The organism is Belliella alkalica, assembly GCF_022549785.1.
Taxonomy (GTDB): Bacteria; Bacteroidota; Bacteroidia; order Cytophagales; family Cyclobacteriaceae; genus Belliella; species Belliella alkalica.
Genome location: NZ_JAKZGO010000022.1, coordinates 1 through 57671 on the forward strand (window position 1 = coordinate 1; position 57671 = coordinate 57671).

A 57671-nucleotide genomic window follows, 5' to 3' on the forward strand; every position below is an offset into this window, starting at 1 on the left:
TGGAAAGAAATCAACAATCATTGTCAGTCAGTTGCCCGTATCAAGCTGGTATGATATCATCGGGGAAGAAACTATAGCAGATGCTATTCTTGACAGATTAGTCCATTCTTCCTACAGAATAGAGTTAAAAGGAGAAAGTCTCAGAAAAAAAATGTAAAATTGTCAGCCTAACAGATTATAGAACCAAACCCATTTTTAGAGGGGTCAATATGTCCAGAACAGGGGTCAGTATTGTCCGGAATATCCAATTGATAACTTCCGATTTAAAAAATATAAATTTGTAGTCAAATTAAACTCGATAATGGATAAACGATTTGCTGATATAATTCGATTGATTAAAAAATCCAGAGCTAACGCTATAAAATCAGTAAATGCTGAGCTGATTAACCTTTATTGGAACATTGGAGAATATATAAGCCAAAAAATTGAAAAATCAGAATGGGGTGACTCCGTAGTGACTGAACTTGCCAAACACATACAGCAAACGGAACCCGAAATTAAAGGCTTCTCCGATAAAAACATTTGGAGGATGAAGCAATTTTATGAGACTTACAAAGACTTTCCAAAACTCTCAACACTGTTGAGAGAAATAAGTTGGTCTCATAATCTTGCCATTTTTTCGAGATGTAAGATAATCGAAGAAAGAGAATTTTACTTAAAACAGGCTAAACAGGAAAATTACAGTTTCCGTGAACTTGACCGCCAAATATCAGCCAGTCTTTTCGAAAGGACAATGATTGGAAACTCAAAACTCTCGACAGCGTTGAGAGAAAGCAAACAAGACCTTATAGACACATTCAAAGATAGTTATGTGTTTGAATTTTTAAACTTGCCAGAGCCACACAGCGAAAACGACTTGCAACGTGGACTTGTAACGCAAATGAAAAAATTCATACTCGAACTTGGAAAAGACTTTTTGTTCATAGGAGAAGAATACAGACTACAAGTTGGCAACAACGACTTTTTCATTGACTTGCTCTTCTACCATCGTGGACTGCAATGCTTAGTTGCTTTTGAACTCAAGGCGGATAAATTTAGGCCCGACCATTTAGGACAACTGAATTTTTATTTGGAAGCCTTAGATCGAGACATAAAGAAACCGAATGAAAACCCGAGTATCGGAATATTGTTGTGTAAAGATAAAGACAGCGAAGTAGTTGAGTACGCTTTGAGTAGAAGCCTATCACCAACAATGGTTTCGGAATACAAAACACAACTTCCGGATAAGAAGCTTTTACAACAAAAATTACACGAACTATTTGATAACAAGAATGAAGAAAAATAGAACCACTTCTGCTAAAATTTAGCCCACTAGCCAAAAACCCTTGTAAAAAAGCCCTGATTGATGCATTCATCTATCAGGGCTTTTTAGATAATATGTTTGTTTTTTTAATGGAATCCATGAATGCATAGCATTTGGTTAGAGGCTTCCGTGTGCGCCTATGGCGTATTGACTGATATCCGCAGTTTAACAGTTTGCGAGGACTAACAGTTTGCTGATTTGTGGATTTTGGGAAATGGTTGTTTTAGTCTTTGATTGTAATTAGGGGTTTTTGCTTTGATTCGGACATAGCTTCCCCACCCAATATCTAGGGATTTGAATTTTCGGTATGTCTTTATTCACCAAAATTCTAGCCAATGCTCAAAAAAAAAATCTTGTAAGTCTTTTTATATCCGTTCACGATATTCTTTCGGAGTAACTCCCAGTAGTTTCTTTACATAGCGGGTGAAGAACGAACGGCTCGAAAAATCCATTTCATCGGCAATTTCAGATATATTCAGGCTCTTGTTTTGCAACAAAATCATGATTCGCTCTTTGGTATATCGCTGTATCCATTCCGAAGCGGTAATTGGCGTATTGACTTTACAAATATAATTAAGATACTTTGGTGTAATGTTCAGCTTATCGCTGTAAAACCGTACTTCACGCTCTTTCATACAATACTCCTGTACTAACTGCATAAACTGCTCGTAAAGTGTTCCGCTTTGCAAACTACGTTTACGTCTGTCAAGCTCATCTTCAAAAATATGCCACATTTCCAAAAGGAAAAGTTGCATTTGGAGTTTCAACATTTCTTCGTAAAAGCGATGGTTTGTTTCCTGTGATTTATCGTACAGCAACTGGAAATTTTTTAAGATTTTCTCTTTGTCTTTTTTTTCAGGGTGTAAAATCGGATTTTCTTTGGAATGTATATAGCTATCAATACTCACATTCGCACTTGGCAAATTCGATGTCAATAAATCACTGTCCACAAATAACATTGTTGCCTTAAAATTGGCTGAAAAAGACAAAGCCGAAACACGAAGACCTGCGAGCCAAAAAATAAATTCTCCTTTTTTACCCTGGTATTGCTTGTCGTTGAACACAAACTTTACAGTTCCACTTTGGCAGTAAATATGCGTGTGGAAGCGGGTTTGAAATTCATCGGGAAACTGAGCCTTTGAAGCTGTTTTGTGAAGTATAACTTTTTGATTTACTGACATATTCATACAAATAAGAAGCAACTATCAAATATAAGTGATATTTGACATTTATTGCGACATTAATGTAACATAATGCTTCTGTTTTGCAGCTACCTTTGCATTAAATAATAATGCAATGCAAACAACAGATATTTTTGAACGATTGAAAAAGGGAGAAACCATTCTGCCTAGCGATCCTCAGGCCTACAGAATGCTTGAGGAGTCATATGTCACGAGAAAATTGCTGGTGCAGATGAACCATGCTACAGATCCTAAAGAAATCAGGGATTTACTGAGCCAAATCACAGGTTCAGAAATTGATGAAAGCGTTGACGTGTTTACCCCCTTGTACATCAATTACGGCAAGCATACCAAAATTGGTAAAAACGTTTTTATCAATTTCGGTTGCACTTTTCTGGACTTGGGGGGTATCACCATAGATGAAGGTGTACTTCTAGCTCCCAACGTAAGCCTGCTATCCGAAAGTCATCCGATAGATCCTGAAAACCGACACGCATTGGTTACCAAAGCAATACACATAAAGAAGAATGCGTGGATTGGTGCAGGAGCAACTATTTTACAAGGGGTAACCGTTGGCGAAAACTCAGTGGTTGCAGCGGGTTCTGTTGTTTCTAAAGACGTTCCCGACAATGTTATCGTGGGAGGTACTCCTGCAAAAATCATCAAGGAAATTTAAAACATACACAATGAAAACCACAAAGATACTCGCAGCTGTCCTCCTTTTATTTATATGGCAGGGCTGTAATTCCAAGAATAAAAAACAAGACAATATGGAACCGGACGAAACTGCATTGAATAACATTTTTCCAATAGGTGAAAAAGGTTCAGCGGAATGGTTTACCGGGAATGCCTATCCTACAAGTCTGCTGGAAGCAGATTCCATTTATACAACACTTGCCGGCAATGTGTACTTTGAACCCGGTGCGAGGAGCAATTGGCATACCCACCCATCCGGACAGATTTTGATTATTACTGATGGTATTGGCTATTATCAGATTGAAGGACAATCCATTGAAGTCATGAAAAAGGGAGATGTGGTAAAGTTCCCCCCTAATATCCGGCATTGGCACGGGGCAAGTCCTGATGTAGGAGTACAGCAACTTTATATTATTCCCAATACGGAACAGGGGATTGTAGAATGGATGGAAGCCGTAGCGGAAGAGGAATACAACAACAAGAAGTAGTTTCCTTGGAAAACTAGTGTAAAGAAAATCTACAAAAAAAATGACCATGCAAAACCAGCTAGAAAATATGAAAACAGCCCCTCTCATGCGAAGAGGCTTTTTAAAAGCAGCCACTTTGTTGGGGTTAGGTACAATAGCTTCCGGGACTGTTAAGGGATATGCATCTTCTTCTCAGAGTCCTGTTGGAAAAAATGCCATAGGTACCATATTGACCAAGAAGAGGACTTTGGGTTCCAAAAAGAATCCACTTGAAGTTTCAGCCATTCAGTTGGGTTGTATGGGAATGCACACGGGTCGTGGTTTCCACCCCGATCATAAAAGTATGGTAAAACTGATCCGGGATGCTGCGGAACGTGGTTGCGACTTTTTTGATACTGCGGAAGTTTATGGTCCGTATGTTAACGAAGAATTGGTTGGAGAAGCACTTGCTCCCATCCGAAACCAAGTTGCTATTTCTACCAAGTTTGGTTTTGATATTGGGGGTACAAATGTTTTTAATAGTAGGCCAGAACAAATCCGGAACGTTGCGGAACAATCTCTCAAACGCCTCAAAACCGACCGTATTGACCTTTTCTTTCAGCATCGCGTTGATCCAAACGTGCCCATTGAAGAGGTTGCAGGCACTGTAAATGATCTTATTAAAGAAGGAAAGGTGCTACACTTTGGACTTTCTGAAGCAGGCGCTGAAACCATCAGAAGGGCACACGCTATTTGCCCTCTTACGGCAGTTCAAAGTGAGTATTCCTTTATGTTTAGGCTGCCCGAAGAGGTCATCTTTTCCACCTTGCAGGAACTGGAGATAGGTTTTGTTGCTTATAGTCCGCTTTGTCGTGGCTTATTGGGTGGGAATTTAACCGAATATTCTGATTTGAATACGAATGACATCCGTGGTTCATGGCCAAGATTTCAGCCCGAGGCATTAAAATCAAACATCCGGATTTTCGAGGCGCTGAATGAATTTGGGAAGCCAAGAGGTATGACTTCATCTCAGATTTGCCTGAGCTGGATGCTTTCAAAATACCCTTTTATTGTTCCCCTGCCTGGCACCACCAAACTTTCACATCTTGAGGAAGATCTAAGGGCCGCAGACTTCACATTAACGTCAGCCGAAATCAACGAGATTGAAAGCAAAATTGAAGAAATAGGTGTTGTGGGTGATCGCTATGACGCACTGCAACAGTCTAGGGTAGAATACTAGTCTCCTATAACGAAGCAGGAAGAATAAATCCGACATTTAGTTTATGGTGGAAGGATGGATTCAGTAAAGACGATTTAGAATTAATCAAAAAATGACATTATTATTCAACAAAAAAAATAACCATGGATACCACTGAAAGAAAAATTTCCAGAGACAAGCGCATGAAGTATAGTGCAGGAGTTCTATTAACTTTCCTATGTTTTGTATCCTTTTACTCATGTACAACTGATATGAAAACAGACGAAGAAAAACAAAATGTTTTGGCAGCTCATGAACAAAGGAGGTCAGCAACGCTCAATGGAGATGCAAATACTGTAGCTTCCATGATGACCGATGACCTTACCTTCACACATGCGAACGCAGTATTGGAGTCGAAAGAGCAATTTGTTGAAGCCTTGGAAACCCAAAGGTTACAATACAGGGCACTCACTGATGAAGATGTGCAAGTACGTGTAAATGGCAGTACAGGCGTTGTTTCAGGAACAGTCCACATTGTGGTGGAAGCTGCAGGAACCGAATACGACCTACGAGTTCTCTTTACAGAGCTTTGGGTAAAAGAAGGTAATTCCTGGAAGATGATGCTATGGCATGCAACGGAGGTGCAATAGGCATTTATCAAACTTAAACAAATTCCAAATATGGAAAATAATATTAAAAATAAGGTAGTAGTCATTACAGGTGCAAGCAGTGGTTTGGGTGAAGCCACGGCAAAACATTTATCAAACCTCGGTGTAACCGTAGTACTGGGTGCGAGAAGAACCAATAGAATTGAAAAGCTGGCAAAAGAAATACAGGCAAGTGGTGGAAAAGCGCTTGCCATTGCCACAGACGTAACCCAGCGGGATCAGGTCAAGAACCTGGTAGATACAGCAGTTGAAAAATTTGGACGAGTTGATGTACTGCTCAATAATGCGGGCATCATGCCACTATCGCCTATTGATCGCCTGAATGTGGATGAATGGGATAAGATGATTGATGTAAACATCAAAGGAGTACTAAATGGAATAGCGGCTGTCCTTCCTCATATGAAAAGTCAGAAGTCTGGACATATCATAAACACTGCTTCTGTAGCCGGGCATAAGATTTTCAGTGGCTCCACAGTTTACTCAGCAACAAAATTTGCCGTAAGGGCTTTGTCTGAAGGCTTACGGATGGAAGTAAAGCCCTATAATATCCGCACAACGATAGTTTCTCCCGGAGCTGTCAAAACAGAATTGCTGGAACATATTAGCGAGTCGGATGTCCAGCAGGCAAACAAAGATTATGTGGAAGAAGTCGGAATAAGCCCTGACAGTTTTGCACGTGTGATTGCGTTTGCCATAAGCCAGCCAGAGGATATGGATATCAATGAAATTATCTTCCGCCCTACTGCTCAAGAGCTTTAATCTCAAAAATAGAATAGCTATGAAAAATTTAATAGTAATCCTGGCACTCGCGACATTAGGGATGTCGTATGGTCAGGAAAAGTCAAGTCAAATAATCTTAGAAACAACAATGGAACCAGCTACATCAGCAGTTGCAGAGCCATCAGCAAAATACACTTTCCAATTAAGTGATAAAGTAGCACGTAAAAAAGTAACCTTCAAAAACCGATACGGAATTGAACTTACTGGCGATTTATACCTTCCAAAAGATGGTGGCAATAATTTGTCGGCAATAGCCATTAGCGGGCCTTTCGGTGCGGTAAAAGAACAATCCTCAGGTTTGTATGCCAACCAAATGGCAGAACGTGGTTTTGCAGTCCTTGCGTTTGACCCGTCCTATACAGGCGAGAGCGGTGGAGAACCCCGAAACGTTGCATCGCCCGATATAAACACAGAAGATTTCAGTGCGGCAGTAGATTTTCTCGGAATTCAAGAAAATATTGACAGGAATAGAATAGGCATCATTGGTATCTGCGGATTTGCAGGTTTTGCCCTAAACGCTACAGCCGTGGACAAACGTGTAAAAGCGGTGGCCACCACAAGTATGTACGATATGAGCCGGGTAAATGCAAATGGTTATTTTGATGCCACCACACCTGAGCAACGCACTCAATTGTTAGAGCAAATGGGTGAACAACGCTGGAAGGATGCGGAGAATGGAACGTTTGCTCCATCCTCAAACAACCTTCCTGAGAAATTGCAGGGAAATGAACCTCAATTTGTAAAAGAGTACTTCGATTATTACAAAACCCCTCGTGGTTTTCATCCGAATTCATTAAACTCAAATGGTGCCTGGACAGCGACAACTCCCTTACCGTTTATGAATATGCCATTGCTGACCTACATAAATGAAATTTCACCAAGACCGGTGTTTTTAATTGCAGGAGAAAATGCACACTCCCGTTATTTCAGCGAAGATGCCTTCAAAGCAGCAGCCGAGCCAAAGGAATTGATGATTATCCCTGACGCTGTTCACGTGGATCTATATGATAAAATAGAAGTCATTCCTTTTGATAAATTAGAAAAGTTTTTCAAAGAACATTTAAAATAACAACAGGGTTATGAAACGTTCATTTTCAATGATATTGATATTTATTTCATTTCTTGTCAGTGGTGCGTCCTCTTGCAACCAAGATGATGACAATATCAACATGGAGAATAAAACACCAATGGCTAACGGAAAAATCAAAATAACGGTCAATTCACAAACCTTTACGGCTACCCTTTTGGACAATAATTCCGCAATGGCATTCAAGGAGATGCTGCCAATGACGGTAGAAATGATTGAACTGAACAGAAATGAAAAGTATGTCCGCCTTCCGGAAAACCTTCCTATGAACGCATCAAATCCCGGAACTATTCGTCCCGGTGATTTGATGCTTTACGGTTCCAATACGGTTGTGCTCTTTTACGAGGGCTTGAATACTTCATACAGCTATACCCGAATGGGGAATATAGATGATCCTACAGGGTTAAGAAATGCATTGGGAACAGGTAATGTGACGGTTACTTTTGAAATGGATAAGAATTCAGCATTGTTAGAACTTAATAAATAAATTGGTTTCTAAATGCCTGAAAACATTCTATTTCTCAGGAGCTGGGAGTTTGAGTAAGTTCTGTCCAATCATAAGTAGAGGAATTTCAATTGATAGTAATGGGATTTTTTAGGTTAGGTTATATAAAAAAGATGGATAAGCTTTTTTATCTCGTGTGGGGAGTCGGTTTTGGTTTCTTCCAATTAGTGAATTGCCCATCAATTACACTGCTATAGTCATCACTTCTCAAACTCTACTAACTCAAATCTACTGACATATAAATACATTATCATGAGTCTTAGCAACCTAAAATATAGAACTTGTTTAGTCCTTCTTTTTTCTTTGTATTTCATTGATTGCAAAGCACAAGACGAAAGCAACAAATCGACTTATTTCGGGGGTTCATTTGGTCTAACCAATAACGGCATAGCACTTTTGCCGACATTTTCTCTCAATAAACCTGCAGGCTTTTTGATGTTGAATGTTGGCAGTCGGTTTACATTTGAACCCGAATTTCATTTCTCATTGGAAGGAAAGCCATGGACGATATTGCTTTGGGGAAGATACAAGCTACTTCAAGGAGAAAAGTTTAAGTTGAATGTTGGAGCTCACCCCGGACTTTTGTTTCAACCGCAAATGCTATCTATCAATGGAGCACCGCCCTCTGAAGTCATTACAACTGAACGTTATCTTGCCGGAGAATTGGTTCCCAATTATTTTTTCACTCCAAATACCAGCATAGGCCTATATTATCTTAATGGGAATGGTTTTGCGGAAAGTTCATCCAAAAGAATGCACTTCCTAACCCTGAATGCAAATTTCAGAAAAATCAATTTGTCAGAAAATTATTATCTCCGATTCAATCCCCAAATATACTACCTCAACATGGACAAAACTGAAGGCCTTTTCACTTCATCGATAATTGCATTGGCAAGAAATGATTTTCCTGTTGCCATTCAGATGTTGTCCAATAAATCTTTTAAAACTGATTTTCCCGACACTTCGGACTGGATGTTTAGCTTTAGTTTGATCTATTCCTTTGGGAAAAATTACAACCCGGCTTCCAATGTAATCTCCCAACTTGGCCCTATTCCCTCTCTAAATATCCAATGATTCAAAATCCTATCATATTATAATTTCAACAAAAAAATATCTTAAGACTATAGGTACTCTTTTCTTAATGGCGCTTGTATTTTCAGCTTGTAGGTAAGAACCAGTATTGGAGCCTGTGGAATCGGATCCAAAAGAAAAAATAGGTCTAGATGAAGAAGAAACAAAGGGAATCATTTCTCAACTTCTTTCGGAGCATGGGATAGAATGAGAAGAAAACAAAGCTTGCAACTATAGCGTATTGAAATATCCGAACAAAAAAACGGCAGGTAACATTTGGCCCTCTAGAGAAAACCCTTTGATATCAATTCCTATCTGTAAGCCCTGATTGATGAGAAATCTGGGATTTTAATGGATATTGAGAAAGTTGTTTATTGGAATTCATGAATGCTTCGTATTTGCCCAGTGGCTGTTGAATGATATCCGTAGAGTGAAATGTTTGATAAGGTGGGATAGTTGGCTGATTTGTAGGTTTTTGAAAGTTGTTGTTTTAGTTTTTGGTTGTATATAAAAAATTTTGCTTTGATTTGGGAATGACATCCACCACCCATTGCTTTGGGATTTAATTTTTCAGCGTGTCTTGAATCTAACCCTTGATTTATTAAATTCTTAACAAAGATCAAGAAGATTCTGGACTTGGGTTTGAAAGGTTTTTGAATTGAAAGTAGTGTTTAGTTAAGAGGGTAAAAAACAAATCGATAAATTGGAATTGACCTATCTAGACTGGAAATCAGCTCAATTTGAAGGATTTTGTTTGCATTGTTCAATAATTATTTCCAACCCATATTCATCAACAGCTTCAGCGCTGGAAGCTGAGAAATATGATCTTCTTTAAATGATGATACTGCCTTTTGTTTTTATTTTTTACTAGTTTATTCCCTAGTCAACTCCTTAATTTTCCAGAAACTTGCATACTTAGAATTTTCTGGTCAATGCTATCAGTTTGTACATCATTTTCAGTTTTTGTATATATTAAAGTATTCATTGTTTCTTTCTGATAATGTTTTCAGAAGATCATCTCTGTCAACAATACTGATACTACCTTGTACATAATCTCTAATTCTTGTACATCTTAATACACTAGTTCTAATTTAACTCCTAGTATTTAAGATATAGGTACAGCATTCGATCCTTTTTATGTATTTCTAAATTACTTTCCAACTTCCTCCTCTATCTGATCCAATTCTTTTTATTTTACCTTCTTCTTTTAACTTATTTAAATTATACTCTACTCCCCGTCTTGTTAAACCAGTAGTTTTGCTTAATTCTTTAATGGTTATTTTTGGGTTACTTGACATTTCTGTTAAAATCAATTCTATTGTTTTCTCCACAGTCTTCTCCACAGTCTTCTCCACAGTCTTCTCCACAGCTCTGTGTAGAATTACTGTAAACATCCCATCTGTTTTAAATAGAGGTTCGGGAAGTTTTGCCTCCTTCATTCGATCTTTAATTCTACCTATTCCTGAACCAACTTGCTCTACCATTCGGATGCGTACAAACAGACCAAATATCAAGGGGTTCCGACTGTGACTTTTGGTTCCAAAGTCAGCCAATGAAATTGCACTGGTCAAGCCTCCAGGATTACTGATTTCCACTCGGTCTTGAAATAGTTCAATAGTGATTTTGGCACCTTTATCATAATAGTCTCTGTGGGAAAGTGCGTTGATAATGGCTTCTTTTAAAGCTGTTTCGGGAATTTCCCAAATCTCTTTTCTAGGACCGCTACCTTCTATTTCATATCGAACATTGAGTTTGCCTTTAAGCCATTGAATAGCAAGTTGATACTGATTTATTAATGGCCCGCCAAAAGTCTTGTCGTCAATAATTTGAGTTTTGTTATCTTTCTCAAAGGCAATGCAACGTAGCACGGCAGTTTCAATAAAATCCTCAGGGGCAGAACCAAAAAACAAAACACCTCCATTTTTAAAATTTCCATCTGCTAAAACCAGCCTTAAGTTTTGTATAATTTGTTCCTGAGTGATAGTTTTTGACAATCCACTTTGTAGCCTAAATTCTTCAAACCATTTATGATCTATATCACTTTGAAGATTAAAACCAGAACAAGGAGCTTCATCAAAATAGATGCGATCCGATTGCTGAAAGAAATCGCGCATTTGTTCTACAGAGGTGAGCTTTTGTGTATTAGGACCTTGTCTTACATATATTGCTCCGGATAGCACATAAGGTTTTTGTGAACCACTGTTTACTTCAATGACCCAAACTGTTTTTCCTTCTATAATAACAGGATAGAAGTCTGTAGTTAGATGGGGATTGATCTCATTGATCGAATTTTGGATAGAAGATCGTTTTGCGTTATCAATGTCAACTCCATGAATGACATTATCATCTCCAACGCCTATCAACAAAACACCTCCAGCTGCATTGGCAAATGCACAAATCTCCTCAGTTATTTCTTTCAATTTGTTAGGTACGCGTATTTTAAACTCTGCGTTGTAACCTTCACCAGATTGGATGATACTTTGAATAGAGGAAGATGTAAGTTTGGTTTTCATTTAAAATAAATAAATCTTTTATGGATACAATTTACTTTTGTCCGAGATCAAAATTATTCAGAATAATTTAATCTGAGAAAAATACAAAATGAAAGATGGGAAGCTTTTGGGGCTATCCCATATTTTTTTATTGTTGTTTCCACCAAGAAAAAACAATATGAAGTAAGTTAAGAATAATTTTTTATCCTGACACCCTATCATTGCCTAGCTTTTAAAAATGATTCCCAAAATGCTATTTCCGAAACATCGTTTCGGAATTTTGATTTGAGTTGGTCACACTACTTGAAACTCATTCAAATTGATGATGAAAACCAGCTTAAATTCTATGATATTGAATCGTACAATTACAATTGGAGCGTAAGAAAATTGCAACATCATGACAAGGACAATCAGACCATATTCAAGCTTATCGACAAGATGCTCACCAACAAAAAAATCAAAGACTTCTTCTAGAAAAATGTAGCTGAACTGTAAGCAAAAAACCCGGACTTGGCGGTCTTTTTAATAACTAGCTGTAATTTTTAGGATGTTAACCATATAATCAGCTCCCTTATGAACGTTATAAATCCTACTGTGATTAACGAATAGATAAACAGGTTTCTTCCAATCTTATATTCAGAATTAAACTTATGAATACCTACTTTATCTCTCCTGATGATCCGAAAGTAGAGATATACACCCAAAATGAAAATTAATAACCCTATAAAAATCATCATTCTTTATCCCCAGCTTATTTTTTGTTCGTCCTATTATTCTAAATTCATCATATATAATAGGGTTCCTATCTATATCCCTCGCATTCATAATCTTCAGAACATCCAATTTACTTATTAGTCTGTATATCTGAATCTTAAAGATTTACCAAGAAGCCCCAACTAATCCACAGATCGCAGTTATGAAATTCTTTATTACTAACTCCTCTTTTTCAAAAATTAATCATGCAGATTAAATAATCTTTCTTCTAAAATTTCATCATTAATGTTGAATAAAGTTTTGTTTTCAATTTTAAAGTTGGTAATGATTTTTTGAAATATAGTGGTATAGTATTCTTCTTTACTTCTAGGGACTTTTAAAGCAATTTCATATAAATGTTTATTGTACTCTATAACCATAGAGTATGTAAAATACTGGTGACCATTTATTTGCGTGTAATATTCCCCGTAAAAGGAAGTTTTGTCAATAAACTTTAACTCATTCAATGTGTATCCCTCAAAAAGCTCTTCATCATCACTATTAACTAGCAGATCTACCATTTCATTTAAATAAGCTTTTGCATTCACATTGTCTTTGAGCACATCATATTTTAAAATGGCAAAGTATGTCTGTTTGTCATTGTTGTCTAAATATGCAAAAAAGTAAGCATTATCTTGCTCAATTGGAATCCAATCTTTAGGTAAACATATTTCATCTTTTGTTATCTCTTTACATACCCAATTGCTTTTATCCAGTGTATTGATACTATCCTCTTCTTTTTGTCGTAAATTACAACCAAATAGAAGGCATAGGGAAAATGCTAATAACCAATAGTGTTTTTTTATCATCTTTTTATTTTTCTGAAATAGTTATATCTAGCTTTATTCCAAACGAGAAACTTGAACTATTAGAGTTTTTCGTGAATCCAGTTTTCAAACCTGCATCTGTCTTACTTACAGATGTATTACTCGTTTTAGAAATGGATATGCCTAAGCCTGCTTTTTCAACCGAAAGTTTAATCCTTTGGATACTACTACCATATTTCAAATTCAAGCTTTTTGAGGCTGAAGATTTAAAAACAGCATATTAAATAGGGACACAACCTTCTACTTTCAAATTTTAGATATTTAATAGAAAATTCTTGAGAAACGTGAAAGTAATCCGAAGACTAAACTCTACCTTTTCTTGTGTGTCAGGCATGGAAATGCTTCATTTCAAAAATATCACCTCTATCGCAGGATGGAATGACTCCGAATGAAAAACCCCAATAGCACCTCCTTTATCATAAAACCCTATATCAATATCCTTACTTGTTCGCTGATTAACAATAGCAAATTTTGACTTTGGTTGCTCTTCAAGCAAATCAAAGACAATAAACAAATCGGATGCCCTAGATGGAACTTGCACAGGTTCACTGAATTTGATTTGCTGCCATCCTGGTTTAGCCACAGCAACTATTTTTGAACTTGGAAGCAAATCTGTAAAATCATCAATGGAATTTCGCTTGCCTGAAATAATGCGTTGTGGAGCTTTCGGAACTAGTATTCTCAGAGATATCTCAACTTGTTTTTCTAGAATTTTCGAGACATAAAATTTGATTTCATCCAAAACCAGTGATTTTCTCTTTGGAACCTTGACCCGAATTGTGTACCTATAATACACTCCTTCAAGTCCATCATGAGATTCAATTGGTTTATCTACCTCAAATTCCTGAGCAGATGAATCACCGATTTTTAATTCGCTCAAATGGGAAGAATTGATAATCACTTCAGGAAGTTCATACTCCTTTGCCTTTAAAAAGAGCGTATCCTTAGACATCACTTGCTGAATGGAAATCAGGGTGTCATTAATCCCATATCCCGATATATTAAAGGATGTTTTTTCTGCAGTTTGTGCTTGCGGGAATTCAAATTTCCCTTTGATATCAGTAAAAAAAGCTTGTTTACCATCATCAGATAGTACACGAAGATAGGACAAGGGAACTTTATCATCAATTGAATAGATAAATCTCACCGTTCGGTCTTGCGCACTTATCTTAAAAGAAAACAGAAGAAGTGGAACAAACAGCCACTTACTAATCGATAAAATATGAGACGATAATTCGCTTTTCATTATTGATTTCAGTTAATTGAAGTATGGATGGATTTAACTTCATTATCAAATTCACATAGAAGTATTACATATGGATTTTTTCAGGTTTCAAGCCCCAAAGAAAGAAAACATCTTAATGGCTTAGAAAATTGTTTAGAGCAGGAAACGCTGTTTCTATCCTTCTGCTAGTTAAATTTGGAACGCTTCCATATTCCAAACCAACACCCAAATAAGCCTTAAGCTGACTTTTTTGTGCTTTGTCAATTCCCGATATTGATTGTATATATTTCGTTTCACCAACCTTTGTAATCAACTCGACCAAGACAGCTCCATGGTCATAGCCAGAAGCATCACCGAAATTCAATTCAGACAATTCTTTGATTGATTTTTCATCTAAATTTATAGCTTTCGCTAACATCCCACAATAATCTATTGACCTTTCCTTTGCTGAAACTTGTAATGTTTCACTCATATAAATGCCAGAGTTTTTACACATATTATTACAAGAAAACACCAAACAAGCGACCGTAAAAACGCATATCTTGCTTATGTAAATCCTACAGGTATTTATTGTTTTAGAAATCACTTTGAAAATTTTAAAGGGACAATATTCAGCGATAATTTACAATGATTTTCACAACAAATTACCTTTGAAAAAAAGTGTAAGCCAAATCCATGGAATATTTATTTTTACCAACCTATTTCCCGAAATTTATCCATCAATTTTTGATATTTTTCTCCTTCATGATTTAAATTGTAAGACAGATCAAATCCTTCCAAAACATACTTTTCTTGGATTGTTTGCGACATAACCTCAGCATCCTCATCACTAATTGACGAAAGAAAGCTACCATCACTGACCTTTTGCCATTGCACTTTATTATTAAAGCTTTGAAGTATGGAATTAACAATATCAAATTCCTTTTTTTCTAAAATGATTCTGTTTGTTTCCAAAGTGTATAGCTGTTTTGAGAGTTAAGGCATTTATAAAAATAGGGAATTTCGAGTATAAAAACTTTATCTTCCCATAAAGCACAATAAAAAAATGACCAAAAAGAGAGGTCATATCAACCCCTCGTCTGCAAATGAATAGTAGCTTTCTGCTGTCAGGATTATATGATCTAAGACAGTTATGTCAAAGAGTTTGCAGGCCTCTTTTACCTTTCCTGTCAACCTTCTATCTTGTTCTGAACTTTTCAAGTTCCCAGAAGGATGGTTATGTGAAAGTATCAAGCCAGCACAGTTCCCTTTGATCGCAGCTGCCATCAACAGTTTGATATCCACGGTTACACAGCTTGTGCCTCCTTTTGCAATGTTGCAGATTCCAATCACCTTGTTGCACCTGCTTACCAGCATCACCTTGAATTCCTCTATAAACCCAAGGTTATCTTCATCCCAGTTTTCACGAAGCAACCGACTTGCATCCTGTGAACTGTTGATTTTAGGCATTAATGAAGGTTTTACCTTGTGGCTGTAGGACAGTTTGATTTCTGCCACTTGATTGTCCTGAAAATTTCTGATTACCCTTTCCATAACATGTTCATTTAAGTTTTGAATTTGATTATGGTGCGGCATCAGCCTTTTTGCCAATCAAGACCAAGAGGCAAAGGAATAAATGAAGGGATGGTGGGAAGCCAGGTGTTTATGCCGGAAGCTCTTGGGCGCTACAGCAGGCAAAAGGCTAAATTTGTACTGTAATGGAATTTCAAAAAATCATGATTTTGATTTTTGTTTAATTGTCGGTATTTAAGGGGATTTCAAATACTTTGGGAAAATTGGATTAGAGCGAAAAATATAGGGGTAGAAGGCCTTGAAAATCAACTTTCTAGTATCAACCTCGATCCCTGTTCATTTAAAACCATACAAAAAGTGAAACATTTACAAACATCAGATTTTACTATAGGTGCAATCTTTATTGTTTTTTTCCTTGATTTGGGTGTTTGCTTACAAAATGTTTTAAACTTGGATACGCCATTTTAAAGTCGTCAGCCTATCATGGATCGTTTTTATTATCAGTAGAATTTAGTTTTTATCTGAGTTATCCCAAGTTGGAAAGTTAAATACTTTTTTAAATGTCAGGTTTTTGAACTGTAAAACTTGACATTTTGATAGTTATCAACTATCTACTTTGCTCCGTTTTTCCAAACTCCAAAATCATTTTTGAAAAAGGCTTTTTCCCCCCACCTTCAGTTGCAATACTGAAATAATTCATTTTCTGTTTCCAAAATTTATATCCAACCAAACTAAACAATCACCATGGAAACGGTAAGAATAAATCCACATACTGAAAACATCGTCAATTTTTATCCAACGATTGGACAGGTAAGGTCATTCTTTTGTGAAAGAAATGTCCCCTTAGAAGAAGCAGAACTGTTTTTTTACTTCCACGAATCAATAGGGTGGAGGACAGACAGAGGAACACCAATTTTAGATTGGAAACCTTTAGCCAAAAAGTGGATAGGAAACCTTGGATACTGATGTTTTAAAGAGGGTTCTAGTTAAAGCAAAATCTTAGAATCCTGTATGGCCAAAACCCAACTCAGTTCGAGATGACAGTTAGAAAGACCTTAAATCACAAACACAAATACATAATGCCTGAAAACAAAATCAACAACCTGACCAGAAGGGTAGAAAGCAGAATCTCAGAACGCAAGTTTCAAGAATTGCTGACTATACTTTCCCAGTCCCAGAACCAGACGATGAGCAGCCTTATAAGAGATATATTATGCAAACAGAAACTGGTGGTTACCACCTACGACAAAAGCTTGGATGTGTTTCTTGAAAAACTTTCCCTGATCCACCAGGAAATCAATGCCATCGGTGTCAACGCCAATCAGGTAGTAAGGGTATTTCACAAAACAGGAGACCTTTCAAAAAAATTGGCTTTGGCTAAGAAGTTAGCAAATAACCTCATCGAGGTGTTAAAGAAGCAGGAACAGCTCAAAAATACAGTTAGCCCACTTCTGGACAAATGGTTGCAAAAATAACCACAGGCAAAGAAATCAGGGGCTTGATTCTCTACAATGAATCAAAGGTACAAAACAGGAATGCTGCCCTTATCCATGGACAGGGGTTTCTGGGAAGTATCCATAAATTGTCTGCCAATGAAAAACTGGCAAGATTCCAAAAGCGTTTTGCACTCAACAAAAGGGTGAAAACAAATACGCTGCATATTTCCCTTAATTTTTCAAAAAAAGATCAGCTTGATGATGAATTGTTGAGCTTCATCGCAAAAGACTATATGGATAGGATCGGCTTTGGAAAACAGCCGTTTCTGGTTTATAGGCACGATGATACAGACCATCCCCATATCCATATTGTTTCCACCAATATTGATCAAAATGGGAAAAGACTGGAAACCCATAACCTTGGAAAGGGAGCCTCAGAAAATGCCCGAAGGGAAATTGAGGAAAGCCTAGGACTCGTAAGGGCAGAAAGCCAACAAAAAGATTACTTGATTTACAGACCACTGGAGAAAGCCCAATATGGCAAGGCTGAAACAAAAGCTTTGGTAGGAAATATTGTAACGGAGGTCTTGCGCAGTTACCATTTTGATTCCTTTCCAGAGTTCAAGGCGGCATTGGCACAGTTCAATATATCTGCTTCCAAAGTAAATGCTTCAGGAAAGGAATTTCATGGAAATGGATTGGTGTATTCCATAACAGACAAACAAGGCAAGCCTGTGAGTGTCCCAATCAAATCCAGCAGTCTTTACAGCAAACCAACCTATTCTAAAATATTGAAAAAAGCATCCTTCAATAAGGACAAGGTTGACAGAGCCAAAGTAAAAGCCAAACAAGATTTGATTTATAGGATCATTGAAGTACAAAAATCGATGGGCTTAGAATTTGGTGAAAAAGGCAAACTTGATTTGTTTTTGGAAAACCTGAAAAGAAGTGGGATATACCTTCATTTGGTTTTCAACAAAAATGGAAGGCTCTATGGCTGCACTTATGTGGACAATATTGAAAGAAGGGTCTATAAAGGATCTGTCTTGGGGAAAGCTTTTGGTGCAAATGGATTGGCAAAAACTTTTGCTCTGATTGACAATGATAACCCAAAAAATCAATTGCTTATCCAAAAGACCAAATGTGAAGAAACCGTAAGCAAAACAGAGAAGGCTAATTCTGAAGAGGATCTTGGAGCTAAAGCTGACACCAACCTAAAACCTTTTGGCCTATCGGAGATGGTTGGCTTTTTCATGGATATTTTAACTCCCGATTATGGCACCACACATGGCAATGACCCAGGGGATTTGAAAAAGAAAAGGAAGAAAAAAAGAAAAGACGGACAGTAGCGGATATGGCCACAGGTGAAAATCAAGAAGCATTGAGAAAAATACTTGACCTTACAAGAAAGATAGGTTTCGGGATTTTGTTGTTCCACTTCTTTTGGGAGTGTAAAATAGTAGTCAAAAACTGGAAACTGGATATCAATCTGATGGATCAATTTGTCAATGAATTGGCTAAGACTGGTCTGTTTGCCGAGTTTTGGCTTTCAAAGGCATTGGCATTGCTTTTATTGCTTATTTCAATCTTGGGGATAAGGGGTAAGAAATCCTTGAAAATTGATTTATTACCTGTTTTGGCCATAGGTATTTTTGGTTTGACATGCTATTGGTTTTCGAGTTTGCTTTTTAATAATAGGGGAGAGCTATTGTTCTTGGAGTATGGTTATATAGGCCTTACTCTCTTTGGTTATTTATTGGTTTTGAGTTCTGGGACGCTCTTGACTAGGATCGTTTGGAATAGGGACCAAACGGATATTTTCAACAAACTCAATGAAACATTTCCCCAAGAGGAAAGAAAGCTTGAAAATGAATATGCAGTCAACCTTCCCGCAGTCTATAAGCTTGGAAATAAAGTCCGCAAAAGTTGGATTAACTTTGTTAATCCATTTAGAGCTATTTTGGTAGTAGGGACTCCTGGATCAGGAAAAAGTTATTTTGTGATCAGACACATCATTACCCAGCATATAGCCAAAGGTTTTTCGATGTTTATCTATGACTTCAAATATGATGACCTCTCCAAAATAGCCTATAATGCATTGCTCAATAATAAGTCAGCTTACAAGACTGTTCCGAAGTTCTATGCCATCAACTTTGACAATCTAGAACATAGCCACAGGTGCAATCCCCTAGAGCCAAGCACCATGCTCGACATTACGGATGCATCTGAATCTTCAAGGACAATCATGATGGGACTGAATAGGGAATGGATCAAAAAACAGGGGGATTTTTTTGTGGAATCACCCATCAACTTTTTGACTGCAGTGATCTGGTTTTTGAAAAAATACAGAGATGGAAAATTCTGTACTCTTCCCCATGTGATTGAACTGATGCAGGTGGAATACGACAAGTTATTTTCCGTGCTCAGGACAGAACCGGAAATAGAAGTTTTGATCAACCCCTTTGTATCGGCATATCTGCAAGGGGCAGCCGAACAGTTGGAAGGACAGATTGCAAGTGCCAAGATAACCATGGCAAGGTTGGCTTCCCCGCAACTCTATTATGTTCTTTCAAAATCTGAATTTACCCTTGATATCAACAATCCCGATGAGCCAAAGATAGTCTGCATGGGAAACAATCCGCAGAAACAACAAGTCTATGGGGCGGTATTGTCTCTTTACATTTCTAGGATTACAAAAATTGTAAACAGGAAAAACCAATTGAAATCAAGCTTGATATTTGATGAATTTCCCACCATCTATTTCAATGGTATTGACAGCCTGATAGCCACAGCAAGGGGGAATAAGGTGGCGACCACCTTGGGGGTGCAAGACTACAGCCAACTGAAAAAGGATTATGGAAGGGAACAGGCCGAAGTGATCATGAATACGGTTGGCAATATCATCTCGGGGCAGGTGTTGGGAGATACTGCCAAGCAGCTTTCCGACAGATTTGGAAAGATCATGCAGGCAAGACAAAGCCATTCGATCAACAGCAATGATACTTCGGTCAGCCATTCTCACCAAATGGATTTGGCTGTGCCACCTTCAACGATATCAACCCTTTCATCTGGGGAGTTCGTTGGAATAGTGGCCGATAACCCAGATCAGGAAATCACCCTGAAACGATTTCATGCAAAGATAATCAATGACCATGAAGGTATTGCCAATGAAGAAAAACAATATACGGATATCAAAAAAGTACGGGATTTGGCAGTAACGGAAGTATTGGAAAACTACCAAAGAGTAAAATCTGAAATATCCCAACTCATAGATTTGGAACTTGAAAGGATGATGGACAGTCCAGGGTTGGCAGGATTGATTATTCGGGGGAGGGCATGATTACAATTTGGTTAGTTAATTTGGGCGTTTTTTGTCTTCGGACATAGTATTTCAAATATCATATGAAAAAGATTAGTTTTACTTTCTATTCAATTCCTCAGCAATTTAGGATATCATCCCCCACACATGGCAAGAGGCTACGGCATAAAACCGTGTCGCTCTGCTTACTTTTTATTCCGTTTCCTCTTGCATTTAGTGGCCGCTGAATCCTTGAGAACTGCCATCCAAACACACGGAAGTATAGACAGCATGCTTGAAAATGAATTGGGGATAGGGGAAAAAGAAAAAAACAAACTCAGAAAGAAATTTTTGGTAAAAAAATAATTCCCTTGTAAATCCAAAGCTAGATTTATTAGGAAGGTTTCTAGTATTTAACCTGTTGATTATTAGTAAGTAAAAAAGAAGTTTTGTTCTAACAACGTCTTTTTTACTTATGTTCACAGTATCCTGAAGATACAATTTGCCAATAAGCTATTTTATGCCTAACGTTTTCCAATCAGGAGGTGTAGTGTTCAATAGGTTTTTGACAAAGAAGTCTCTTCTCAAGCGCTCTCCATATTCACCCCCAGAACTGTGGCCCATGCCTGGAAACATCATAAATTCAAATTCCTTATTGTGCTTCACAAGTTGATCAACCAGCTGATAGGTGGATGCAGGATCAACATTGTCATCGATTTCCCCAACCATCAAGAGAAGCTTTCCTTCTAGGTTTTTGGCATTGCTGACATTGGAGCATGCTTGGTAATGGTCACCTGTTGGAAGTCCCATCCATTGTTCATTCCACCAAATCTTATCCATTCTGTTGTCATGACAGCCGCAGGAAGATACAGCGACTTTATAAAACTCTGGAAAAAACAGCAAAGCTCCTGTAGAATTCTGACCACCTGCTGAGGTTCCAAAGATTCCAACACGCTCCAAATCCATGTATGATCTGTCCTTTTGTGCTGCTTGCATCCAAAGGATTCTGTCGGGAAAGCCAGCATCTTTCAGGTTTTTCCAAGCTACATCGTGAAAACCCTTAGACCTGTTGGAAGTTCCCATACCATCGATCTGAACTACTATAAACCCAAGTTCAGCAAGCTCATTGAGACCATAGTAATTTGGATTGAATGACTTGGGAACATGCGAACTGTGAGGTCCAGCATATATGTATTCTATTACAGGGTATTTTCTGGAAGGATCAAAATTGCTGGGTTTGATGATCAAGCCCCAAATATCTGTCTCGCCGTCACGCCCTTTGGCAGCAAATATCTCTGGTGCTTTCCAGCCAGCTTTCTCCAATTGTTCTACATTTGCCTCTTCCAAATTGGATATTATTTTCCCATTTCTTGTATCCTTGATTACTGTGATAGGGGCAAGGTCTTGTCTTGAGTATTTATCTACAAAATATTTTTTATCCTCCGAAAGTGTAATTTCATGGTTGGCGTCCTCCTTGGTTAGCGCGACAAGACCTTTTCCGTCCAAACCTATACTATAAAGATGGGTATGATAAGGGTCTTCTCCTTTATTTTTCCCACTGGCAGTAAAGTAGATCAAGCTCTTTACTTCATCTACATGTAATACATCCCTTACTACCCACTCGCCTTTTGTGATTTGGTTAATTACTTTGCCATTTTTGGAGTCTATAAGGTATAGGTGTCTCCAACCGTCTCTTTCAGAAGCCCAGATTATCTGATTTTTTTCGTCTAAATCTTTTCTGAAATTTTTCCCACTGTAATCAATAAACGTTTCGCTTAGCTCTTCAATCAATGCTCTCACTTTTCCATTCTTGGCATCCATCTCAAAAATAGTGTATCGTTGATGTCCTCTTTCGTTGTATTCCCAAGTAATTGCATTACTTTCTTTATTCCATTTCAATCTTGAAAGTGCATATTGCTTGTTCATTTGACTGATGTCAGCCAAGAATGAATTGCCCGTTTCCACATCAATTACTACAGGCGTACGGATGGGCAATGCATCCCCAGGTTTCAAATAATCCCTTTCGAAAACCTTTGGTTGAAATTGATCTTCAGGTGCTGATGCTATCAAGGTCAATTTTCGCACTTCGCTGGGACGAAATTTAAACAATGCTATTTTCTTGCTGTCTGAAGACCAGTGGATCGTTGAGGAATAATATTCTCCGGGCATTCCATCGAAAGTCAATTGTTTGACTTTTCCAGTTGATATATCTTTTACAAATACATTGTAATCTCTAATAAATGCCTCTTGGGTCTTGTCTTCGGATTTTGTAGCTCTTTCGCCCAATTCATTGTCCCTGCTCCCCCAATAGCTGTTATTGCCACTTATAGTCCTGATTTTTTCCAGTTTTTCAGAGTTTTCATTCCATTTCCAAATAATATTGTTGTGTCGAAACTCAAAGTTTCCATCTTTGATAATGATGTCAGAAATCTGCAAGTTTCCCTTATTGAATTCGGTCTTAACGGAATCTGAAAGTGATTTCAAAAAAGTAGTTGATGTAAATAAAGGTTTCTTCTCTTTCTTGTCGATGTCAAACGTAAAATATTTTTTTCCATCTTCAGATTGTATTGAATAGGTCAAAAGATTTTTGTTTTGCCATACAATCTGTGTAGGTGAAAAATATACTTTATCCTTGATATTCTCTTTAAGTTCTTTGGCTCTTTGATAATCTGCTAGTTCCCCTTGCGCTGAACTGATACTTGGAAATAGTAATTGGATGATAAAAAGGCAAATAATTAAAGAGGAGTTTTTCATTACAGAAATGTTTGTTGGGGTTTAATTTTCACATGCCATATGCAATAGACGTAAAATTACATGATTTTTAACTTGTACATTTCTCCAATCATAGCCAAAGTTGATACTATATTATCCATATTTTCATTCAAAATAGATGCTAAATGCGTCTTGTTTTAGACTTTACTTAATTTGACTAATGTACACCAATGATGTTTTTACTTTTTGGGAATCTGGTGTTATTCATGGATAGTTTTGTGCTAAATTTTCAATGAAATACTTTTTAATTTTAATGAACACTAGATAGAGCTTGATAACCCACAAAAATCACAAAAAAATGAGAAGAAAATCAGACAAATTATTTAGACTGTTTATGGTAATATCGGTAATCAGCATGCTTTCTTGTCAGCATTCACCCAAGGATTCGGGAATCATTGATTTATCCCCAGGCTTAGGGTCGGCCAAAGACAGTGTGAATGGATGGGAAAGAGAGTATTGGAGTCCAAAGGAAAATTACAAAATCATAGATTTGGAGGATGCTAAACTTGCTGTTTTGGCTATTGAGGCTGATTCTTTTTCGATATCTAGGTGGTATAGAAAAGTCCAGCTGAAACCCTATGGTACATACAAAGTAACAGGATTGATAAAGGCTGAAAATGTAGTAAATCAAGGAGAAAAAGGAGGAGCAGGTATCAGGCTGGGGCATATAACTTTAGACAATGATACCGTTTTGGTCGGTACTACCGATTGGATTTCCTTTGAGCATGAGTTCAATACCGAAGGCTTTGACAGTTTTTTGGTAGAAAGCATCTTGGGAAAAGAAGGGCCTGCAAAAGGAGCCTTGTACCTTAAGAATGTAGAAGTTCTAGAAATTGAGGTTGCCGAATTGAACCCAGCAGTCAAGATTGACCTGTCAGAACAGAGAGAACCTATGGAAGACTATATTTATGGTCAGTTTATTGAGCACATGGGTAAATGTATCTATGGTGGGATTTGGTCGGAATTGTTGGAGGATAGAAAGTTTTTCTACGCACCAGGATCGGAAAATAGTCCATGGAAAGTAACAGGGTCGCAAGTTAGCCATGACAGTTCATTTAAGTATTCAGGTAATCCAACACCTTTGATTGATCTTAATTCCACTGAATTGCAGGGATTGGAGCAAAGGAATCTAAAGTTTAAGGATAAAGCTTATGAAGGTTACTTTTTGTTGGATATTCCGGGAAATGTAAAACCTGAAATTTTCTGGTTGTCGGGAGACCAAAAACAGGCAGTAGAAATTTCATCCACTGAAAAGTCTGGTAGCTATACCAAAGTAGCTTTCTCCTTCCAACCTTCAAGAGAGGTGGAAGATGGTGGTTTGGGGGTGACAGCCAAAGGTTCGGGAAAGATGCGTTTGTTGGCAGCCACATTGATGCCTTCAGACAATGTGAAAGGTTTCCGGCCTGATGTGTTGGCATTGATGAAAGAACTGGACGCGCCCATCTACCGTTGGCCAGGGGGGAATTTTGTAAGTGGCTATGATTGGAAAGATGGTTTGGGAGACCGAGATGCCAGACCTACCCGTTACGAGCGTGCTTGGAATGGTTTGGAAACCAATGATGTGGGGATCCATGAATTTATGGAGTTATGCAAGCTTTTGGAAACCGATGCAAACATCGCTGTCAATACTGGTTTGGGGACAAAAAAAATGGCTGCAGAGGAAGTGGAGTATGTCAATGGTGATGTCTCAACAAAAATGGGTAAATGGAGAGCGCAAAACGGCCATCCAGAACCATATAATGTAAAACTCTGGGCGGTAGGAAATGAAATGTTTGGCGATTGGCAACTTGGAAACATACCTATTGGGGAATATGTAATTAAGCACAATGAAGTGGCAGAAGCAATGAAGGAAGCCGATCCAAATATAGAACTGATTGGGGTAGGTTTTCCAGGACGTTGGAATGACATGATGTATGGGCATTGTCTGGAAAATATGGATTACATCAGTGAGCATATTTATAAGCAAGATTGGCATTCCGGGGGATTGCTGACACATGCCCGGCAGCTTTCCGATCTTATCAGGGAGGTGGCAGAAGAACACAGAAAGAGGAGCGAAGATCCTGAAAAACCAATATTGAGGATTGCCATGGATGAGTGGAATTACTGGTATGGTGACCATGTGCATGGTCTCTTGGGAACTCGATATTTTCTAAGGGATGCACTTGGTATTGCAGCAGGCTTGAATGAGTTTTCCAGACAATCAGATATTTACTATATGGCAAATTATGCCCAGACGGTCAATGTGATTGGTGCCATCAAAGCAACAAAGACAGGTAGCTGGATGGAAAGCACAGGTTTGGTGTTGAAGATGTACAGGCATCATTTTGGATCGATCCCTCTAAACCTGGAAGGGGGCCACAGTCCCTTGGATGTGGCAGCTGCATTGACGAAAGATAAGAAATTCCTCACTTTGGCTGTGGTGAATGCCAATTTTAAAGATTATGAGCTGGGAATTGGTTTGGCTGGAAATGTTGATTTGACAGAAGGGGAGATGTTTATTGTTACAGCTCCTGATGACATGGATTTCAATGATGAATCAGAGGAGAAAATCACGCTTGTATCAAATTCAATTTCTTTAGTGAATGGCAAAATTAAAGTGCCTAAAACAAGTTCTGTTATTTATAGATTCCCTCTTGAATAAAGAGCAAAAATGGAAGGGTTCAGTTAAAATAAATGAGGTTTTTGACCTAGAAAACAACAGGGTAAATTGTAAGTTTATTTATCATATTTAAATCAAATAAAGGCCAAATTGAAAATTCAATTTGGCCTTTATATTTATTCTATTCTTAAACTATATTATCTGAATACGCGCTTCTTTGCCAGAAGCATTATTGTTCTCGCCCAACCTTTAATTTCAATATAAATACCCAATTATTTATGAGAATCTAAATGAGGGGGAAATTATATAAATTTAAGTTATTGGCAGAATAGCGGATAATCTTATTCAATTGATTAGGGTCTTCCATGAAAATTCCCCAATCACTTTAAGTTGAAGTCCAAATAAACTGAATGACGCTCATAAGAATCGTAAAACGGCTTGAACACAACTCCATCTATAATAAATTCTAAAGGCTTGTCAGTCTTATTTATTGTATTTCCAATGTCATTTACATCTAAAGTTATTTTTCTCCAATCTTTTCTAGCCTCAGGTTCTTGGGCTGCTAGTAAAACTGGACCATAAAACAAACTTGCGATGTTCTGTTGATCCATTATCGGGTCTAGGTAAAAATGAAATGGCATCTTTAAATCTATAACATCACCTTTTTTCCATTTCCTATTGATAGTCAGGTAAGTACCTGGGTTTGCATCAAGTTTTTGATCTTTTCCATTTATTTTTACTGAAAAGCCATTTGTAGCCCAACCTGGTACTCGCACTTTGATGTCAAATTTGCCGCTGCCATTGATTGTTAGGCGTGTCTCATCTTCTTTTGGAAAGCTTGTAGATTGCTCCACTATCACATTACGCTCTTCCCAATTTAGGGTCGAAGGAATATACAAATTGACATAGAGGCTTTTATTGTCCTTACTTTTGTAGTAAATGGCACTTTGCAGTTTGGTACTACTTTCTATCGCTGTTCCATTGCAGCAGGTGAAACCTGTCATCTTTGAATTCCCAAAATGCTTGATCGACCCAGGTCTTAGTGGAACATGATAGGTGTTTCCTGGATTGTCTTGCGCTACGGATGCCAGAATGTGGTTGTATAATCCACGCTCATAGTAATCCATGAACTCCCCACGCTGATCGAAAAGGAAGAGGTCATTTGTCAACTTCAGCATATTGTAAGTGGCACAAGTTTCATTTTGTCCCCCTGAAGAAAAGCCATTTTCATACAATGTCGCAGGCTGTGCAATAAAACATTCTGCATTTGCCGGATTTCGTGCTCCAGCCACTCCTCCAATGCTATACATGTAATCATTCACCGTTTTGTGCCAGAAGTTGTCAGCGATCTTGTAATACTCAGGTTTAAGGGAAGCGCGGTAAGTTTCTATACTTCCCACTACTTGTGGAATATGCTGATTGGCATGAAGTCCACGAAAGACATCAACATTTTTAGCGAGTCCATGTGTTTTGGAGGTGTCCCCAAAGAACATTCTGATGTTATCAAATAACTGTGCAGTTTCCAGATATTCAGTTTTATCCGTTATTCGATAAAGTCGAGCCATTGATTCATTCATTCCACCGAATTCACCGGCAATGTAGCTGTTCCACATTTTTACAAGTTGCTCGGTTGGTAATTGACTCAGTCGGGCATGTACCCAATCGCCCATCCCTGTGGCTACATCAAGTGCTTTTTTGTTGCCACTGACTGTATAGATATCGATCAATCCCGCCAATATTTTGTGGAGTGTGTAATATGGCGCCCAAACCTGAGAATTCTGCCCTCCATATGTGGCTCCCTGCTCAAGCATGATAAATTGATCTGGTGGATAGGCACTGATATAGCCTTTTCCCCAATTCCAATAATCAGTTCGGATGCCTGATTCACTGAGGTCGGAATCATAGGAGTTTTTCCCAGGACCAGCGGGCACAGCCCTTGGATCTAAGACAAATGGAATCCCAGGTGCTTTCTCATTTCCTGATAACCTTGACAATTCATACAGGGTATTGACCATATATTCCATTTTTCCCAGGAAGTTTTCCTGCAATTTCTTGTCATATCCAGTTCCCTCATATGCTTGTGCAATAGCTGTGAGATAATGACCTGTAGCATGACCTCTCAATTTTGTCTCTTGACTGTCCCAAACACCAAGTGGAGTGGCACCTTCAGGTTGCTTTTGACCATAAGTATTACGGAACATATATAAGAAAGAGTCTGGATTTGTTTCTGCCAATGTTGTGATAAACTTGTCACGGTTTTCAATGAATTTTGTGTCATGTCCATGTGTATCCGAATTCAAAGAAACCTGACCTAAGTTAAAAGTTTCCAATTGTAAAGTTGGAGTAGCAGATTTGGCTTGGTTGTTTACTTGAACTATTGCCTTTGGCTGAAAATTTGTACCCGAAACACGGCCTGTTAACGTGTAGTTTCCTGACTTGAGAACTGCATTATTGTCCGTTTCAGCTGGCCAAAGTACACGTACCTTAGGGCCTTTTATCCCATCTTTATAGATACCATCAACATAGCTTGGCAATCTTGGTAACTCACCGATTTCTGTTTCAACATTCACATCAGAAACACCTATCAAATAACTGTTGAACAATTGTTGCTGTGACTCAGGGAATTTCTGGAGATCATCTTCTTTCTTATCCTCGTTTACTATTCCTTCGTTCAGGTTTTGGGTGGTTTTGCTGTATATTCTGCCAACTTGCTTAGTGCTTAACGGGATTCTGTAAATTCGAAAGTCATGAATTAATGCATTCAATGTACGTCCTTCCGACAGATTTGATTTTCCGATATAGAGTTGTTTTTTAGCGTCAGGTTGTTTTTGGAAGATCTTGCTAAGATTGAATCCAGTATCATTGATTTGTCCTACAGGTTTCCCGTTGACATAAGTTACCAAAGATTTTCCGGGTACATCTACGACGATTGCAATGTGAACCCATTTGTTGATGTCGATTTCATGTGATACAAGTTCTTTTTTGTTTGCATCTGTGGTACTTATTGTAGTGCAAAGGCCTTTTTGGCTTTTTGTACCCGTAAGTGTAGTGACAAAGTGTTTGTCATCACCATTTCCAAAATCAAAGAAAAATTGGCCAGATTCCGCAGAACGTAAATTGACCCAACCAGATATACTGATAGATTCTATATCTGCCAATCCGTCAGAAGGGATAGTGATGTAGGCGTCTTTATTGCCATTGAGAGAAATGACTTTTCCAAACCTGTTGTCATTTATGAATACTGGTTCATTTCCATGAAATTTTCCATGGAGGTTATTCCTAGACCAATCTTTGACATCACCATCAAATAGGTATCTTGCAACCATCCCCGTTTCCCCAATTCCATCCAAGATCTGATCCCCACTTTGCGCAGCCAATGGACTTATAGATATGGCTAGAAAGATTGAAAACAATAGGGATTGTATATTTATAAAATGTTTTTTCATTATTCTGTTTTTATATTTTCGAGGATTGATAATGTAAAAATATCAAAAATAAGCCTTTGCCTATAAGGCTATCTTAGCCAACAATCATACTATTTTACCTTATATACTTTCTTGAATTCGAATGCTATTTTCTCATTCTTTTCCAATTTGAGTTTAGGCCAAATTGGTGAATATTGTATTGGTAATAGATGATTTTGTGAAAGTCTGCATGAATTAGATTTTATACCTTGTGGATAGATTTATTTGATTGAAATTTTGATGGGATTCTAGAGCAGATTTCATTTTGATCACTCTTTCAAATTGCAAGATCTAATAAAATTTAGGGTTTAAATTACAATAAAGGAGGGGAGAGGTTTTTCCCTCCTTTTTCTATTGTTTGGGTATTTATAGGTTTTTCAAAAACTTCCAATTTGTCTTATAATTCTTTTTCACTTCCTCTCCACTCAAAACTATTCTGAGGATTTCTATCGGGATGCTGTTGTTGTGAAGGATAGCGTCATGGAACTCCTTTTCAGGCATTTTACCACTATTTACCAATTCATCTTTGAGGGCATAGATCTGAAGTCCTCCGACCATATAGGCAATTTGGTACAAAGGGCCATAGCTTCCTTCAAAAGATCTTCTTACTTCCGCTTCTGCATTGGCACGCTCGTGCCCAACCTTATCTACCAAGAAGTCAATGGCTTCTTGTGGAGTCATTTTTTCCAAATGATAGTTTAGGCTGAATATAATCCTTGCACACCGGTGCATTCTCCAGAAAAGCATACCGATTCTGTCCTCGGCAGATTTTGGGAAAGACTTCTCCCAAAGTGCTATCTCCCAATATAAAGCCCATCCTTCAATCCAAAATGGCGTAGAGAAAAGTGTTCTGTATTGTTTGTGCCGCTGCATCATATATCCTTGGAGATGGTGTCCAGGGATCAATTCATGTTGTACCGTAGCCCTTGAAAAATGTGGGTTGTTACCACGCATACTCATCATCTTTTCCTCATGACTCATGGACGAAGTAGGATATGATATCTGGATCACTTCACCACCCAAAAAGAAGGGGTTGATCCGCTGAGCCTCCGGGGACATCATTCGCATCCGCCAAGTTTCTTTTGCCAAATCAGGAATGGTGATCAGGTCTCGATCCTCTAAGAAATCGATGGCTTCTTCTGCCAAAAAATGGATGTCTTCAGGCCAAGTTCCGGGAGAAACATAAGTGTTTTTGACATGCTCTATTGCAGCTTTCCAGTCATTCCCATAACCCAATTCCCTTGAAGCTTTGAGCATTTCTTCTTCACACCAAGCAAACTGTTTCTCCGCTTCTGCAATTAAGGCTTCGGGTGAATAGGGGATATATTCAAATTCCAATTCCTTTTCCAATGCGGTTTTTCCAATTGGTTTTCCAATAATTCCACTACCATCATCTTTGACAAGTGTATTTTCATAATGACCTTTGAGGAAAGTTTTGTAAACAGTAAGGCTTTCATTCAGCGCTTCAAAAGGCTTTTCCATCCACCACGAAAATTCAGGGTCATAACCATTATAAAATCCATAAGCTTCTTCGACTGACCTTTGTAAGCTTTGGATAGCATCACTTGCCAATTCGGCTTTCTGCCAACTTTCAAATGGTTTATGGTCTTCCATATTTCTTTGTATAGATTTAATTTTGGCTGTAATTTCATTAAAAATCCCCGCCAGTTTTTGTGCATCTGGCTTTATTCCTTTTCTCCTCTGAATATAAAAATCAATCAAAGGTTGGGAGAATGTAGAAACATGCATGATCTCTTTATAGGATTCGTAGGTTCGTTGATGAAAGTATCTGTCTTTTGTAAGTTTGTTTTTAAAAACGAGATAGTCGATTTGAGAATCCCGATCAAGGCCTTCAAATCTGAGATCTTCAAGTAAGTTCAACCAGTCTGCAAAATGCTTTTCTATTCGCTCAAAGTACTCTTCGGAATAACTGTTGGTATATTTTCTATTGAGAGAAGAAAGGTCAGCCTTGTACGACTCTAATTCAGTATATAGTCCCTGACAGTAAGAGGAAAATGGAAGCATCATAAAAATGCACAGGAACAAATACATTCCAATTTGGATTTTTTGCTTGGTCGGTATTAGCAAGTTTGCTATTGGAGATTTCCTCATGTTTCTCAGGAGTATGATCTTTTGGTAATGGTCTTTCATTGGTGTGATTTTTTCGGTCAAAATGAACTAGGTACATTGTTTGTATGTGGAAATTAACAAATAATATCATCCAAAATCTGTAATGCCAATATTGTATAAGTCTTGACTAATCTTGTGCAATTTTCTTGGGTATTCATGTCGTAATTTTGAAAAGGAACAAATATTTACAAGAAATGAATTGGAATGGAGTTTTACCTGCCGTGACAACAAAGTTTACCGCAGATGGCAGTATTGACTATATGCTGTTTTTTGAGAATGTTGAAGAACAGATTAATGCAGGGGTCATTGGGATTATTCTTGGGGGAACCCTAGGGGAATCCAGTGTATTGGAAGACGAGGAAAAGATGGAACTTACAAGTAAGACCATTGCCTATGTCAAGGGCAGGGTGCCTGTTGTTTTGAATATTGCCGAAGGATCGACCAGAAAGGCAATTGCCTGTGCCCAAGCGGCAGAAAGCATGGGTGTAGATGCCCTTATGCTTTTACCTCCCATGCGGTATACGCCAGATCACAGAGAACTGGTGACATATTTTGCTGAAATAGCAAAAAGCACAAAATTGCCGATTATGATTTATAACAATCCGGTAGATTATAAAACCTATGTTACGTTGGATGTTTTTGAAGAACTTTTGCCCTATGAAAATATTCAAGCGGTCAAGGAATCTACAAGGGATGTATCCAATGTTACCAGAATGATCAACAGGTTTGGAGATCGTTATAAGATTCTTTGTGGAGTAGATACATTGACAATGGAATGCTTGACTATGGGTGCCCACGGACTTGTGGCAGGATTGGTATGTGCATTTCCGAAAGAGACTGTGGTTTTGTTCAACTTGATCAAAGAGGGAAAAACCGCAGAGGCATTGGAGATTTACAGATGGTTTTTACCATTGTTGGAGCTTGATATCCATTCCAAATTAGTGCAATATATCAAACTTGCAGAGGAGATGACCGGAATAGGGTCAGCAAAAGTAAGGGCACCAAGGTTGGAACTGGTAGGTGAAGAAAAGGCTAAGATTGTAAAATTGATACAAGAGGGGATAGACAGCAGGCCTGTTTTGGAAAACTACAGTGTTGTTGTAGGTTAAAGCTTTGTTAAATCCTTAAAATAAATCCCGATGAAAATTGTTCTTTCATCGGGATTTATTTTAGTTCACGTGTTTAATATTTATATTTCTACAATAGGAAGAAGGGGTGCATCCTGTAATCGTCTTAAACTGTCTATTGAAATAAGAAATATTGTAATACCCTGATTTGAAAGCAGCTTCTTTTACACTGAGATCTTCTTCTACAAGCTGCCTGCATGCATTGCCGATTCTGATTTCATTCAGAAATTGTGAAAATGTCTTTCTTGTATGTCTTTTGAAATACCTACAGAATGCATTTACACTCAAATTGGCAACGTCTGCTGCGTCAGCCAAAGAAATATCCCTTGTGAAATTATCAAGGAGAAAACCAATTACCGAATTGATTTTTTCAGTGTCGCCTGCTTTTATCTCGCTCTCATAGGTTACATGACTTAACGTTTCGATATCTTCAGTTTGAGAGAGGTAATTGAAGATTTTGAAAAGGTAGATGAGCCTGTCAAATCCATTTTTTTTCGTGATTTTTTTGCTGAATTTGAAAAGTTTTTCACGCGCTACCCCTGTCAAAAAAAGTCCACTTTTGGATTTTTCCAGAAATCTATTGATCGCATGAAATTCTTGAAGTTCTTTAAATTTCTCACCCAATGCATCAGGAGAGAATAGAATTGATATGTTCTGGGAAAGAAGTCCACTCTCTGAACTGTAATATTCTTTATTACTTCGGAAAAAATGGGGTAGGTTGGCACCAATTATAAAAGTGTCACCAGAATTGAAATTACCAAAAGCATCACCTATGAAATAGGTACCTTTTCCTTCGATAATTGTCATGATCTGATATTCGGAATGGAAATGAAGGTTGTCATAGAAATGTTGATGACATTCTTTGAGAACTCTGACCGGTTCGTCAATATTTCGCGGAACTTGGTAAAGAAGTGGTTTCATGATTTTTTTATTAGGGGTGTTTATTGATTCTAGATATTTGAAATAACCAATGTCAACATTAGCTATTGTGGATGCCACCAATAGGAACAAAGTGACAGGTTTGAGGTGATTTGGGTAGATTTAGTGGTTTATTGATATATAATAATATGAAAATGAGCTTATTAATAATAGCAGTAGGTTAATATTGTATTAGTATTGGGCAATTGAGGTGTAGAAAACACCCGATTTTTTCGATCACTTTTGATTTTCTTGTAGAAAATGAACAATTTGTTTCTTTCTTTAGACATGATTTAACCAGTTTTCAGACTTTATAAAAATTCGGTTTTAAAATTAATTTTATCCATTAAAAATATACTTTTATATGAAGTGCCGATAAAACTTTGGTCTTGGTGTTTTATTAAGAATGAAAATATTGTTTATTGATTCTAAAAATGGTTGTTATTTGGTGAAATATTTCCCTAAAATGCACCAAAGTTAATATTGTGTTATTAATGGGTAATAAACTATGGTTTTCAGATAAGTGTATTAATTACATTTGTATAAGAGCCAAAGATTTATTTTTCTAAGGCAAAACCTTAATCATCAGTTGCGCATGAAACAATTACAATTTATACAGAGAGCACTTGGATTTTCAACAGATAGATCAAGTCGATTTTCATTCCTTGTAGGCCTGATGCTGCTTTTTTCAATTCCAGTATCTGCACAAGATATCTGGGATAGAATCAAGGCAAAGCCACAAACCTTAGAGACAACAAAGAAAAGCTACCTTGAAAATGATATTTTCAAATTGGGTTTGCTAAATAGCAGCCATACAGTGGCCTCTTTGAATCCAAAGGTGGATCTCAGTTTTGATTTTGTTCCATCCGAACTTTTGGATATCAGAAGTAGGGACAGTCTCTATCACCTAGGTGATATCAACCTTATGTATCGTATTGGGGAAGAGGAGACCTGGAAGAGTTTTTCAAGTGCACATAAAAGAGAGTCTTCAGCAAATGAACAAAAAGCGACGTCCCAAAGAGCAGTTTCTTTGGTAAGTAAAAGTCTTCGTGATACCGATCAAATAGCCGTTTACAGAACTTGGGAACTTGGTGAAAATTCTCTGACCCTTACTTTTGAATTGAAAAATGAATCTGGTAAACCAGTTGAGATTGGGTATTTGGGTGTTCCTATGATATTTGATAATATTTTACACTGGAAAAGTCTTGAAGATGCTCATTTGGAGAAGGTGTTCTATGATCCTTATATAGGAGGAGATGCAGGTTATCTTCAGGTGGTGAGACTACATGGGAAATCCCCCGTTCTGTTGGTTGTACCCAAGGAAAATGCTTCTTTTGAAGCTTACAGCCCATTGTTAGATGACCAAACACCAAGAAACATCACTTTTGAGGGGTTCCATGATTGGGTGATCCATAGTAAGGCCAAGGCTGAAGGGCAATGGAAAAATGCCGAGCAATGGATTGAGCCAACCTCCATGGTAATTGCTCCAGGAGAAAGCTACACCAGTAGCCTAGAATTTTTGTTGGCAGATGACCTCAGATCAATTGAACCGACTTTGGTTGCTAATAATAGGCCCGTAGCAATTGGATTGCCTGGCTATGTAGTGCCAATGGATGTCAAGGCAGGCTTGCGTTTGAAAGCACCCCAGTCCATCAAAGAAATGACTGTATCCCCAGAAGGCTCATTAATAATCACAAAGAATCCCGAAAAGGATGCCGAAGGATGGTTGGCATTTGATGTGGAAGGAAAGCAGTGGGGAAGGGCGAAAGTAGAAATCACTTACCTTGACGGAACTAAGCAAGTATTATCTTATAAAGTCATCCATCCAGAAACTGAGTTGGTGGCCAAAATGGGTAGTTTCCTTACCACAGAGCAATGGTATGAAAATGAAGAAGATCCTTTTGGAAGACACAATTCGGTGATTTCTTATGACTATGAGAAAAAAGCTCAGGTAGTAGAAGACTCTAGGGTATGGATAGCTGGCTTGAGTGATGAAGCTGGAGCAGGGTCTTGGCTCGCAGCCTTTATGAAGCAATTGCTAGACCCAAAAATGGAGGAGGTAGAAAAGCTCGGGAAATTCATGCACGAAACCCTTTGGGGAGGCATACAATATAATGAAGGAGAGAATAAATACGGAGTGAAAAAGAGTGTGTTTTATTATGAGCCTGAAAAGATGCCGGCTGGCACTTACAGTAAAAGTGTCAATTATGGTACATGGGCTGCTTGGGACAAGGAACATGCGGACTCGCCGGGACGCTCTTACAACTATCCTCATGTGGCAGCTGCGCATTGGATTATGTATAGACTATTGAGATATCATCAAGGATTTGAACTTCCCCAAACTTGGGATTGGTATCTTGAAAATGCTTTCAGCACTTCGATGGCAATGGTAGAACTGGCACCACATTATGCACAGTTTGGTCAGATGGAAGGAACAGTTTTTTTAATGCTTTTAGATGATCTTAAGAAAGAGGGAATGGAGGCCTTTGCCAAAGAACTTGAAGGGGCTATGAGAGCAAGAGCAGATGTTTGGTCAGGTTTGGCTTATCCTTTTGGCAGTGAGATGCCTTGGGATTCCACCGGGCAGGAAGAAGTTTATATGTGGGCAAAGTATTTCGGGATGGATGAAAAAGCGGACGTTACGCTCAATGCGATTTTGGCTTATATGCCAGCCATACCACACTGGGGTTACAACGGATCAGCCAGAAGGTATTGGGATTTTCAATACGGTGGAAAAATTCAGAGAATCGAAAGACAGCTTCACCATTATGGATCTGCATTGAATGCTATTCCTGTAATGCATGAATATATCGATAACCCAGAAAATCTTTATCTTTTGAGGGTTGGATATGCAGGGATGGTAGGTGGAGTGGCCAATGTCACAGAGGATGGTTTTGGGCCAGCGGCATTTCACTCGTATCCTGAAATGTTGGCAATTGATCCTTACAGTGGAGATTATGGTTCAGGGTTTTTTGGCTATGCTGTGAATTCCAAATCAATATTGCTTCATGATAAGACTTTTGGATGGCTGGGATTTGGAGGAAATGTCAAAGAAATAGAAGGAAATATAAAGCTTGAGCTGACTTCGGGAGGAAGAAAGCAATTGTTTTTGGCACCTGAAAAATTACTTGTAAAACTGGAATCAGGAAATATCCTTGAAGCTTCATACAATCCAGAGTCAGGTAAGCTTCATTTGCTTCTGGATAAGGCGAATGCCAACACAAAGCACGCCTATTTTAGAATATCTCATCCTAATAAAAGCGATTGGGATTTAGGGTTAGAAAAACTAGAAAACGGTGCATACATTCTTCCTTTGGGAACTGATCAAAAAGAATTGATAATCAGTCTGAAATGAACATTTTGAAAGCGATAAGTTTTTCTTTTTTCAATAAGGTTGAAACCTGCCGGAATACAATTTTCGGTAGGTTTCTTTTTGTCCTTTCCAATTTAAATTTTTATGAAAAGATTTAGGTATTTAAGTTTATTCTGTGATAGTTCAAAATGAGCTAATATAGTATAGGTTTAAGCTACTTTTGTTGAATTTTTTGATAAGTGTTTTAAGTACATTTATAAAGTAATCCCAAGAGACTTTTTTAGATGTATTGGTCTCACTATAGGGATTAATAAACTTAAATATCAACCCAATTACAGTATGGAAAACTTTACTAAATTAAAAAGTATCGTTGCCATAGGACTGATGCTTACCTTTCATTTTGGAAGTTCACAGACCTATGCCTCGATCATGTTGGATGACTCCAGATCTTCGGATGGAGTAGTAGAAGCAAGGGCTGTTAGCTCCATGGATAAGACTATAAGTGGGACTGTATATTCTACGGAAGATGGACTTACCATGCCTGGTGTGAGTGTAGTACTGAAAGGTACCACTAGAGGAACAGCTACGGATATAGATGGTTCATTTACCCTGGAAGTCCCTGACAATGGAGGTACTTTGGTGTTCAGTTTTGTTGGGTTTGAAACACAGGAGGTTGCCGTTGCAAACCAATCTGTATTTGAAATCAAACTAAAGCCGGATATTACCTCCATGAATGAAGTGGTAGTGGTAGGTTACGGAACTATGAGGAAAGGAGATGTCACAAGTTCCATCGGAGGTGTAAAAGAGGAAGACTTCGTCAAAGGTGCAGTTAGGGATGCTGCGCAGCTAATTCAGGGAAAAGTAGCAGGCTTTCGAGTGACCACACCTAGTGGAGATCCAGCAGCAGGCACAGAGATTAATCTACGAGGTTTAAATTCTATCAATGGTACAAATCAACCCCTGATATTGATTGATGGGATTCCGGGAACTATGAACACTGTTGCACCAGAGGATATTGAGTCTATTGATGTTTTGAAAGATGGATCTGCAGCAGCAATCTATGGAACCAGGGCAACAGGAGGTGTCGTCTTGATTACTACCAGAAAAAATAGTGAAGGTAGAAATACAGTCAACTACAATAACTATATGAGTGTACAGACCATCCAAAGGAGACCACAGCTTTTGACAGGAGATGACTACAGAAGATTGATTGCAGAAGAAGGAATTGCTTACACAGATTATGGGGGAAATACGGATTGGATAGGAGAGATGCTTCAGACGCCAATAAGCCACAACCACAATCTGACATTTTTTGGAGGTAACAGCACTACAAATTTCACTGGATCAATTAATTATAGAGATTGGGATGGTATCTTCAAAAGAACCGGTCAGGAAAGGCTTACAGTTAGGGCAGATTTAAACCATAGTATGTTTGGTGACAAACTTCGAGCTAACGTTCAAGTAATCAATAGGGTTATAAAAGCCGCTAGGGGAGGTGCTGATGGCTATGCATTTAGGCAAGCTATGATCAGAAATCCTACTGACAGGGTTCGTGATGAGCAAGGAAACTGGCAAGAAAGGGATGGGTATTTTTATGAAAACCCTATTTCTAGAATATATGAATACTCTTCAGAATCTAGAAACAACGAGATGCGAATGAGCGGATCATTAAGTTACAACCCTATTGATGATTTGGATCTGAAACTTCTTGTTTCCAATGTGCAGAACAACAATATTTTTGGTGGAGCTACCACTTTCAGTCATACCGACACTTGGCTTAACAACAGGAACAGTTCTGCAAATAGATCAACGAATGCCTACAATGAAAATCTGGTAGAATTGACTGGAAATTATAGTAAGTCTATCGGTAAAAATTATTTCACTGTTCTTGGAGGATATAGTTGGCAAGATGCAGTTTATGAAGCATTTGAAGCAAGCAACTGGAACTTCCCGACTGACCTTTATACATGGAATAATCTAGGCGCAGGAGCAGCACTGGCCAATGGTCAAGCTGCTATGGGAAGTACCAAAAATAAATGGCAGTTGGCTGGATTCTTTGGAAGGTTTACTTACAATTTTGACGATAAATACCTTTTGATGGCCAGTGTTAGAAGAGAAGGTTCTTCACGGTTTGGAGCCAATTACCAATGGGGTACTTTTCCTGCCGCTTCCGTAGGCTGGAGAATCAGCAATGAACCTTTCCTTAAAGGGGTTAGAAACGTGGATGAAATCAAAGTTAGGGCAGGATATGGAGTAACAGGGACAATTGCAGGTAATCCATATTTGTCTCAAATTAGTTACAATTTCGATAGAGGACAGGGAGCATATGTTGGCGGGAATTGGGTTCAGGGATTTATACCTACCAGAAATTTCAATCCAGACCTGAGATGGGAAAGAAAACTAGAATACAACGTAGGGGTAGATTTCAGCTTTTTTCAAGACAGAATTAGCGGAGCAATTGATTTCTACCGAAGAAATGTCAATGACCTTCTTTACAATTTCCCTGTTCCAGTACCTCCCTATCTCACAGGTAATATCATGCTGAATGCAGGAACTATGCGGAATGAAGGGATGGAGTTTTTGCTGAATTTTACACCGATCAAAAAAGGAGATTTTGTCTGGAATTCTAACTTCACCTATTCGACCAATAGGAACAAGCTTGTAAACCTTTCCAATGAACAATTTGATGTGTCGAGGGAATTCTTCAATGCTGGAGGTACAGGAGAGCCAATACAGGATTACACCCATCGTGTGGAGGTCGGAGGCCCGATTGGACAGTTCTTCGTTTGGAAATCTGTTGGGGTCAATGAAGATGGGCTTTGGTTGATTGAAAACCAGGAAGGTGAGGTAATCCCGATTACAGATGCAGTTCCGGAAGACAGACAGTTTTATGGAAACGGGATTCCAAAGCACATTATAGGATTCAATAATTCTTTTACCTACAAAAGGTTTGATCTTGAAGTGAATATGAGAGGGGCTTTTGGACATGATATTCTGAATTTTCAGCGAATGTTTTATGAAAACCCTAAAAACATTGCCTACAATATGCTCAATACGGCCTATGATCCAGTTTATGGCCAAAGACTTAATTCTGACTTGGCTTATGTCAGTCATTACATAGAAAGTGGTGATTATCTCAAATTGGACAACGTGACTTTTGGATATAGTTTTCCAGGAAGGGGGATTATGCAAAATGCAAGAATCTATGCATCAGGATTAAACTTGTTTGTGCTTACAAAATATCAGGGGATCGATCCCGAAGGTGTTAGTATTTTGGGATTTGCACCAGGAAATGACGAAAGAGACAAATACCCAACTACAAGAACATTCACCTTGGGTTTAAACATTTCATTCTAAAAGGATCAAATTATGAAAATTATAAATAAAATAATCTTAGGCTCAGCTTTTTTGGTAAGTATTAGCTTTGCTTTGCAATCCTGTTTAAACCTGAATGAGGAAGTTTATTCGGAAGTATTGGCAGAAAATTTCAGGCCAGGTGAGCGGGATATTCCAGCGATTATCGCACCTGTTTATGGTTCTTTGAGAGCATTGATGATGGGTTGGCAAGGACATTTTGACGTACAAGAAGAATCTGCAGATGTTATCGTAACACCTGCTAGGCCAAATGGATGGTATGATGGGGGCACTTATGTCAGAATGCATCAGCATACCTGGACTCCACTTCAGTGGCAGCCGACCAATTTGTGGAATAGTTCCTACAGAAGTGTGACTACTGCAAACAGGGTGATTTCACAGATTGAAGATGGGGAGATCCAAATTTCTGAGGGAAGAGAAGAGGTAATAGCTGAACTCAAAGGGGTGCGTGCTTTTGCATATTATCTACTGCTTGACAATCATGGTAATGTGCCAATTGTAACTGATTTTAGGGATGTAAGTCTTCCTGAGCAAAGTGATAGAACAACCTTGTACAACTTCATCATCGAAGAAATCGAGAATGTGTTACCTTCCTTAAGTCAGGACGCAAATAGTACTTATGGACAAATGAACTATTGGGTCGCAAAAACTCTCCTCGCGAAAATTTACCTTAACGCTGAGGTCTATACAGGTACTCCGCAATGGCAAAAAGTCATTGAGGTATGTGATGAAATCATAGCTGGAGGAGTCTATTCTTTGGACCCAGTATATTCCGATGTATTTCATTGGGAAAATCAAAACAACCAAGAAATCATTTTTGCGATTCCTTATGATGAGATTTTTGGACAAGGAAATACAGTTCATATGAAGACTTTGGATCCGCTAAGTAGGTTTGTCTATGGAATGCAGGCTGGTCCTTGGGGAGGAAATTGTGCAGTACCACAGTTTATAGATAGCTATGATGAAGAAGATGGAAGGCTTTACGATACTTGGATTCAGGGACCTCAGCGCCATGCAAACACGGGAGAAGTGGTCATTACTTATAGAAAAGAAGTGCCAAGTATTGCAGCCACAGCGTCCAATGATGGTTATAGAATCGGTAAATACCAAATTAAGCCAAGTGCTACCGGTAGTTTGGATAATGATTTTCCGTTTTTCAGATATGCCGATGTATTGATGATGAAAGCAGAAGCTTTGCTTAGAACTGGAAATGGATCAGAAGCTGCAAGTTTGGTGTCCGAGGTAAGGACAAGAGCTTTTGCCAATTCCAACCCAGCAAAAGCAACTGTTTCGGCCGCTGTATTGGAAGGTAACAGCAGGTACCAGTATGGTTATCAAAATTTGGATGGAAGTATTGACTTAGATTCAGGAGTGATCCCTTTTGGAGGATTCTTGGATGAACTAGGTTGGGAGTTTGCAGCCGAAGCGCATAGAAGACAAGATCTTATCCGTTTTGGAGTGTTCCAAACCAAGAGTTGGTTCAATCATCGACCGCATCCACAGGCACAGGATAAAATTATTTTCCCAATACCGGAGACTGAGATCAACAACAATCCAAATCTCGTACAAAACCCGAGTTATTGATTATTTTTGGTTTAATATTGATAAAGCTACCATGCAAAATTATCGCATGGTAGTTTTTTAGTCAATTAGTTAATTGGCTTTACCAAACTTACTGATTTTTGGTTAATGGCCTCATTTTATGCCCACTATGAGTCTGTGTTCATTCCTTTTAAGAGAATCTTGAAAATTCCAAAACTTTTCATTTCTAGGTTGAAATTCTAGCGAGACTCATTTATTTTTAAAAATGTCTTATTTCAGACAATAATTGGTCTTGAGACTATTCTTGATATTTTTTAACTTTTAAAATAATCCAACAGCCACTTGCGAACCGATCAGTTTTACTTTCTATTCAATTCCTCAGCAATTTAGGATATCATCCCCCACACATGGCAAGAGGAAACGGAATAAAAAGTAAGCGCAGCGTCACGGCTTTATGCCGTTTCCTCTTGCATTCAATAGCAGCTGAATCCTGGAGATGCTTCATAATTAAATCTTAAAACTAAAAGAAGAAATCATGAAGACTATTGCGAAAAAACAAAGGAAGGATGTTTATCAGATGGTGACCGATCTGATCATTGAAAAGCTTGAAAATGGGATTGTCCCTTGGAGACAGGTGTGGGAAGGAGGGGAGATCCCTGCAAACTACCTGACCAAGAAATGCTATAATGGAATCAATATGTGTATCCTGATATCAGCGCAGTGTAGAAAACCGTATTTTATGACTTTCAAGCAGGCACAAAGTTTGGGAGGTTCGATAAGAAAAGGATCAAAGGGACTCCCTGTATGTTATTGGGGTTTCAGCTACCTTGACCAGAAGAGTGGCAGGAAGCTGATGGAGGAAGAAGTCAAAAAAATGCATCCTTCTAAAATCACGAAGGTTGGTTTCTTGAAATATTACACTGTATTCAATATTGAATATGTTGAAGAGATTGGTTATGAGATTCCGGAAACTGGGATTTTGGAAAATACTGAACCGATTGAAAGGTGTGAACATAATAAAGTTTCTGGAAAAACTGAATTTTCCTACAGTTTACAATAATCTCCAAGTTGATAGATTGTTTAGTCCATTGTTTGAAAGGAAGTGGATATTCATATATCCCTTTCAGCAATTCATAGAATGAAAATTTTATTAGCGCATGTGTTTAGGCTTTAGCCTTTGTCCGGCACTTTCAACAATTTCAGAAATCCGCTTTTGTCTTGTTTCAACAGTCTTGGCAAATACAAGCCAAGCCAACATAACCTTCTTTATAGATTTGCTCAAACCCAAAAAGAAATTATAGGCTTCAGGATTGCCTAACAATGCCGACTTCAAGTCTTGTGGAATAATCAATTCTTCAACTTCATCCAAAATTGTCCAGGAACCATTTAGCTTTGCAGTTTTTATTGTAGCAGTGCCTGCTTCTGTCATTAACCCCAGTTCAGTAAGTTTTTCAACTTTTTCTTTATTGATTTTCGACCAGGTACTTTTAGGTTTTCTTTTGCTGAAAAATTGATGTGCTGTATTATCATCTATTTTTACTTTCTTACTGTCAATCCAGCCAAAGCATAAAGCCATATCAACAGCTTCACTCCACGAGATTGACTTTAATCCTGATTTTTTGTTATGAAAGACAAGCCAAACAGCTTGTTTTGAAAGATGGTTTTTTTCTAACCACCGTCTCCAAGCAGATTGGCTTTTTGGATAAAATATTTCTATTTCCTTTTTCTCCATTTTATTGTTTTTAAAGTTACATAACTGATTGTCATCATGTAATTTCTATTTCTCCAAGACCAACATTTCAGCCTTATCAAGTACCTCATCTCTACTTTCAATAGCTCCTTCAAGACTTTGCCTGACTTCATGGTCAATCGGAAGACCCTTTCTTTGAATAGGAGTCGTATCAGGTAAGAAAATGCCACTGCTTGTAAAATATGACTGGAATCCACCAACAAATTCAATGGGGATCATGACTCCACCGGCACCTCCGGTTTGGCTCCCAACAGTAGTGACATTGTACCCATTTTGAATATGTAAGGCAGTAAATTCGGCACGGCTTTGAGTATATTCATCAACAAGCAAAATCACTTTCCCTTTGTACTTCGAGACTTTGGTGGTTGCTTTTTGATCCGAAACTATAAACTTTCCTGGATATTTGAAGTCTGGTTTAATTACCTTGGTGATGACTTCGTTTCTAGCCCCCAAAAAATTTTTGAAATGGTTTCCGAAAAATTCTTGCGGATAATTACGCAAATCAATGATTATCCCTACTGTATTTTCCAAACTATCAAAAGCATGCATTAATTCCTTCCCGTCAATTCCTTTAAGGTTGATATATCCAATATTGTCTTGGAAAATTTCCCAATCCTTTTGGTTTGGCTTGGAAATGAATTCATCTCTTTGATATCTACCTAATTTACGAGTTTTGGTGATACCTTTTCTTTCAATCTCAACTTCAACACTGTCTGAAGAGCTTGGATAAATTTTTCCAAATGCATATTTGAGTTTTGTGCTGTAATTTGATCCATTGATATACCTTAAGTTTTCCCTTAAGATTTCAGAAACTGTTATCCCTTCAATCTTGCTGATGATGTCTCCAACTTCAAGATCATTTGCAGCTGCCAAATCCTTATTATAAAAACCTGTTAAGACGATTTTGTTATCGATAATCTTAAAAGCTGCCGGGATCAAGCCAAGTCCAAAATGCTGATTGATCAATTCAGTTGAAAAATATCCGTGACTATCATCGATTTTAACGACAAGCTCAAGCATAGCCAAGTGAAAATCAAGTTCGGAAGTTGGATCATTAAACTTGGGGATCATTTCCAAAAGTACTTTATCCCATTTTGTATCGATTAGGTACTTGTGCGGATAATAATATTCAATAGTATTCCAATACCTGATCAATGACAAAATCCGCATCGACTTTACTGTCCAATCAAAATTTTCATAAGATTTTTCATTGCTAATTATAAGGGTAGAATTCTTACCTCCATTATTGATGTAATAAGGTTTACCTTGATATCTGTTCCGTTCTATGAATTGAAGCTTTTCACTAAGTGATAAGGTGAAAATGTCAGAGTCTTTAAACCAAGATAAATCGAGATTTTTTTCGAAATGATCCGTACGAGATTCCATTTGACAATTTTTGCAAATTTTGATATTTCCTAAGGATTCAATCCAAGCCATAATGATGTCAGAATATTCTTCTTTGGTTTCCGCATTGTATACAAGGGGTAGAAGATCCAAAAGTTGCCTGTCCCAGTCAAACTTTCCCTTGGCAACGGTAGGGTGGTAGTATTTCAAAAACCCCCAGACTTTGGCCGTTGCAGCAAGTTTTTCAGTTTCGGAAATACCTTTTCTTGCAAAGGCAGTACCAAAAGACAAAATAGAACACAGTAAAACAAGAAGTATGGTTTTCATGTAAAAAACTAATTTATAAGCAACCTGGTAATATGTCTTATTGGACTTATTGGAAATTGTGAATTTAAAATTTTTTAAGCTTTGATTTTCTTTACTCAAATCAAACTTTTCAAACTTAATCAATTCCATTAAATATTTAATTGTCATTTGAAAGTCCTTTAATTACGTATATGATTTTTTAACTACAAATAAAGGATACATGTCAATTATCAATAAAAAAACCTTTCAATAAGAAAAAGTGGCTATTTCAAAATTCTCTTTAAAAATGTATAGCTACCAAATTTCTCTGGAAACCTTTTTCTTGTCTAACTTAAAATTATTGTTTTGATTTTCGGAAAAAAAAGACTAGAGAATGGTCTTTAAAGTTTATGATCACAACCTGTCGATGCTCCTTCCACGTATTTTGGAAGACTTTCTTCCCTCAGAGCATCCCGCTCATATAGCCATTACATTTTTAGACAAGATAATCAATGAACCCATCCTTACGCAATACACTAACCTCGAGAAGACCGTCCATGAAAACAACGGCTTCATGTGGATTTCAGGCATACATCTTCCCGGTCATAAAACAAAAAGAAGAAAAGCTCCATGAATTGATTGGGGTGATTTTTAGAAAGCCATGATAGATTATCGTGTCGATCAGAATTTGTATTAAGGACTTTTGATATTGGACTAATTGTCAGAGATAGTTTTTTTTGCTTTTCTGATCTCAAATAGTCAAAAATAAGGATCAAGGTAAATATAGTTACTTTAGGACATGATGTGCTAGCAACCTTTGAACATCATAAACATTGACTGATTTGTTGAATTGTTTTTTTATACTTGGATGTGCTTCGCTGGAAATCCAAATTTTAAGTTCTGCATCTAAATCAAACGTTCCAGCCGTTTCTATGCTAAATCTGGAAATACTTTTATAAGTTATTGATTTGTATTCTGTCTTACTTCCAGTTACCCCTTGGACATCAATTAGAATAAGTCTTTTGTTCGTAAATATAAAAGTATCTCGAATCAGCTTGAAACCCAATTCTATTTCTTCACCTTCTATCAATAATTGGCCATACTTTTTTGTTAATTCCTCTTGGCTTACGGCTCCTGCATTACCAAGTAAAGATGAAAATAATCCCATATCGATTTAAGTTTAAATTTATTCCCAATAATTTGACTTTTGGGGCAGTACCCGTTTTTTATGGTTTTTAATCCCAATGTTTTATTTCTTTAATGTCATTAGTAACGATCAATTTTGACTAATTTTTTAAAAGCCTAAATCGTATCATTAATTCTCCCCTAATTAAACAACTTTTGACTGAAATTTATACATAGGTCGCCATTGAAATAAAAAAAGAATATGTTTATATTAGTAACATATTAATGTTAATAAAATAAACAATGGATGTTTTCGAAATTTTAGCTGAATTGGATAGGAGAGAAGAGCAAATAAAAATAAAGCTCAAAAAGATCATAGAAGCTAACTTAAACCCTTCTCCTGGTGAAAGAATACAGAAGGCCAAGCTTTTGCTAAAGCTAATACATGAATTTAAAGAGCATGTAGACGCTGATGAATTTATCCTTGCTGGAATGAAATTGAGGGATTTGGAATTTGAAGGTTTGATGATTCTTGAAAAAAAGCCACCTATATTGAAGTAAGGATATTATAAAAAACTATGACTCTTCTGCTAGAATATCTTGGCTTGCAGTTTCACCGAGGTAAGGGGTGCAGCTTAAATAATTTGATGATAGAATTCTAAGTGTTCATTCAGCATCCTAGCGTTTGAAGAAAATATAGTCAGAAATCAATGGCTCGATCCCTTGATTTTTGAATTCACTTGCAATTTGGCCCCTGTGGTAAGTAGAGTGATTGATAATATGAAATAAAATTTCCCGAACACTACTGCTGTACTTTTGACCTTTGCTGTTGGAATAATCTGCTGTTATGTTAAAGTCAAACTTATCATAATAAATAGTCAATTTTACTCAATTTTATCATAAATATAGGTTGGACCATCACATTGATCCCATGTATTTCTTAGTCTTTTTTCCGAGTTAATAAATAAATATTCTTTTCCCTCCTCATATCCACCTCCTTCACAATTTCCTATCATTTCTTCTCCTTGCTCATAATCCAATGTAATATAAAACAAGGCATTTACATCCTCCTCAGTTGCAGGTTCTATTACATAAGTTCCACTGGCATTTTTGACCCCGCTATCAGACTCTCTAATCCTACTAAACGTATTGTTCTGATTAAACTGATACCTATCAATAGGAAGTTCAAAGTCATCTGGGTCTGCCTGCCATTGAAAGCCTACTTCGGCCAACTCCCACTCACCCAATACTGATAACATGTTTGGGGAATCATCTTCTGTGTTGCAGCCTAAAATTAAAATAAAACCTACTAGTGCAAATTTAAAAAGGTGTTTCATGCTGATGATATTTTTGGTTATGAATACTGAGACGTGAAAGGTTAGTTTAAGGTTTTGATCTTCTTAATTTGTGTAAAAAATATACTAAAACTAATTGATGGAAATAAAATGAATTGATCGTTTTATTCAGGAAACAACCCTTCAGTCTGCTATTTTCAATATAACATTGCCAGTCTTATGGCCAGTTTCAACATATTCATATGCCTCTACAATTTGATCCATATTGTATTGCCTGTCAATGACAGGTCTGTAATGTCCTTCTTCAAAAAGCGCTTTCAAAAACATCACATCCTGTTTACTGATTGACGGAAGTGGAAATAGAAGTCTTTTACCTCCCCATAGTGGTGTCGTCAATGCCAACAATATATTCTCTCCGTTTTTTCCCAATTCAGTTGAGATGTAAATTCCTTTATTAGTCAACAAGGGCTTACATTGACCAAATGAACTTTTACCAACAGCATCAAAGATAAATTCAAATTTATCTGCTGTTTTTGTAAAATCTTGTGTCTGATAATCAATAACCGTGTCTGCTCCGAGTGATTTTACCAAAGCGACATTGTTTGTATTGCAAACCGCAGTTACGTTTGCCCCAAAATAATGCAACAATTGAACAGCAGCAGATCCAATTGCACCGGTTGCTCCGTTTACCAAAACACTTTGACCTGCTGTAACTTTTGCCGCTCTTATATTCACCAATGCATAATGACCTCCTTCCGTAAGTGCAGCTGCCTGGTCAAAATTTATATTCTCCGGCATGTTTGTCACTGCATCAGTTTCAGCAATCGTTAAATACTCCCCATGACCACCAAAGGTCTTGTCATTAAACCCAAAAACCCTATCATTTTTCTTGAAGGTAGTTACATCCTTGCCAGTTTCTTCAACAATGCCTGAAAACTCACAACCTAATACTTGATATTTAGGACGAAACAATCCAGAAAAAAATCTAGAAACAAAATACTCGGCACTGCGAAAGCCAGAGTCAGTCCTATTTACTGTTGAGGCATAAACCTTGATTAAAACTTCATTGTCTTTAGGCTTTGGTTTAGGAACTTCCATCAACTTGGCAACTTTAGGTGGCCCATATTTTGAATAGACTATTGCTTTCATTTTTTGAGTATGCTTATAATGCGTTTGTAAGTCTTGCTTTATGGTTGTTGCCTGAACGAGGCTTTATTCAAGCTTACTGTTTCATATAAAATTGTATTCTATTGTCGTAGTTCAACTATTTTCCCCATGTTAAGAGCATGGGGTAGGAGCTTCTAAAATTAGTAAATTAAGTTGTATTTGTTTTGGTGTCAACAAGTTGTTTTTGGAATCCTTTGAAGGTAAAAATTAAAGGGTTATTTATATGTATACCCCAATGTTAAGCTAATTGACAGTAAAATGAAACAATAAAGTGAGCAAGGATTATCTGCTTTAGATTGCTCATGTTTATTGTTTCTCCTGCCATGCTTTGCGGTGTTGGTTTTATCACAAAGCAAACGATAAATGATTAGTTTTAAGTAGTCAAAAATGTCATTCTGGCAATACTGACCACCATCCTAAAGTGGTCAACATGGTCAGATTGACGGTGGTAGGGTAGTTTGTAATTTACAAAAAACTTCTTTTTCAATTTTATAGAATACATTTTGGATAAATTCCACTCAATGCTGTAATCAAGATAGATAGACTTGCTATTTGAATAACTTATAACCTAAGCCCTTAGATTTTAACGAATGTCATGAAGCTCATTTAATAATCTTTGTTTATAGCATAGGTTTCAGATTGTTTTTAATTGCTGAACAGATTTTGATTGTTAAAGCTCTAAAAAGTATTTTAAAACCTAAATGCCTATCCTTTTGAATAACCTATAATTAAGGACAAACGACATCAATAAGTAACCAATGGCAATAAATAAGTTTAATAATCTATTTGGTGTATTTGAGATAGTAAATTCCATTCCTTCCACGAAAGTTAGATTATTGATAGAACGAAAAGGCAGATAATAGAAGATGCTAAATGACTCAGCCATTGTATAAACTAATATGGGTTCTAAAATAAATGCAAGTAGGAAAGTGATTAAAAAAGTTTTTAGCAAACTTCTCGATAATAATAAAATCATGAAAAAGAAATTACCAACTGCAAAACCTTGAATGAAATATAGAGGTATCCAAGTAAAATCAAGAATATTAATTCTCTTTGTTGATATCCCTTCATTAAAGCCAATAATTAAAGAAGCAACCAAGATGAAAAATGTCAAAAAGAGTGAAGCGAAGAATAAATTTTTCTGGAAGAAAATAAACAAGCTTTTTTTATTATACCCTGATAGTAATAAATACCTGAGATAACTTCCTTCTCGATCTTTAATCCCTGAAACAAAACCCATTAATATAGGATATATAAATACAAAGGGGTAATTGAGAGCGAATAGCAAATTGAATATGTAGGGGATTTTAAATGACCCTCCCAAACGATAAATCAAGTCTTTTTCAAAAGAAATCAAATAAAAGTTAAATAGTAAAATTAATAAAACAGAAATTAGGAGATACCATTTTACAAAATTACTCTTTAACCAATTCAACCAGAAAATTTTAAAAAGACTCATACTACCAATGAATTATAACTCTCCTCGATATTACCGTTACCGAGCTGTATAAATGATTCAAAATCTCCATCAAACAAGAGTTTCCCTCTATTTAACAGAAACAAATGATTGCAATAATTTGCTAAATCGTCTAATCGGTGCGAAGAATACAGCACAGAAATCTTATGATCAACTAACCATGAAATTGTTTTCTTGAATAAAAACACTCCGGAAGGGTCAAGACCATTTAACGGCTCGTCGAAAATAACAAGCTTTGGTTTCCCAATAATAGCCGAAATAATCCCCAATCTTTGCTTTCGACCATAGGAGAGAGATTTTATTTTTTTATTAGATTCTTCACCCATATTCAGCAAAGTAATCAATTCATTTATTTCGGAGTCATCGATTGTTTTATTTTTTAACTGTTGAATAAAATATAGCCATTCATAAACTGTCAGGTGATCCAAAAAGGATTCTGTTCCAATGAAGCTCCCAAAGGAATTCTTTTCTACCCCTGATATAGTCCCTGAATCTGAGTTTATAAATCCGGATAGAATAGAAATTAAAGAGGTTTTACCACTTCCATTTGGTCCTACCAACCCATATATTTTCCCATCCAATTCAATTTTTAAGGATATTGATTGAAGAGCGTAGGTTCCTTTGTATCGTTTATTTATTTTGTTTATTTCGATCATAAATTAAAAATATTAAAGAAACAACGCCTAAAATAGCAATAAAGGTTGATAAATGATAATTTCTTTTTAATGATAAAAAGGAGAAAAGGGATTAGCAAGCACACGTATCATAAAGTACATATAAATTGAAAAATAGATAAAAACTATATGCAGAACAAAAAGCGATGACTATAATGATACTCAGTGGCTTTATTTTTTCAATAAAAAAACTTATACTGAAATAAGTAAAAGGATTATTGTTAAGCTTAGGGTAGTTTCTGGATACTTATAAAGAAAGGTTAGATTTTTTTTTTGTATCGAACTAGAAAACAATTCGAATTTTAACAGCAATATTAAAGACGAGGATACGATATAAATTAATAAAGTATACTCGATTATCTCAAAAAGAGATTTGATTTTCTAATTATTTAACATCGTAGATTTTTATTTTTTCAAAATTCCAACCGATAATTAATTCCTCATTTCTATTTTTTATTTCAAAAGGGTAATTGTCTCCTTTAGACATAATTACAGGAATACTTTCCTCATACAAACCACTCTCAAGGTCATAAATATCCAAATACCACTTTGAATCAACTTCTAGATAATATTCTTTATTTTGAATTGTTAAAAAATATATCTTGTCACCTATTATTGCTCCTGATACATACCAGTTGTGATTTGGGGTAAGAACAACATTGTTTCCCGATCTATAAACTTCTGGCATGAATTCATACCTAAAATCCTTCAGAAGGTCTATTTTTTCATTTTTTATGTCTATTTTAAAAAATACAGGGGCATTTAAACAGTAATAAACAAATATGTCCGGATTAACTTGGCTTCTGGCAAAATCTCCATAAAGCAAATAATCTAAGTCTTTATTTTCTCTTACCCCTAATTCTAACAGCATACTTTTGGTAGGGAAGATATTTACATAATTTTTATCTGAAATATCTATCGTGATAAATTCGAATTCACCTTTTTCATTAATTTGAGTTGAAAGGAATTTATTATCATTGTATTTAAAAAGATTTGATCTACTGTCAAATCGGTAGCTGATTAGTAGACTATCTGTTTTACTTTGAAACTTGTTAATTAGATTTTTTCCATAATCATATATGGTGTAGGTAGAGTCATTCTCTTCGTACCACCAAACAGAACTTAACTCCCAGTCGGCAGGGCCTTTTTTTCCAACTTCCTTTATTAGTATACCTTCATTTGAATAACTTCTAATATTGTCATAAGGAGATCCATGAATATGTATTAGATCTTTATCAATAAAATACCTGTTTATTCTCCCTGAAAAATCTATTTCATTCTTTTCAAAAATTTTTTTCTCGCTTAATTTCCGTTTTTCTTTAGGAGAGCAAGCAATTAAAATAAAGAAAATAAAAATGGTTTGTAAATGTTTTAATATCATTGATTTGATTTTTAAAATTAAAAATGTGCAGGGCTCAGCAACCCTGCACTAGGTCTTTTTTACTCAGAGCAAGATGCTGAAGGTAAAGACCACCTTGGCGTTAGGGAAACACCAACAGAAATTTTACATCTTTCTTTTTGACTACTGTCTGCGTCAGAAGAACATGGTTTACCTGATAGTGGACAATCAATAATACCACCAATCGTACTGCCAATGCTTCTCGCCGATGTTTCAATCGATAGACTTACTACACTTAGTGAAATCCCTAGTATGATTGCTAAAACTTTGATTTTTTTCATTTTTTATGAAAGTTTTAGTTAAAATAATTACAAACCGTTCATCGGTTATTATTAAAATTTATTCGTTTATCAACATATTTACCCTAAACAAATAAAATAAAATAATAATTAAAACTAATTTACATAAAATATAATGAAATATTTAGTCAATCATTTTTTTTTAATCTCAATATCGTTTTGAATTAAAGAGGTCTCTTTATTTACTTCATTCTTCTATGATTTCCCAAACTTAACTTTCTCTTATCCAATATAAGTTTAAGTCGCTCAATCTGAATTCTGTGATTTCTTTGCAATATAATTGGATAAAGATTTCCGATTACATTGATAAAGTTTGTTATAAAAAAAATCACTATTTGGCCTTTCAAAAGGATGTAGAAGGAAACAATTGCGATTGTAATGAAGGAAGCTAAATGACCAAATTCTGATTGCCTTGTCTGAGTTTCAAAGTTTTCAAGGCCAGCTTTAGACCCGCTAAAATACTTTTTTCTATTTCTCTCTTTACCCCAAAAAAACTTAAGAAGGAGAAATTTAAAATACTCAACTCTCAAGAGTTGATATATTGATGTCAAATTCTTGACATTATTGATTTTATTGTAAGAGTTAGGCAAAATTCTGCTTGTAAAAAATGCAAAACCTAATAATGCAAAAACTCCTGTGATAAATAAATTAAGGGCAAATGAGTAAGCTACTTCTCCAATCCAATTGATTTGGCTGGTGTTGAAGCTGCTATTTCTGTATCGATTAATATCAGGTTTTTACTGACTGTCCCACCTGTTCTCAAACAACCAATTACAAAACAAACATTGGGTCTTTTAAAGTTTGGAATTTCTTTTTCGTATTTATCCAATAGTTGTTCAATATCGTATTGCCGATTTTTTACATTTTCTGTTTCTGGTCTAATTGAATTCCAAAATCTTGGATATTTAGCTATCAAAGTAATATACTCTTGGGCATTGAAGTTTCTTACTTTTATGAACTCTTTAAAGAAATCAGTTGAATTATCTATATACTCGGTTTGAATGATCTTTATGCTGTCATTTTTGCTTGAAGCATTTGATAAATTGTCAAGTGCTGTCCAAAAATTCTCAATGTCAATGGTTTCAAAGATTTGTTTGTCCTGTGAATTTGCAAATCCAGAAATGAAAAGTATTAACAAGGGTGTTTTTTTTATATAACATTGGATTTAGTGCTTCTTATTTGAAACTACGAGCTATTGGAATAATTTGCTTCCAACTTTCTCATCAGATCTTAAATGCCAATCTTTCTATTCATTTGCCCGCTGTATGCTAGATATAATGTATGCTTTAAAAATTGGACACAGCCCAAATGTTAATCATTCCAAGTGGTGATGTAATTTTTAGTAACTATTTTTCATTGAAAAGCCCAGCCAACAAAAACCCCATAATTTGGTTTGAATGTTTTTTCTGGTCCATATTGGTCTAAATTGGCACCTACGCCAAAATTTAGGGCGTTCATTTTCAACCCAGTTCTGAGTTGCAAAAAACTTCTTGCGTGAAAATTTTCCTTTGTGTTATGGATATATAAGAACTGAATTCGAGTATACAGATTTATTTTTGGGGTTATTAGAGGTTTATACTCATAAATACCAAAAAGTTCTAAGTTTTTGGTTGAATTTAGGAAAATAGAAGCAATGGTTACTGAAACCCATTTTTTATTTGAATAGGAGTGTTGTGCACCAAGTAGGGGAGAACTTCCTACTTTGTTGTTTACAGTAGCTCCACCTACTAAGCCGAAACCTTTATAAATGTTGTAAGTCACCAAAATAGGTACTGCCATATCTAAATCTTCCATATCATTATTATAACTTGTAGATAATGTGGATACACTCAAAAAACCAAATTTGCTTTCACTGGAAAATTTTCGCTTGACCACCATTTGAAAAAACATTCTATTTTTTCCAAACATATACTCTACAGGTATTGGGACCTTCGGAGAAGTATCTTGAGCTCTGGCCGATTTGGAAAACCCAATTAGGCTAAGTGAAATAGAAAGTAAAATGATCTGGAATAGATATTTATTATTGAGCATTTGCATAATGTATAATTTACATTCTTTAATTATGCAAAGCTTGGCAATTGAAAGGAGAAAAAGATTGCTCTAAAGCAAGGTTTGGTTATTTAAAGATTATTTTTCAGACGACTTAAGGTATAAGGGGTGACTCCTAAGTAACTAGCAATTATTTTGTTGGAAAGCCTATTGAATACATTGGGCTGTTGCTCTAGTAACCATTTTAAGCGTTGAAGACTATCCACTCCCTGAAAATCATAAATTCGTTTTTGGGTGGTGATGTAGGCGGACTCTAGAATATTACGGTAAATTATATTTACTGCGGGTTCATTTTCTACCAAGAAGAAAAAATCTTTTTTGCTGATGGAAAGAACTGTAGATTTTTCAAGACTTTGAATATACTCAATGGATGGTTGTCCCGTAATTAAACTGGTAAATGATGTTCCGAATTTTCCCTCAAAGGCAATGTATCGGGTATTCTCTAATCCCTCTTTATTCACATGGTACAGTCGTAAGCAGCCAGAAATGACAAAGTAATTAAATTTACAGACCTCCCCCTCCCGGAGTAAAAATTCATGCTTATTTACTTTTATTTCCTTAAAGTAAGAAGAAAGGAATGCTAGCCTCTCTTCGTTGATTTGGGTTCTTTCCTGAAAATAAGATTTTAGAATGTGATGCATTTGTCATTCCCCGTTTAATAGTTCTTGAAATCTATCTACAAAAAGTCCGATGTGGTAGCCATCCATTAGTCCGTGATGCCCATGGATTGAAACAGCCATTGTCATTATTCCATTTTGTTCGGTTACTTTACCAAAAGATATTTTGGTCGAACTGTCGGGATAGGAAAAACTTCGGGCATGTGAAAGTGCAGTAAAATCTATCCACGGAATAGCCGAAAAATGGATGACGTTTTCCCCTGACACCGCAGGCATTAAATCATTGGATAGCTGTACTCGTTCAATCTCATTTAATGCTCCAATATAAAATTCGTTTTCCTCTTGGTAATAATCCATATAGGCAAAACCAAAAGTACCGTTTGGTCGATTGATAGTAGGTGAAGCATTGACCTTTTCAAACAGATAAACCTGTTTACTAATAATCCTGTATCGAAAATTTTCGATTTCATTGGCTGCTTTTAAAGCTCTATATAAATAATAAAGAAAAAAGGAGCTGCCTTTTTCTTTTGAGGTCTTATATGCTCTTGTGCAGTCCAGGTTTACTGTAGCACCAAAAAAGGGTTCTTCAAATTGTGAGAAAAATAAAAAATGTTCCTTTCTGTTCCATTTCTCTATGTCAACTAAAATTTTCATATCTGTCAATTAATTATAATGCTTACTATACTTATTAATTTCCCAAAATTTCTACTGTTATTTTCGGAGTCTTACTTTTATTTGGAAAAAGAAGACCGAACCAAAAAAGACCCAACCTATAAATAGTAAAGCTATCGGACCAATCGAATTTTCCTTAGCAAGTTACTTCTCATCAGGTCCTGACTCTACTTCATCGTGGTAATGTAAGTTAGAAGAAAGTTATTAGAAACAGAAACTCTAATTATAATTTAAAAACAAAGTGTCGGCCATATTTAGTGCGAGACAAAAACACATCTCTGCTTACCAAGCCCATTACCTTTCAGATGTATTCTGTAGAGAACAAGGTAGCAACAATTTCAATCGATATCGGAACTATGATAGATTTATCCATCTTTCAGGGCTTTATTACATGGGCTTTTGGCTTGAGGCCTAAATGTTGTATTTCTAGTTAGCGTCAAATGAAATGTCAAATCTTTTTAGATAATCTTCTAGTGGTTCTAATCCTATTTCCTTTCTTCTTTCATTGACAGTTTCTGGTGCATCTAATTTATACAGTTTGCCGTTCTTAAGTTGGCTTCCATAAATTTGTGGTTTACCCGCATCCATTAGAATTCTATCTTTCATAAGAGCGTATTGTTCTTTGCTTAAGTCGCCATTTTTGACAGCTTTTTCAATAAGAGGAAAATATTTCACTCTATATTTATTTTCTGTATGTTGCAATCCCAGCCAGATAGCATTCATTTGTTGTTGATTTATTTCGTTTAAGGTTGGCATTCCGCATTTTTCAATGATACTTATGATCAATTCTTGATTCCTATGGTCTTCTATTGCATACTTAATTAGATTATTCTCTCGTCTTATTTTTTGGTCACTTAAATAGACTTCATTAAGTATTTCGCTCTTCATATTACAGTCAACTTCAACATAGTCTACGGAGCCAACGTAAGCAAATTTATCTCTGTTGATATACAAGAATAGCGATACCATCAAAAATAGCGATGCAAAAATTATGAGGAACACTTTTGCCTTTTTCATATGTTTTTAGTTTTTATTTATATTGCTAACGCTAGGAAACCCCCTCAATTTTAGCCGATTTCCAACCCTCATTAGTAAGACTCAATTTATCGATTTACTTTTTAATTCTCTTAACTAAGCCCAACCTTATTTATAAAAGTTATTTTTCTAATGGTATTCATGAATGCTTTGCATTTGTTTTTCTGATCTAAGTAAAGGTATCCTTCTGGGTTTATGTAGGGCACCCCTTTCACTACCATATTCCAAATAATCACTGCAAGTTTTCTTGCTGTGGCACTAATAGCTGATATCCTTCCTTTTCTAAAGCTTATCCTCTGGAAAAAATCTATTCATGGTGGATCTGATTCAATATGGGTCTTTAATACCTTTCCTTGAAACTCTGGATTTTATTCAATTTATCAACCAACCTCTTTCTTTCACTATTGCCAGTTGTACTGAATCTTAGTATGGGGAAGTTATACTTTTTGAGGATTGCATCTTTCATCTGATCCCTATCGGCTTGAATACTGCCTTGCTGATGGTATTCAAAACCGTCTACCTCAATACCGAGTATTGGGATTTTGCCAAGCTTGTTGTATATCAAAAAGTCCAAATGGGTAAGTGGATTGCTTGCATATTTGCGTTCATCTGTGTCTAAAAGAGAGAAATCACGGATCAGGTTACGTATCGGAAAGTGGGAGAGTACATCGTATTTGATGAATTTTTCACTTGATAGGACTTCCTTGATCAGGCTATACATCAAGTTTTCACTGTCAAATGCCGATACTTTGCCTGATTTATGGA

51 protein-coding genes (1 of these 51 running past the window's edge) are annotated in these 57671 nt (G+C 36.8%); 24 read left to right on the plus strand and 27 right to left on the minus strand.

Features of this window, described 5'->3' with window-relative positions; translation table 11 throughout:
• Together MM213_RS18075 and MM213_RS18080 are read left to right on the plus strand one after the other, a co-directional pair.
• Positions 1-157, plus strand: a 157-nt coding sequence (locus MM213_RS18075) for an ATP-binding protein (protein WP_241321785.1), incomplete at its 5' end; no start/stop codon positions are given.
• Between the two features lie 144 nt (positions 158-301).
• Positions 302-1285, plus strand: coding sequence for a PDDEXK nuclease domain-containing protein (locus MM213_RS18080; RefSeq protein ID WP_241414300.1), 984 nt, complete (start codon positions 302-304; stop codon positions 1283-1285).
• Between the two features lie 383 nt (positions 1286-1668).
• Here MM213_RS18080 and MM213_RS18085 read toward each other — a convergent pair whose 3' ends face one another.
• Positions 1669-2484 carry a helix-turn-helix domain-containing protein gene (locus MM213_RS18085; RefSeq protein ID WP_241414301.1) on the minus strand — a complete coding sequence of 272 codons (816 nt, stop codon included), beginning with the start codon at positions 2482-2484 and terminating at the stop codon, positions 1669-1671.
• Between the two features lie 115 nt (positions 2485-2599).
• Here MM213_RS18085 and MM213_RS18090 point away from each other — a divergent pair, with 115 nt between their 5' ends.
• The 8 genes from MM213_RS18090 to MM213_RS18125 all read left to right on the plus strand — a co-directional run bounded on the left by MM213_RS18090 (position 2600) and on the right by MM213_RS18125 (position 8938).
• Positions 2600-3160, plus strand: coding sequence for a sugar O-acetyltransferase (locus MM213_RS18090; RefSeq protein WP_241414302.1), 561 nt, complete (start codon positions 2600-2602; stop codon positions 3158-3160).
• 10 nt (positions 3161-3170) lie between these two features.
• Positions 3171-3668 (plus strand): cupin domain-containing protein, encoded by a 498-nt coding sequence (locus MM213_RS18095; RefSeq protein ID WP_241414303.1) that lies wholly within the window; start codon positions 3171-3173, stop codon positions 3666-3668.
• Positions 3669-3714: 46 nt separating this feature from the next.
• Positions 3715-4866, plus strand: a complete 1152-nt coding sequence (locus tag MM213_RS18100; RefSeq protein WP_241414304.1) for an aldo/keto reductase — start codon at positions 3715-3717, stop codon at positions 4864-4866.
• A 122-nt stretch (positions 4867-4988) separates the two neighbouring features.
• Positions 4989-5474, plus strand: a complete 486-nt coding sequence (locus MM213_RS18105) for a nuclear transport factor 2 family protein (RefSeq protein WP_241414305.1) — start codon at positions 4989-4991, stop codon at positions 5472-5474.
• 30 nt (positions 5475-5504) lie between these two features.
• Positions 5505-6251: an SDR family oxidoreductase gene (locus MM213_RS18110; protein WP_241414306.1), complete on the plus strand. Its 747-nt coding sequence runs from the start codon at positions 5505-5507 to the stop codon at positions 6249-6251.
• Between the two features lie 19 nt (positions 6252-6270).
• Positions 6271-7341, plus strand: coding sequence for an alpha/beta hydrolase (locus tag MM213_RS18115; RefSeq protein WP_241414307.1), 1071 nt, complete (start codon positions 6271-6273; stop codon positions 7339-7341).
• 10 nt (positions 7342-7351) lie between these two features.
• Positions 7352-7846, plus strand: coding sequence for a cyclophilin-like fold protein (locus tag MM213_RS18120; protein WP_241414308.1), 495 nt, complete (start codon positions 7352-7354; stop codon positions 7844-7846).
• A gap of 270 nt (positions 7847-8116) precedes the next feature.
• Positions 8117-8938 carry a hypothetical protein gene (locus MM213_RS18125; protein WP_241414309.1) on the plus strand — a complete coding sequence of 274 codons (822 nt, stop codon included), beginning with the start codon at positions 8117-8119 and terminating at the stop codon, positions 8936-8938.
• A 1142-nt stretch (positions 8939-10080) separates the two neighbouring features.
• Here MM213_RS18125 and MM213_RS18130 read toward each other — a convergent pair.
• A complete protein-coding gene (locus tag MM213_RS18130; RefSeq protein ID WP_241414310.1) occupies positions 10081-11448 on the minus strand; it encodes an AlbA family DNA-binding domain-containing protein in 1368 nt (455 codons plus the stop codon).
• A gap of 234 nt (positions 11449-11682) precedes the next feature.
• Here MM213_RS18130 and MM213_RS20910 point away from each other — a divergent pair, with 234 nt between their 5' ends.
• Positions 11683-11901, plus strand: coding sequence for a DUF1016 N-terminal domain-containing protein (locus tag MM213_RS20910; RefSeq protein ID WP_369413960.1), 219 nt, complete (start codon positions 11683-11685; stop codon positions 11899-11901).
• A gap of 479 nt (positions 11902-12380) precedes the next feature.
• Here the strand turns inward: MM213_RS20910 and MM213_RS18140 are convergent, their stop codons facing one another.
• From MM213_RS18140 to MM213_RS18160, 5 genes are all read right to left on the minus strand, one after another.
• Positions 12381-12989, minus strand: a complete 609-nt coding sequence (locus MM213_RS18140) for a hypothetical protein (protein ID WP_241414312.1) — start codon at positions 12987-12989, stop codon at positions 12381-12383.
• Between the two features lie 361 nt (positions 12990-13350).
• Positions 13351-14253, minus strand: a complete 903-nt coding sequence (locus MM213_RS18145; protein ID WP_241414313.1) for a hypothetical protein — start codon at positions 14251-14253, stop codon at positions 13351-13353.
• A 112-nt stretch (positions 14254-14365) separates the two neighbouring features.
• A complete protein-coding gene (locus MM213_RS18150) occupies positions 14366-14704 on the minus strand; it encodes a hypothetical protein (RefSeq protein WP_241414314.1) in 339 nt (112 codons plus the stop codon).
• A 218-nt stretch (positions 14705-14922) separates the two neighbouring features.
• A complete protein-coding gene (locus tag MM213_RS18155; RefSeq protein ID WP_241414315.1) occupies positions 14923-15186 on the minus strand; it encodes a hypothetical protein in 264 nt (87 codons plus the stop codon).
• 108 nt (positions 15187-15294) lie between these two features.
• Positions 15295-15765, minus strand: a complete 471-nt coding sequence (locus MM213_RS18160; protein WP_241414316.1) for a JAB domain-containing protein — start codon at positions 15763-15765, stop codon at positions 15295-15297.
• A 723-nt stretch (positions 15766-16488) separates the two neighbouring features.
• Here MM213_RS18160 and MM213_RS18165 point away from each other — a divergent pair.
• From MM213_RS18165 to MM213_RS18185, 5 genes are all read left to right on the plus strand, one after another.
• Positions 16489-16710: a hypothetical protein gene (locus MM213_RS18165; protein ID WP_241414317.1), complete on the plus strand. Its 222-nt coding sequence runs from the start codon at positions 16489-16491 to the stop codon at positions 16708-16710.
• Between the two features lie 71 nt (positions 16711-16781).
• Positions 16782-17219, plus strand: coding sequence for a plasmid mobilization protein (locus tag MM213_RS18170; protein WP_241414318.1), 438 nt, complete (start codon positions 16782-16784; stop codon positions 17217-17219).
• Positions 17204-18529 carry a relaxase/mobilization nuclease domain-containing protein gene (locus MM213_RS18175; RefSeq protein WP_241414319.1) on the plus strand — a complete coding sequence of 442 codons (1326 nt, stop codon included), beginning with the start codon at positions 17204-17206 and terminating at the stop codon, positions 18527-18529. Before MM213_RS18170 ends, MM213_RS18175 begins: the two co-directional genes overlap by 16 nt.
• A gap of 5 nt (positions 18530-18534) precedes the next feature.
• Positions 18535-20520 (plus strand): conjugal transfer protein MobC, encoded by a 1986-nt coding sequence (gene mobC, locus MM213_RS18180; RefSeq protein ID WP_241414320.1) that lies wholly within the window; start codon positions 18535-18537, stop codon positions 20518-20520.
• A 126-nt stretch (positions 20521-20646) separates the two neighbouring features.
• Complete coding sequence (locus MM213_RS18185; protein ID WP_241414321.1) at positions 20647-20844, plus strand: tyrosine-protein phosphatase; 198 nt, start codon at positions 20647-20649, stop codon at positions 20842-20844.
• Between the two features lie 147 nt (positions 20845-20991).
• On the opposite strand, the gene MM213_RS18190 is transcribed toward MM213_RS18185, so the two are convergent.
• A complete protein-coding gene (locus MM213_RS18190) occupies positions 20992-23232 on the minus strand; it encodes a S9 family peptidase (protein ID WP_241414322.1) in 2241 nt (746 codons plus the stop codon).
• 316 nt (positions 23233-23548) lie between these two features.
• Between MM213_RS18190 and MM213_RS18195 the strand changes: the two genes are divergently transcribed.
• Complete coding sequence (locus tag MM213_RS18195) at positions 23549-25891, plus strand: alpha-L-arabinofuranosidase family protein (protein ID WP_241414323.1); 2343 nt, start codon at positions 23549-23551, stop codon at positions 25889-25891.
• 338 nt (positions 25892-26229) lie between these two features.
• Here MM213_RS18195 and MM213_RS18200 read toward each other — a convergent pair whose 3' ends face one another.
• Positions 26230-29295 carry a beta-L-arabinofuranosidase domain-containing protein gene (locus MM213_RS18200; protein ID WP_241414324.1) on the minus strand — a complete coding sequence of 1022 codons (3066 nt, stop codon included), beginning with the start codon at positions 29293-29295 and terminating at the stop codon, positions 26230-26232.
• A 384-nt stretch (positions 29296-29679) separates the two neighbouring features.
• Positions 29680-31464: a DUF885 family protein gene (locus MM213_RS18205; protein WP_241414325.1), complete on the minus strand. Its 1785-nt coding sequence runs from the start codon at positions 31462-31464 to the stop codon at positions 29680-29682.
• A gap of 173 nt (positions 31465-31637) precedes the next feature.
• On the opposite strand from MM213_RS18205, the gene MM213_RS18210 reads away from it, so the two are divergent.
• Positions 31638-32552, plus strand: coding sequence for a dihydrodipicolinate synthase family protein (locus tag MM213_RS18210; protein WP_241414326.1), 915 nt, complete (start codon positions 31638-31640; stop codon positions 32550-32552).
• Positions 32553-32612: 60 nt separating this feature from the next.
• Here MM213_RS18210 and MM213_RS18215 read toward each other — a convergent pair whose 3' ends face one another.
• The gene (locus tag MM213_RS18215; protein WP_241414327.1) at positions 32613-33491 is read right to left on the minus strand and encodes an AraC family transcriptional regulator; all 879 of its coding nucleotides are present in this window, start codon (positions 33489-33491) and stop codon (positions 32613-32615) included.
• A gap of 592 nt (positions 33492-34083) precedes the next feature.
• On the opposite strand from MM213_RS18215, the gene MM213_RS18220 reads away from it, so the two are divergent.
• The 4 genes from MM213_RS18220 (at position 34084) to MM213_RS18235 (ending at position 42778) form a co-directional block, all read left to right on the plus strand.
• Complete coding sequence (locus tag MM213_RS18220; RefSeq protein WP_241414328.1) at positions 34084-36843, plus strand: DUF5695 domain-containing protein; 2760 nt, start codon at positions 34084-34086, stop codon at positions 36841-36843.
• A gap of 297 nt (positions 36844-37140) precedes the next feature.
• A complete protein-coding gene (locus tag MM213_RS18225) occupies positions 37141-40158 on the plus strand; it encodes a SusC/RagA family TonB-linked outer membrane protein (protein ID WP_241414329.1) in 3018 nt (1005 codons plus the stop codon).
• Positions 40159-40170: 12 nt separating this feature from the next.
• Positions 40171-41760, plus strand: a complete 1590-nt coding sequence (locus MM213_RS18230; protein WP_241414330.1) for a RagB/SusD family nutrient uptake outer membrane protein — start codon at positions 40171-40173, stop codon at positions 41758-41760.
• A gap of 493 nt (positions 41761-42253) precedes the next feature.
• A complete protein-coding gene (locus MM213_RS18235; RefSeq protein ID WP_241414331.1) occupies positions 42254-42778 on the plus strand; it encodes an ArdC-like ssDNA-binding domain-containing protein in 525 nt (174 codons plus the stop codon).
• A 90-nt stretch (positions 42779-42868) separates the two neighbouring features.
• Here MM213_RS18235 and MM213_RS18240 read toward each other — a convergent pair whose 3' ends face one another.
• On the minus strand, positions 42869-43450 hold the full coding sequence (locus MM213_RS18240; protein WP_241414332.1) for a YdeI/OmpD-associated family protein: 582 nt from the start codon (positions 43448-43450) through the stop codon (positions 42869-42871).
• A gap of 45 nt (positions 43451-43495) precedes the next feature.
• Positions 43496-45139 carry a S41 family peptidase gene (locus tag MM213_RS18245; protein WP_241414333.1) on the minus strand — a complete coding sequence of 548 codons (1644 nt, stop codon included), beginning with the start codon at positions 45137-45139 and terminating at the stop codon, positions 43496-43498.
• A gap of 385 nt (positions 45140-45524) precedes the next feature.
• Between MM213_RS18245 and MM213_RS18250 the strand changes: the two genes are divergently transcribed.
• Positions 45525-45731 (plus strand): hypothetical protein, encoded by a 207-nt coding sequence (locus tag MM213_RS18250; RefSeq protein ID WP_241414334.1) that lies wholly within the window; start codon positions 45525-45527, stop codon positions 45729-45731.
• 153 nt (positions 45732-45884) lie between these two features.
• On the opposite strand, the gene MM213_RS18255 is transcribed toward MM213_RS18250, so the two are convergent.
• Positions 45885-46265, minus strand: a complete 381-nt coding sequence (locus MM213_RS18255) for a PH domain-containing protein (protein ID WP_241414335.1) — start codon at positions 46263-46265, stop codon at positions 45885-45887.
• Positions 46266-46525: 260 nt separating this feature from the next.
• Here MM213_RS18255 and MM213_RS18260 point away from each other — a divergent pair, with 260 nt between their 5' ends.
• A complete protein-coding gene (locus MM213_RS18260; RefSeq protein ID WP_241414336.1) occupies positions 46526-46783 on the plus strand; it encodes a hypothetical protein in 258 nt (85 codons plus the stop codon).
• 117 nt (positions 46784-46900) lie between these two features.
• Here MM213_RS18260 and MM213_RS18265 read toward each other — a convergent pair whose 3' ends face one another.
• The 13 genes from MM213_RS18265 to MM213_RS18320 form a co-directional block, all read right to left on the minus strand.
• A complete protein-coding gene (locus MM213_RS18265; protein WP_241414337.1) occupies positions 46901-47104 on the minus strand; it encodes a DinB family protein in 204 nt (67 codons plus the stop codon).
• A 2-nt stretch (positions 47105-47106) separates the two neighbouring features.
• The gene (locus MM213_RS18270; RefSeq protein WP_241414338.1) at positions 47107-47559 is read right to left on the minus strand and encodes a hypothetical protein; all 453 of its coding nucleotides are present in this window, start codon (positions 47557-47559) and stop codon (positions 47107-47109) included.
• A gap of 141 nt (positions 47560-47700) precedes the next feature.
• Positions 47701-48666, minus strand: coding sequence for an NAD(P)-dependent alcohol dehydrogenase (locus MM213_RS18275; protein ID WP_241414339.1), 966 nt, complete (start codon positions 48664-48666; stop codon positions 47701-47703).
• A gap of 1473 nt (positions 48667-50139) precedes the next feature.
• Positions 50140-50817, minus strand: a complete 678-nt coding sequence (locus MM213_RS18280) for an ABC transporter ATP-binding protein (protein ID WP_241414340.1) — start codon at positions 50815-50817, stop codon at positions 50140-50142.
• 403 nt (positions 50818-51220) lie between these two features.
• A complete protein-coding gene (locus MM213_RS18285; protein ID WP_241414341.1) occupies positions 51221-52216 on the minus strand; it encodes a hypothetical protein in 996 nt (331 codons plus the stop codon).
• A 59-nt stretch (positions 52217-52275) separates the two neighbouring features.
• On the minus strand, positions 52276-52515 hold the full coding sequence (locus MM213_RS18290) for a hypothetical protein (RefSeq protein ID WP_241414342.1): 240 nt from the start codon (positions 52513-52515) through the stop codon (positions 52276-52278).
• Positions 52516-52715: 200 nt separating this feature from the next.
• Positions 52716-53123, minus strand: coding sequence for a glycosyl-4,4'-diaponeurosporenoate acyltransferase CrtO family protein (locus tag MM213_RS21005; RefSeq protein ID WP_369413959.1), 408 nt, complete (start codon positions 53121-53123; stop codon positions 52716-52718).
• A gap of 77 nt (positions 53124-53200) precedes the next feature.
• On the minus strand, positions 53201-53671 hold the full coding sequence (locus MM213_RS18295) for a hypothetical protein (RefSeq protein WP_241414343.1): 471 nt from the start codon (positions 53669-53671) through the stop codon (positions 53201-53203).
• Positions 53672-53886: 215 nt separating this feature from the next.
• Complete coding sequence (locus MM213_RS18300; RefSeq protein WP_241414344.1) at positions 53887-54564, minus strand: hypothetical protein; 678 nt, start codon at positions 54562-54564, stop codon at positions 53887-53889.
• An 89-nt stretch (positions 54565-54653) separates the two neighbouring features.
• On the minus strand, positions 54654-55223 hold the full coding sequence (locus tag MM213_RS18305; RefSeq protein ID WP_241414345.1) for a Crp/Fnr family transcriptional regulator: 570 nt from the start codon (positions 55221-55223) through the stop codon (positions 54654-54656).
• 3 nt (positions 55224-55226) lie between these two features.
• The gene (locus MM213_RS18310; protein ID WP_241414346.1) at positions 55227-55853 is read right to left on the minus strand and encodes a CatA-like O-acetyltransferase; all 627 of its coding nucleotides are present in this window, start codon (positions 55851-55853) and stop codon (positions 55227-55229) included.
• 444 nt (positions 55854-56297) lie between these two features.
• Positions 56298-56888, minus strand: a complete 591-nt coding sequence (locus MM213_RS18315; protein WP_241414347.1) for a DUF6624 domain-containing protein — start codon at positions 56886-56888, stop codon at positions 56298-56300.
• Between the two features lie 358 nt (positions 56889-57246).
• Positions 57247-57671 carry the end of an AAA domain-containing protein gene (locus MM213_RS18320; RefSeq protein ID WP_241414348.1) on the minus strand. The gene runs 1207 nt beyond the window's last position, so 425 of the gene's 1632 nt are visible here — the last part of the coding sequence; its start codon lies off the right edge, out of view; it ends in the stop codon at positions 57247-57249.

Coding starts and splice junctions, on each gene's coding strand:
- MM213_RS18080 (WP_241414300.1), top strand. CDS start 302: ATGGATAAACGATTTGCTGATATAATTCGATTGATTAAAAAATCCAGA.
- MM213_RS18085 (WP_241414301.1), bottom strand. CDS start 2,484: ATGTCAGTAAATCAAAAAGTTATACTTCACAAAACAGCTTCAAAGGCT.
- MM213_RS18090 (WP_241414302.1), top strand. CDS start 2,600: ATGCAAACAACAGATATTTTTGAACGATTGAAAAAGGGAGAAACCATT.
- MM213_RS18095 (WP_241414303.1), top strand. CDS start 3,171: ATGAAAACCACAAAGATACTCGCAGCTGTCCTCCTTTTATTTATATGG.
- MM213_RS18100 (WP_241414304.1), top strand. CDS start 3,715: ATGCAAAACCAGCTAGAAAATATGAAAACAGCCCCTCTCATGCGAAGA.
- MM213_RS18105 (WP_241414305.1), top strand. CDS start 4,989: ATGGATACCACTGAAAGAAAAATTTCCAGAGACAAGCGCATGAAGTAT.
- MM213_RS18110 (WP_241414306.1), top strand. CDS start 5,505: ATGGAAAATAATATTAAAAATAAGGTAGTAGTCATTACAGGTGCAAGC.
- MM213_RS18115 (WP_241414307.1), top strand. CDS start 6,271: ATGAAAAATTTAATAGTAATCCTGGCACTCGCGACATTAGGGATGTCG.
- MM213_RS18120 (WP_241414308.1), top strand. CDS start 7,352: ATGAAACGTTCATTTTCAATGATATTGATATTTATTTCATTTCTTGTC.
- MM213_RS18125 (WP_241414309.1), top strand. CDS start 8,117: ATGAGTCTTAGCAACCTAAAATATAGAACTTGTTTAGTCCTTCTTTTT.
- MM213_RS18130 (WP_241414310.1), bottom strand. CDS start 11,448: ATGAAAACCAAACTTACATCTTCCTCTATTCAAAGTATCATCCAATCT.
- MM213_RS18140 (WP_241414312.1), bottom strand. CDS start 12,989: ATGATAAAAAAACACTATTGGTTATTAGCATTTTCCCTATGCCTTCTA.
- MM213_RS18145 (WP_241414313.1), bottom strand. CDS start 14,253: ATGAAAAGCGAATTATCGTCTCATATTTTATCGATTAGTAAGTGGCTG.
- MM213_RS18150 (WP_241414314.1), bottom strand. CDS start 14,704: ATGAGTGAAACATTACAAGTTTCAGCAAAGGAAAGGTCAATAGATTAT.
- MM213_RS18160 (WP_241414316.1), bottom strand. CDS start 15,765: ATGGAAAGGGTAATCAGAAATTTTCAGGACAATCAAGTGGCAGAAATC.
- MM213_RS18165 (WP_241414317.1), top strand. CDS start 16,489: ATGGAAACGGTAAGAATAAATCCACATACTGAAAACATCGTCAATTTT.
- MM213_RS18170 (WP_241414318.1), top strand. CDS start 16,782: ATGACAGTTAGAAAGACCTTAAATCACAAACACAAATACATAATGCCT.
- MM213_RS18175 (WP_241414319.1), top strand. CDS start 17,204: ATGGTTGCAAAAATAACCACAGGCAAAGAAATCAGGGGCTTGATTCTC.
- mobC (WP_241414320.1), top strand. CDS start 18,535: ATGGCCACAGGTGAAAATCAAGAAGCATTGAGAAAAATACTTGACCTT.
- MM213_RS18185 (WP_241414321.1), top strand. CDS start 20,647: ATGGCAAGAGGCTACGGCATAAAACCGTGTCGCTCTGCTTACTTTTTA.
- MM213_RS18190 (WP_241414322.1), bottom strand. CDS start 23,232: ATGAAAAACTCCTCTTTAATTATTTGCCTTTTTATCATCCAATTACTA.
- MM213_RS18195 (WP_241414323.1), top strand. CDS start 23,549: ATGAGAAGAAAATCAGACAAATTATTTAGACTGTTTATGGTAATATCG.
- MM213_RS18200 (WP_241414324.1), bottom strand. CDS start 29,295: ATGAAAAAACATTTTATAAATATACAATCCCTATTGTTTTCAATCTTT.
- MM213_RS18205 (WP_241414325.1), bottom strand. CDS start 31,464: ATGAAAGACCATTACCAAAAGATCATACTCCTGAGAAACATGAGGAAA.
- MM213_RS18210 (WP_241414326.1), top strand. CDS start 31,638: ATGAATTGGAATGGAGTTTTACCTGCCGTGACAACAAAGTTTACCGCA.
- MM213_RS18215 (WP_241414327.1), bottom strand. CDS start 33,491: ATGAAACCACTTCTTTACCAAGTTCCGCGAAATATTGACGAACCGGTC.
- MM213_RS18220 (WP_241414328.1), top strand. CDS start 34,084: ATGAAACAATTACAATTTATACAGAGAGCACTTGGATTTTCAACAGAT.
- MM213_RS18225 (WP_241414329.1), top strand. CDS start 37,141: ATGGAAAACTTTACTAAATTAAAAAGTATCGTTGCCATAGGACTGATG.
- MM213_RS18230 (WP_241414330.1), top strand. CDS start 40,171: ATGAAAATTATAAATAAAATAATCTTAGGCTCAGCTTTTTTGGTAAGT.
- MM213_RS18235 (WP_241414331.1), top strand. CDS start 42,254: ATGAAGACTATTGCGAAAAAACAAAGGAAGGATGTTTATCAGATGGTG.
- MM213_RS18240 (WP_241414332.1), bottom strand. CDS start 43,450: ATGGAGAAAAAGGAAATAGAAATATTTTATCCAAAAAGCCAATCTGCT.
- MM213_RS18245 (WP_241414333.1), bottom strand. CDS start 45,139: ATGAAAACCATACTTCTTGTTTTACTGTGTTCTATTTTGTCTTTTGGT.
- MM213_RS18250 (WP_241414334.1), top strand. CDS start 45,525: ATGCTCCTTCCACGTATTTTGGAAGACTTTCTTCCCTCAGAGCATCCC.
- MM213_RS18255 (WP_241414335.1), bottom strand. CDS start 46,265: ATGGGATTATTTTCATCTTTACTTGGTAATGCAGGAGCCGTAAGCCAA.
- MM213_RS18260 (WP_241414336.1), top strand. CDS start 46,526: ATGGATGTTTTCGAAATTTTAGCTGAATTGGATAGGAGAGAAGAGCAA.
- MM213_RS18270 (WP_241414338.1), bottom strand. CDS start 47,559: ATGAAACACCTTTTTAAATTTGCACTAGTAGGTTTTATTTTAATTTTA.
- MM213_RS18275 (WP_241414339.1), bottom strand. CDS start 48,666: ATGAAAGCAATAGTCTATTCAAAATATGGGCCACCTAAAGTTGCCAAG.
- MM213_RS18280 (WP_241414340.1), bottom strand. CDS start 50,817: ATGATCGAAATAAACAAAATAAATAAACGATACAAAGGAACCTACGCT.
- MM213_RS18285 (WP_241414341.1), bottom strand. CDS start 52,216: ATGATATTAAAACATTTACAAACCATTTTTATTTTCTTTATTTTAATT.
- MM213_RS18290 (WP_241414342.1), bottom strand. CDS start 52,515: ATGAAAAAAATCAAAGTTTTAGCAATCATACTAGGGATTTCACTAAGT.
- MM213_RS18300 (WP_241414344.1), bottom strand. CDS start 54,564: ATGCTCAATAATAAATATCTATTCCAGATCATTTTACTTTCTATTTCA.
- MM213_RS18305 (WP_241414345.1), bottom strand. CDS start 55,223: ATGCATCACATTCTAAAATCTTATTTTCAGGAAAGAACCCAAATCAAC.
- MM213_RS18310 (WP_241414346.1), bottom strand. CDS start 55,853: ATGAAAATTTTAGTTGACATAGAGAAATGGAACAGAAAGGAACATTTT.
- MM213_RS18315 (WP_241414347.1), bottom strand. CDS start 56,888: ATGAAAAAGGCAAAAGTGTTCCTCATAATTTTTGCATCGCTATTTTTG.